A 57,311-nucleotide genomic window follows, 5' to 3' on the forward strand; every position below is an offset into this window, starting at 1 on the left:
ATCCCATCCCGAACTCAGTAGTGAAACGATGTATCGCCGATGGTAGTGTGGGGTTTCCCCATGTGAGAGTAGGTCATCGTCAAGATTAAATTCCAGAAACCCTCATCGCTTATGCGTTGAGGGTTTTTGTTTGTCTGGGGTTCCAGAAACCTCTGCATCCTCCTGAGCTCATAACTCTATCTCTCCGGCAGTCATCCAGACCCACGTGCTTATGGCAATCCGGCGCGCTTGCCCTTATGGTTCGGCATCAGGTTCCACGCACCCGTCAAGGAAGCAAGCATGTCCGTTACAACCTCTCTGAGTGCAGGCTTCATGGTGGTTCAAGGCAACCGCCCGGATGAACTGCGCAGTCTGGTTGTCTCCTGGATGCGGCGATATCCATTGGCGCCCCTGGAAAACGAGATTGCTCTGGTGCAGAGCAACGGCATTGCACAATGGCTGAAGCTGGCCTTGGCCGAAGATGCCCAGGATGAAGATAACGGTGGCTGTGGTATCGCCGCCGCCATAGACGTCCAGTTGCCCGGCAGTTTCATGTGGACGCTGTATCGCATGGTGCTGGGTGCGGACGAGATCCCCCAGACGTCCTTGCTCGACAAGACCCCTTTGACCTGGCGCTTGATGCGCTTGCTGCCGTCGCTGATCAATCAGCCACACTTCGAACCCCTGCAGCGCTTCCTGACCGACGACACGGATCTGCGCAAGCGCTATCAATTGTCCGAACGCCTGTCCGATCTGTTCGACCAATATCAGGTTTACCGCGCTGACTGGCTGGAAGACTGGGCCGCTGGCCGTCATCAATTGCGCGACGTACGCGGTCAGTCCAGACCATTGTCAGCTGCCAATTGCTGGCAAGCCGAACTGTGGCGCGCGCTGCTTGACGACGTCGGGGCTGAGGGGATGTCGCAGAGCCGCGCGGGCGTGCATCAGCGTTTCATCGAGCGCATCGGCAATATGACCGAAGCGCCATCGGGCTTGCCGGCACGGGTCATCGTTTTCGGCATTTCGTCACTGCCGGCACAAGCACTCGAGGCGTTGGCAGGGCTGGCCAGGTTCAGTCAGGTTCTGCTCTGTGTCCACAATCCGTGCCGTCACCACTGGACCGACATCGTCGCCGACAAGGACCTGCTGCGTCATCAGTACAAACGCCAGGCGCGCAAGAGCGGAATGCCGATGGTCCTCGACCCGCAAGCGCTGCATCAGCATGCTCACCCTTTGCTCGCGGCCTGGGGCAAGCAGGGACGTGATTACATCAACCTGCTGGACAGCCATGACGACCCACGCAGCTACCGCTCCTCGTTCAAGGACGAGCGCATTGATCTGTTCAGTGAAGCGCAGCCCACCACACTACTGAACCAGTTGCAGGACGATATTCTCGAGCTGCGTCCGCTGGATGAAACCCGTGAGCTCTGGCCGGCAGTCGATCCTCTCGAGGACCGCTCGATCCGCTTCCATGTGGCCCACAGCGCGCAGCGCGAAGTGGAAGTGCTGCATGACCAGCTACTGGCGAGATTCAGCAAAGACCCTGGCCTGCGCCCGCGTGACGTGATTGTCATGGTCCCGGATATCGACAGCTATGCCCCACACATACGCGCGGTATTCGGGCAGATCGAACGCGAAGATCGTCGCTTCATCCCCTTTACGCTGGCTGACCAGGGCCAGCGCGGCCGCGAGCCGTTGCTGATTGCCGTCGAGCACCTGCTCAAACTCCCGGACAGCCGTTTCCCGGTCAGCGAGATTCTTGACCTGCTGGACGTTCCAGCCTTGCGAGCGCGCTTCAGGATTCAGGAGCGTGACCTGCCAACGCTGCATCGCTGGATAGAAGGTGCAGGTATTCGTTGGGGGCTTAATGCTCAGCAGCGTGCTGGTCTGGGGCTGCCGGATGCCCTTGAGCAGAACAGCTGGCATTTCGGCCTGCGTCGCATGTTGCTGGGTTACGCCGTGGGTGCCGGCGCTGCTTACGACGGCATCGAACCTTACGATGAGATCGGCGGGCTTGATGCAGCGTTGATCGGTCCGCTGGTCGCGCTGATTGACGCCCTTCAGGTCGCCCACACAGAGTTGTCGACACCTACCACTCCGGAAGCGTGGGGTGCCCGCCTGCAATCGCTGCTGCAGTTGTTCTTCCTCGCCGACAGCGAGCATGACGATTACCTGCTTGCCCAGTTGGAAACACTGCGCGAGAACTGGCTGGAAACCTGTGCAACGGTAAGGCTGACCGATGAGCTGCCGCTGACCGTTGTGCGTGAGGCCTGGCTGGCCGGGCTCGATCAAGGACGCCTGTCCCAGCGTTTTCTCGCGGGCTCGGTCAACTTCTGCACGCTGATGCCCATGCGCGCCATCCCGTTCAAAGTGGTCTGCCTGTTGGGCATGAACGACGGCGATTACCCGCGCGCGCAACCGCCGCTGGATTTCGACCTGATGGGCAGCGATTACCGCCCCGGCGACCGTTCCCGGCGTGAAGACGATCGTTACCTGTTGCTGGAAGCCGTGCTCTCGGCCAGGGACCAGTTGTATGTCAGTTGGGTTGGCCACAGCATTCGTGACAACAGTGAGCGTCCAGCTTCGGTGCTCATCGGTCAGCTTCGCGATCACCTCGCCAGCGGCTGGAAGCTGGCCGGCGAGACCGACCCGGACGTTAAACAGGATGATGAGCGCTTGCTGAAAGCCCTGACTGTGAATCACCCCTTGCAACCCTTCAGCGCCAATTATTTCCACGCCGGCACGGGGTATTTCAGCTTCGCCCGCGAATGGCGCCTGCTGCATGAAACCGACATTCAGGTGCCCGTGCCTCAAGCACTGCCCGCTCATGAACAGGACGAACCGCTGTCCATTGCGCAGCTACAGGATTTCCTACGAAATCCGGTAAAGCACTTTTTCAGCCAGCGCCTGAAGATTTATTTCGAAGTCGCTGAAGCGCCGCTTGCCGACGAAGAACCGTTCGTGCTCGATGCCCTTGAGCGCTACGGCCTGAGTGAAAGCCTGCTTGGCGCTGGCATGTCCTCGCCGGACAACATGGATGCTGCTCTGCAGACTCAAGCGCTGAAACTGCAAGCCAGTGGCCTGTTGCCGCTCGCAGGTTTCGGCACCCTGATGCAGAGCGAGCTGATCGAGCCGCTGCCGGACGTACTCAGGCGCTACCACGATCTGTTGACCCTCTGGCCCGAGACCCTGAGCAGCGCTTTACCGATCAGCTTCAGCCATGCGGGTGTCAGCATCGACGGCTGGCTGGGCGGATTGCACCGTAATGCCCGTGGCGAGCTGTTGCTGGTCACCGCCATTCCCAACAGCATCGGCTCGAAAAAGACCCGCAAGTGGCACCGGCTGATTCGGCCGTGGGTCAATCATCTGGTGGCGTGCGCCTGCGATCTGCCGTTGAGCACGGCACTGGTCGCCAGTGATGAAACCCTGATGCTGGAGCCGCTGGACAAGGCGAGTGCCGTCACCACGCTCAATCACTTGCTGACGGCCTGGCTGCACGGCATGCAGGAACCCCTTCCGGTCGCGGTCAAAACCGCCTTCGCCTGGTTGGGCCAGCCTGCCGACAAAGCCGAAGCGGCCGCCCGCAAAGCCTACGAAGGTGACGGACAGACCACCGATGGCGAGCGTCGCGAAAGCACGGCACTGGCTCGGCAGTTCCCGGACTTTGACGCACTGATGGGCAGTGAAGAATTCGCAGGCTGGTGCGAGACGCTCTACAAACCGATTTACGAAGCGCCCTGGCAGTCGTTGTCCGGCGGGGAGGGCGGCGCATGAGCGAGCAATCCCTTCCTCTCGCGCTGCGCTTTCCACTACGCGGCAGCCAGTTGATCGAGGCCAGCGCCGGGACCGGCAAGACCTTCACCATCTCCGCTCTGTACTTGCGTCTGGTGCTCGGCCACGGCACCGAACAGTCCGGCTTTGGTCGCGAACTGCTGCCGCCGCAGATCCTTGTGGTGACCTTCACCGACGCCGCGACCAAAGAGTTGCGTGACAGAATTCGTACCCGGCTGGCGGAGGCTGCACGCTTCTTCCGTGACGAGATCGCCGCCCCCGATGGCCTGATTGCCGACCTGCGTGAACAGTTCGAAGCGTCGCTATGGCCAGCCTGCGCCAGCCGTTTGGACATCGCCGCACAGTGGATGGACGAGGCCGCGGTCTCGACCATCCACAGTTGGTGCCAGCGCATGTTGCGCGAGCATGCATTCGACAGCGGCAGTCTGTTCACCCAGACGCTGGAAACCGACCACAGCGATTTGCTCGGCGAAGTCCTGCGTGATTACTGGCGCCGCTTCTGCTACCCCATGAGCGGCGACGCATTGCTCTGGGTGCGGGAAAACCTAAGCGGTCCGGCGGCGTTGCTGCCGCGTGTGCGAGGTCTGTTCGGACGCGATCGCAGCCCACTCACCCAGGAACCGGCCGAACTGATCGCGGCGTCATTGCAAGAGCGCCGGGCAGCGCTTGCCGCGCTGAAAGCACCATGGGCCGTGTGGGCCGACGAGTTGTATGCGCTGTGTCAGGACGCGGTCGCCCGCAAGGCAGTCGACGGCCGCAAAATGCAGGAGCGTTATTTCAAACCCTGGTTCGAAAAGCTTGCCGCCTGGGCCGCTGACGACACACAGGAAGCGCTGGATCTGGGCACCGGTTTCACTCGCCTGACCCCCGACGGCATTGCCGAAGCCTGGAAGAGCGATCCACCTGCGCACCCGGCCTTCGAGGCCATGGCACAGTTGAAGGCGGCGCTCGACGGTTTGCCAAAACCCGATGCTGCCGTGTTGCAGCATGCGGCGCAGTGGGTCAGCGCGCGCTTTGAAGAAGAGAAGCGTCGCCGCGCCGAGATGGGCTTTGATGACATGCTGCTCAGGCTCGACGCTGCCTTGCATGGCGCTGGCGGCGATCGTCTGGCCACCCTGATTCGCGAGCAGTTTCCGGTGGCGTTGATCGACGAATTCCAGGACACCGACCCTGTGCAGTACCGGATCTTCGACAGCATCTATCGTCTCGAGGCCAACGATGAGCAGACCGGGCTGTTCCTGATTGGCGACCCGAAACAGGCGATCTATGCGTTTCGCGGCGCCGATATCTACACCTATCTGCGTGCCCGACAGGCTACCGATGGCCGTTGGCATACGCTGGACACCAACTACCGCTCCAGTCATGCGATGGTCGAGTCGGTCAACCACGTCTTCACGCGGGCAGAGCAACGTGAGCAAGGTCGCGGTGCGTTCCTGTTTCGTGATGAGCACGGCAATCAGGTGCCGTTCTCCGATGCGCTGGCCCAAGGCCGCAAAGAGACGCTGCACGTCGGCGGTGCACCCCTGACGGCGCTGACGGTCTGGCACCTGCAAAGTGACCAGCCGGTGTCCGGCGTGGTTTATCGTCAACAGTTGGCAGCCAGTTGCGCGAGCGAGATCGTGCGTCTGCTCAATGCCGGTCAGCAGGGTAGTGCCGGTTTTGTCACGCCCGACAGCACACTGCGCGGGCTGCGTCCGGCCGACATTGCGATTCTGGTCCGCGACGGCAAGGAAGCGCAGGCGGTGCGTCAGCAACTGACCGCGCGCGGCGTGCGCAGCGTGTACCTGTCCGACAAGGATTCGGTGTTCGCCGCTCAGGAAGCCCACGATCTGCTGTCCTGGCTCAAGGCCTGTGCCGAGCCGGACTCCGAACGCACGCTGCGTGCCGCGCTGGCGTGTATCACGCTGGACCTGCCGCTGGCCGAGCTGGAACGCCTGAATCAGGACGAGCTGGCATGGGAGCGGCGGGTCATGCAGTTTCGTGGCTATCGCGCCATATGGCGCAGCCAGGGCGTGCTGCCGATGCTGCGCCGTCTGCTGCACGACTTTGCACTGCCACAGACTTTGATGACCCGCAATGACGGTGAGCGAGTGCTCACCAACCTGCTGCACCTGTCGGAACTGCTGCAGCAGGCCGCCGCCGAACTGGATGGCGAGCAGGCGCTGATCCGTCATCTGGGCGACCACCTGGCACTCTCCGGTCAGGCCGGGGAAGAGCAGATCCTGCGTCTGGAAAGCGACGAGCAACTGGTCAAGGTGGTCACCATCCACAAGTCCAAGGGCCTGCAGTACCCGCTGGTATTCCTGCCGTTCATTTGCTCCTCGAAACCGGTTGACGGCAGTCGCTTGCCTCTTCAGTTTCATGACGCCGACGGCAAGTCACAGATCAGCCTGCAGCCTACCGAGGCGCTGATTCAGCAAGCCGATGATGAGCGTCTGGCCGAAGACCTGCGTTTGCTCTACGTCGCCCTCACCCGATCGGAACATGCCTGCTGGCTGGGCGTCGCTGACCTCAAGCGTGGCAATGCCAACACCTCGATGCTGCACCGTTCCGCACTGGGTTACCTGCTGGGCGGTGGCGCAGCGCTGGCCGAGTCGGCGGAGTTGAACCTCTGGCTGCGTGATCTGGCCCAGGGGTGTGAGGCGATTGCCTTGCAGCCTGTGCCGGAGCCCACCGACGAGCGCTTCAGTGCGCCGCGCAACGAAGCGGCGCTGGTCAAGCTGCTGGTGCCCAAACGCCGCGCTGCCGAGAACTGGTGGATCGCGTCCTACAGTGCCCTGCGTATCGGCGACACGGTAACGGCCGGTGCCGATGAATCGCCTGACAGCCCGCAGGCACAGAAACTGTTCGACGACGAGCGTCTGGACCCCGAAGCCCCGCGCGACATCCTGACCAGCGGCGGCGATATCCATCGTTTTCCGCGTGGCCCCAATCCCGGCACCTTTCTGCACGGGCTGCTCGAATGGGCTGGCAACGAAGGGTTTGCGATGACTGCGCACGCGCCAGAGAAACTGCAGGACGCCGTCGCCCGGCGCTGCAATCGACGCGGTTGGTCAGGCTGGATCAATACCCTGAGCGATTGGCTGCAGCACATGCTGAACATGCCGTTGCGCTTGTCTCCTGATGCCGCACCGGTGGCCCTGGGCGAACTGGATCAGCCCAATCAGTACCGTGTGGAGATGGAATTCTGGTTCGCCAGCAATAACGTCAACGTCGCGCAAATGGACGCCCTCGTGCGCCGCTTCACCCACGACAACGCGCCGCGTGCTGCGACCGAGACGGTCTCGCTCAACGGCATGTTCAAGGGCTTTATCGACCTGACGTTCGAACATGAGGGCCGGTATTACGTGGCCGACTACAAGTCCAACTGGCTGGGCAGTGACGACAGTGCGTACACCCAGCTGGCGATGGAAACCGCCATTCTCGACAACCGCTATGACCTGCAATACGTCCTCTACCTTCTGGCTCTGCACCGTCAGCTCAAGACGCGGATGGCCGACTACGATTACGACCAGCACATCGGCGGCGCGCTATACCTGTTTCTGCGGGGCAGTCGTTCGGCCTCTCAGGGAGCGTACTTCACCCGTCCGCCACGTGAGCTGATCGAAAATCTGGACCTGTTGTTTCAGGGCAAACCGATAGCGCATGACCTGCCGGGAGCATTGGCATGAGCCGCTCGTTCGATGATCTGTTGCCTACCGCGCTGGACGATATCAGCCTCGCTGAGTTGAGCCCGCTGACGCGTGTCAGCGATCTGCTGATCCTGCTCGAGCGCTGGGTCGAGCGCGGCTGGTTGCGTGCTCTGGACAAGGCGTTCGTCGCGTTCCTCAGTGACCTCGATCCGCAGGCCGATCCGTTGGTGCTGGTGGCAGCGGCGCTTACCAGCCATCAGCTCGGCCACGGTCACGTCTGCCTTGATCTGTACGAGACCCTCAAAGAACCGGATTTCGCCCTGTCACTGCCACCTGAAGGCGATCAGCAGAGCGCGCCGATGCTGCTGCCCTCACAACTGCTGGCAGCGCTGGATGGCGCCGCCTGGTGCCAGGCGCTGGCAGGCAGCATGCTGGTCGCCGAGGTGGGCGATTCAAGTGCCGAAGCGCGACAAAAACCACTGGTGCTGGCCGAGCGACGTCTGTACCTGCGTCGCTACTGGACTTACGAGCGGCGTATCGCAGCAGCCTTGCGTCAGCGCCTGGCCCAGCGTGAAACGCCGCCGGAGGGTCTGCCGCAGCAGCTCGACGCATTGTTCGGCCCGGCCAATTCTTCGCCACAAGCTGTCATCGACTGGCAGAAACTTGCCTGCGCGCTGGCGACCCGCAAGGGCTTCAGCATCATCACCGGCGGCCCCGGCACCGGCAAAACCACCACGGTGGTACGCCTGCTGGCCTTGTTGCAAGCCCCGGCGGTACAGAATGGCCAGCCGCTGCGTATCCGTCTCGCGGCGCCCACCGGCAAGGCGGCGGCACGTTTGACCGAGTCCATCAGCCAACAGGTGCAGAGCCTGGATGTGAGTGACAACGTACGACAGAAAATCCCCAGCGAGGTGACCACCGTCCACCGTCTGCTGGGCAGTCGGCCCGGTACCCGCCACTTCCGCCACCACGCGGGCAATTTGCTGCCGCTCGACGTGCTGGTGGTTGATGAAGCGTCCATGATCGACCTGGAAATGATGGCCAATCTGCTCGACGCACTGCCGCCGCATGCACGCATGGTTCTGCTGGGCGACAAGGACCAGCTGGCGTCCGTTGAGGCGGGGGCGGTCCTCGGGGATTTGTGCCGCGACGCCGAAGAAGGTTTCTACAGCCCCGACACCCAGGCCTGGCTGGAAGCCGTCAGCGGCGAAGACCTCGGCAAGGGCGGTTTGCGCCAGGGCGATGCGCAGCAGCATCCGTTGGCTCAGCAAGTGGTGATGTTGCGCCACTCGCGTCGATTCGGGCAAGGCAGCGGCATCGGCCAGTTGGCCCGGCTGGTCAACCAGCAACAGGACCAACAGGCCCGCGCGCTGCTTGCGGCGGGCAGTCATGACGACCTGTTCGCCCTGGCTCTCAAGGGCGAGCAGGACCTCAAGTTCGAACGCCTGGTGCTCGACGGTCTTGGCAGGGGCGAGCAAGGCCCGCAGGGTTACCGGCATTACCTGAACGTACTCGCCGCCGAGCGTCCCGCCGACGATTCGGCACTGGACGACGCGTGCTGGACCCGTTGGGCGCGCTCGGTACTCAGCGCCTTCGACGCCTTTCAACTGCTGTGTGCCGTACGCAAAGGACCGTGGGGCGTGGAGGGCTTGAACCAGCGCATCACTCACGCGCTGTTCAGCGCGAAGCTGATCGAAAGCGAACAGCAATGGTACGAAGGTCGCCCGGTGCTGATGACCCACAACGACTATGGCCTCGGCCTGATGAACGGCGACATCGGCATCACCTTGCGCCTGCCCGAGCGCGACGGCGAGGGCAAACAGGTACTGCGCGTCGCCTTCCCCCGCAACGACGGCAGCGAAGGCGTACGCTTCGTCCTGCCCAGCCGCCTCAACGAGGTCGAAACCGTGTACGCCATGACCGTACACAAATCCCAGGGCTCGGAATTCGCCCATACCGCCCTGATCCTGCCCGAAGCGCTCAACCCGGTACTGACCAAGGAGCTCATCTACACCGGCATCACCCGCGCCAAGCACTGGTTCAGCCTGATCGAACCGCGCCAGGGCATCTTCGAAGAAGCTCTGCGCCGCAAGGTCAAACGTCTGAGTGGTTTGATGTTGGGGCTTTGATCAGCAGTCGACTCTCGTGCCGATGCTCTGCGTTGGCATTCTGTCGGTGATGCTTTGCGAGGGCTGTCAGTCCTGTGGGCGCAGCCCCGGCCGCAACAACCTGAGAGTTACGTGCGTCGTTTCTCGAGAGCGGAAAACAGGTACATACCGGCCAGTAAGGCTAATAGGAATATGAGGATTTTCCAGTGTCCTGTAAGCAGAGTGGCGACCGCTGGCCCAGGGCAGATTCCCGCAATGCCCCAGCCAATCCCGAACACCAGGCTGCCAACGATCAAGCGCGCGTCCAGCTGGGTTTTCACCGGGAGCTGCATACGGGCACCCAGCAAGGATTGCCTGTTCCTGCGCGCCCAGTTCAGGGGGACGACCGCCACCGAGATGGCACCTGCCATTACTAGAGCAAGCGATGGATCCCACGTTCCGCTTACATCAAGAAAAGCCAATACCTTGGCAGGGTTTGCCATGCCAGCCAAAAGCAGACCGAAGCCAAATATCAAGCCTGCAAAAAATGCGGTCACCTTGAGCATCTTCAGACCCCCAGTACATGGCGACTGACGTATACCGTCGCAAATCCGGTAGCCATAAAGCATAGCGTCGCCACGATGGAGCGAGGAGACAAGCGGGATATCCCGCACACGCCATGACCACTCGTACAGCCCGAACCGTAACGGGTACCCACGCCAACGAGCAGGCCCGCGATGACCAGGGCGGGCCATTCTGAATTAATCTCTATCTCCGGCAACGCTGTGAACGCCGCCCACAATAATGGCGAAATCAACAGGCCAAGCAGGAACAGCGCCTTCTCGCCCCAACCTTCACTGCCCCATTGCAAAAAGCCCCCCAACACGCCGCTGATGCCGGCAATACGACCATTCGCGAGAACGAACAAGCTGACGGCCAGCCCTATCAAGGCTCCTCCGCACAATGACGTCCAAGGTGTGAAGTTGATCCAATCAATGCTCATTTCGTATTTCCTGCACAAAGGGGGGCCTGTGGGGGGACGTTGACTGGTAAAGCACTATCACCGGCATGATAACCATCTGCCCGGGTGGGTTGCGCGGCTGCTGTGCGAGAGTTAATGGAGGAGTCAGCTATCGGCTCGGCTTACCAAGGCAGCCATGGGAGTATCTTCTGTGTTTACTCATTGGCTGTGCCGAGTTTGACTTGGCGCTGGTAGCACGCCTCAGGGCCGGAAGGGATCAGGTTCGCCCTCACATTTTTTCAAGCGTTCAATAATGGCGGGAGATGTTTTGTTAATGTCGACTCTACCCGATTCCGTTAGGTATATATCTAACGTAGCCCAGCGCTTGGGCGTTATGTCGATACATCTCATATGGCCCTTGATGGGGCCCCAAAAGAAAACCATAAAAAAGTCTTCATCGGGGAATAGATGACCAACATCAGATGACGCTTCTCCCGGAAGCATCCTCTCTCTATGAATTTGGTGTTGCGTATCCCATACTAAACGAAGTTCATCCGTAGCTTCTTTGGAGTAATGAATAACTACGCTGGGGGCAGCAGCATACCAAGCCGTTAGCAGAGCTATAAACGCGAACAGAACTGCATGACGCAACTTAAGTTTTCTCACATTGATGATCAATGACACCCGCTCCCCATGCTTGTGGTGCAACCGAAAGAACCTCTTCCATTATCATTTTCGCTGTTATGCCGCCATGAGGATGCAGGTTAAAGAGTTTAATCCCGATCCCGACAGATATTCGGTCGGGATCGTCGTCCCAGGCGCGGAGTCCCTCTACGTTCTCGGCACGTTGAGGTCCCCGGTATTTTCTGCTTACCGGTGGTTTTGTTATGTCACTGATCGCCCCGACAGAGTCTGAGACTATCTGCTCTAACCCCGCACCGTCGGCAAGCACGCTTTCTGAAAGACCGCCTGCGCGGCCAACATAACCGTAGTGGATGTTAGACCAAATATCATAAAAATACTCGTACTCTCCTTGCTTGTGGTAATACCCACCGAACTTCTTATGGATTTTCGGCTTGTGGTCCCAATCCCTATACTGCCCTACACGCTCAGTCCAAATCACCAACGCAGCAGCGCCATTTGCTGCGCCAATAGTTTGGGGGCTCGTCGCGCCAACTTGAGCATACCAAGGCAGGTCCATTTGCTTGCGAGTCTCTTCGGCAACGTCATAACTGAGCAGTTTTTTCATTTTCAAAACAGAAGGGTGATGAATATTGCGATTCATCTCGTCCGCAATGTATGTCGCCAGCTCTTCCATCCTGTCAGGGTGTTTGCAAACAACAGATTCCGCCCTTGGCTCAGGCTTCGCCTCTGACGCCTTACCGGCTGCCTCAGGGCCTACCGAAGCGTTCGCCGCCAAGGCTTTCTCCGTGAGCTTCGGGTCAGCCAGCAAGGTCGCCATCTTCTCGTCGTCCACGGAACCGTCTGGCCGGAAGGCCCCCAGCGCCATGAAGTTAATAAGGGTCGCGCCACCAGCGTCGCCCATGACGAAGCCGCCACCCACATTGCCTGAGCCCGTGATGATTGTCCCGCCGTGACTGGTGGGGCTTCCTAGGTGGGCCATAGGACGGCCATTCACCAGAATGGAAGGAAAGCCTGTAGTGATGACCGCGCCACACCCGCAGGTATCCCCCACACGTGCCGCGCCCATGCCGTTGATGTTGACGTCACCGGATGCAGAAGCGATAGGCGTTGTACCGTGACCCGGTAATGGGCAGGCGTGCTTGTCGCCCAATCGGGCTGAAGAAATCATTGCATGCCGTCCCTGCGTTTTGATCCGTAGACAACCAGCGTTTAGTTGACGCGTGGGAGGCTACCGGAAGCGCAAAAAGCGGTATGTAGGGGAAATCTTGGTTTTGCGAAGGACCTTGAGAACCTGATCGAAAAGTCGGGGTGACCTCAATGGGAGCGAACCAGCATCCGTGTCACAAACCGTCGGCCAACTCCGGTCTGCCCCCGCTACGATACGGCCACCTGATCCCTTGAAAATCGGTCACGACACAAAGTGAATAACGCGGTTTTCCCCCAACAGAAACCCCTTATTCAACTCCGTCACCTCCCGTATGTAATCCCACAGCAACGTAATCCGCTTGAGCTTGCGCAGATCCTCCCGGCAATACATCCAGAATTGACGAGTAATGTTCACTTCCTCCCTCAGCACCGGCAGCAGCCGTGGGTCTTGGGCGGCGAGGAAGCATGGCAGGATCGCCAGTGCGCGGCCCTGCAGGGCGGCGGTGTATTGGGCGATGACGCTGGTGCTGCGCAGTTGTGCCTGGGCGTTGGGCAGCAGGTTGCTCATGTACAGCAGCTCGGAGCTGAACGCCAGGTCGTCGACGTAGCTGATGAAGACGTGCTCGCTCAGGTCCGCCTTGTGTTCGATGGGCGGGTGGTTGTCGAGGTAGGCCTGGGTCGCGTATAGACCCAGGCTGTAATCGCAGAGCTTGCAACATACGTAGGGGCCGTGTTCGGGGCGCTCCAAAGCGATGACGATATCCGCCTCGCGTTTCGACAGGCTGATGAAGTGCGGCAGCGGCAGGATGTCCAGCGAAATGCTCGGGTAGCTGTCGAGAAAGTGGCTCAGTTGCGGGGTGATGAAGAAGCTGCCGAAGCCTTCGGTACAGCCCATGCGCACGTGCCCGGATAACGCGACACTGGACCCGGAAACCTGTTCGCAGGCCATGTGCAGTGTGCTTTCGATGGACTCGGCATAACCCAGCAGGCGCTGACCTTCTGCGGTCATGATGAAGCCGTTGTTGCGCGATTTCTCGAACAGCAGTGTGCCCAGCGAGGTTTCCAGCGAGTTGATGCGCCGCGACACGGTGGTGTAGTCGACGCCCAGGCGCCGGGCCGCGCTGCTGACTTTTCGAGTGCGTGCCACCTCGAGGAAAAACTTCAGGTCATCCCAGTTCAACAGCCCCAAGGAGGTGATGTTTTTTTGCATGTTGACCCTGCTTTTATCTGCGTTCTTGTTAGAAGTTTGCACATCTATACTCCAAAGCACGCCCCCTGACCAATTCAAAAACAAGACTGCCGGGAGGCCACGATCATCCTTCTGCACAGGCTGTGGATGCGTGGTTTGCTGAAGGGAGAATCGCTGAAATGAATGCCTCACTGAACCACACGACGACCTCGATTGCTCGCGTGAAACTGCTGATCAACGGCGAGTGGACTGACTCGCAAAGCAGCGAATGGCAAGACATCGTCAACCCGGCCACTCAGGAAATCCTCGCCCAGGTGCCATTCGCCACGGCCAGTGAAGTGGACGCCGCCGTCGCAGCCGCTCACGCGGCCTATCTAACCTGGCGTGAAACCCCCATCGGTGTGCGTATGCGCATCATGCTCAAGCTGCAGGCGCTGATTCGCGAGCACTCCAAGCGTATCGCGGCGGTACTCAGTGCCGAGCAGGGCAAGACGCTGGCCGATGCCGAGGGCGATATCTTTCGGGGTCTGGAAGTGGTCGAGCACGCCTGTTCGATCGGCACGCTGCAAATGGGTGAGTTTGCCGAGAACGTCGCCAGTGGCGTTGACACCTATACCCTGCGCCAGCCGATCGGCGTGTGCGCCGGGATCACGCCGTTCAACTTCCCGGCGATGATTCCGCTGTGGATGTTTCCGATGGCGATCGCCTGCGGCAATACATTCGTGCTCAAGCCTTCTGAGCAGGATCCGCTGTCGACCCTGTTGCTGGTCGAGCTGGCGATCGAGGCGGGGGTGCCGCCCGGTGTGCTCAACGTGGTGCATGGTGGCAAGGTGGTGGTGGACGCGATTTGCACGCACAAGGACATCAAGGCTGTTTCCTTCGTCGGTTCGACGGCGGTCGGCACGCATGTCTACGATCTTGCCGGTCGGCATGGCAAGCGGGTGCAGGCAATGATGGGGGCGAAGAATCATGCCGTGGTGCTACCCGACGCCAATCGCGAGCAAACGCTGAACGCGCTGGTGGGCGCAGGTTTCGGTGCGGCGGGTCAGCGGTGCATGGCGACTTCTGTGGTGGTGCTGGTCGGCGCGTCTAGACAGTGGCTGCCCGACCTCAAGGCGCGGGCGCAGAAACTCAAGGTCAATGCCGGCCAGGAACCGGGCACTGATATCGGACCGGTGATTTCACGAAGGGCCAAACAACGCATTCTGGATCTGATCGAGAGCGGTGTGCGTGAAGGCGCGAAACTGGAACTGGATGGTCGGGAGGTTTCAGTGCCGGGTTACGAGGGCGGCAACTTCGTAGGGCCGACCCTGTTCTCGGGCGTCACCGCCGACATGCAGATCTACACCCAGGAAATTTTCGGGCCGGTGCTGGTGGTGCTGGAAGTCGATACCCTCGATGAGGCTATCGCGCTGGTCAACGCCAACCCGTTCGGCAATGGCACCGGGCTGTTCACCCAGAGCGGTGCGGCGGCACGCAAGTTCCAAAGCGAGATTGATGTCGGGCAGGTCGGGATCAATATTCCGATTCCCGTGCCGGTGCCGTTTTTCAGTTTCACTGGCTCGCGGGGTTCCAAACTGGGCGATCTGGGCCCGTACGGCAAACAGGTGGTGCAGTTCTACACTCAGACCAAGACCGTCACCAGCCGCTGGTTCGATGACGACAGCGTCAACGATGGCGTGAACACCACTATTAATCTGCGCTGAGCGCTGGCGGTCAATTCGCCCGGGAGAACAACCATGAACATCGCATTTATCGGTCTGGGCAATATGGGCGCGCCCATGGCCCGCAACCTGATCAAAGCCGGTCACGCCTTGCAGGTGTTCGACCTCAACAAGAGCGTACTGGCTGAGTTCGCCGAGCTGGGCGCACAGGTCAGCGACTCACCCGCACAGGCGGCCCAGGGCACTGAACTGGTCATCACCATGTTGCCCGCAGCGGCGCATGTGCGCAGCGTGTACCTCAACGACGACGGCGTGCTGAAAGGCATCGCGTCCGGTGTCCCGGCAGTTGATTGCAGCACCATCGACCCGCAGACCATCCGCGACATCGCCGCTGTCGCTGCGCAGCAAGGCGTGGTGTTGGGCGATGCGCCAGTGTCGGGCGGCACCGGTGGTGCGCAGGCCGGAACCCTGACTTTCATGGTCGGAGGTTCTGCCGGGCATTTCGCTGTGCTCAAACCGGTGCTGGAACAGATGGGCCGCAACATCGTGCATTGTGGTGACGTGGGCACCGGCCAGATCGCCAAGATCTGCAACAACATGCTGCTGGCGATTTCCATGATCGGCGTGGCTGAGTCCATGGCGCTGGGCAATGCACTGGGTATCGACACCGAAGTGCTGGCCGGCATCATCAACACCTCGACGGGCCGTTGCTGGAGTTCGGAGGCCTACAACCCGTGGCCCGGCATCGTCGAAACCGCTCCCGCGTCACGCGGTTACAGCGGTGGCTTTGGCGCCGAGCTGATGCTCAAGGACCTGGGCCTGGCAACCGAGGCCGCGCGCGCTGCGCATCAACCGGTCATCCTCGGCGCAGTGGCGCAACAGCTTTATCAGGCCATGAGCCTGCGTGGCGATGGCGGCAAGGATTTCTCGGCGATCATCGAGGGGTATCGCCCGAAAGCCTAGGCGTCACCCGAGTCGGGAATCAGTGGAGCGTTTATGTGTATCCGGTTTTTACATTAGGAAATCGCGGCAGAACCGGCTACTTTGGACCTCGTCAGACCCGCGCAGGGATGCTCGGTACGCTTCGATGAGAAGTGCCGCATCCTCGCTCGGAGGCTGGCGCTTCACTCATCAAACGTCCCTGACCCAGAAAAAGAAGAGATCGACCATGAAGTTCGAACCCCTCGCCAGATCGTTGATCGCGACGGCACTGATTGTCGCGTATTCCCCCACATTCGCCGCGTCACAAGCCCCGGTCGCTGCCGAAAACGGCATGGTCGTGACGGCTCAGCACCTGGCTACCCACGTGGGTGTCGATGTACTCAGGGCTGGCGGCAATGCGGTCGATGCGGCCGTAGCGGTTGGCTACGCGCTGGCGGTGGTCTATCCCGCTGCCGGCAACCTCGGCGGTGGTGGTTTCATGACCATTCAGCTGGCCGACGGGCGCAAGACCTTCCTCGACTTCCGTGAAAAGGCACCATTGGCGGCCACCGCCGATATGTACCTGGACAAGGACGGCAAGGTCATCCCTGATCTGAGTGCCAAGGGCCATCTGGCCGTGGGCGTGCCGGGCACTGTATCCGGTATGGAAATGGCCCTGAGCAAGTACGGCACCCGCAAGCGGGAAGAAGTCATCGCGCCGGCGATCAAGCTCGCCGAGGAAGGTTTTGTGCTGGGGCAGGGCGATGTCGACATGCTGTCGAGCGCCACGGATGTGTTCAAGGCGGACATGGCCGATTCCGGCTCGATCTTCCTCAACAAGGGCGAGCCGATGCAGGTCGGTCAGAAGCTGGTGCAGAAAGACCTGGCCAAGACCCTCAAGGAAGTGTCCGAGAAGGGCAGCGACGGTTTCTACAAGGGCTGGGTTGCCAAGGCGCTGGTCGACTCCAGTCAGGCTGGCAAGGGCATCATCACCCAGGCGGACCTGGACCATTACAAGACCCGCGAGCTGGCGCCTATCGAATGTGATTACCGTGGCTACCACGTGGTCTCGGCACCGCCTCCGAGCTCCGGCGGTGTGGTCATCTGCCAGATTCTGAACATCCTCGAAGGCTACCCGATGAAAGAGCTGGGCTTCCGCTCGGCGCAGGGCATGCATTATCAGATCGAAGCCATGCGTCACGCCTACGCGGACCGCAACAGCTACCTGGGCGACCCGGACTTCGTCAAGAATCCGGTCGAGCACCTGCTGGACGTCAAGTATGCCGCCAAGCTGCGCGCTGCCATCGATCCGCAAAGGGCCGGTGACTCGAACAAGATCAAACCCGGCGTCGCGCCCCATGAAGGCAGCAACACCACTCACTATTCGATTGTCGATAAATGGGGCAATGCGGTTTCGGTGACCTACACCCTGAACAACTGGTTCGGCGCGGGCGTCATGGCCAGCAAGACCGGCGTGATCCTCAACGACGAAATGGATGACTTCACCGTCAAGGTCGGCGTGCCCAACATGTACGGACTGGTGCAGGGCGAAGCTAACGCCATCGCGCCAGGCAAGACGCCGCTGTCGTCGATGAGCCCGACCATTGTCACCAAGGACGGCAAGGCTGTGATGGTCGTCGGCACGCCGGGCGGCAGCCGCATCATTACCGCCACGCTGCTGACCATGCTCAACGTCATCGACTACGGCATGAACATTCAGGAAGCGGTGGACGCGCCGCGTTTCCACCAGCAATGGCAGCCTGAGGAAACCAACATCGATACCTTCGCGGTCAGCCCTGACACGCTGAAGATTCTCGAGAGTTGGGGTCAAAAGTTCGCAGGTCCGCAGCCGCTCAATCATGTGGCGGCGATTCTGGTGGGCGCGCCTTCGCTGGGTGGCAAACCGGTCGGTAACAACCGCTTCTACGGCGCTAACGACCCGCGTCGCAACACCGGCTTGTCGCTCGGCTACTAAGTCACGCTGCTAATCACGCCACGGCCCTGAGCTTCAGGGTCGTGGCGTTTTGCGTTCTGAGGTCTGCTCAGTTACGCACCCAGCGCTGCCTGCTCCAGCCGCTCAAAGCGTCGACGGCGAATACCAGTATCAGCATCGCCAGAATCACGGTACTGGCCTGCGCTTCCTGAAACAGGCTGAGGCTGACGTACAGCATTTGCCCCAGACCGCCCGCGCCAACAAAGCCCAGCACGCTGGCCATGCGAATGTTGTTCTCCCAGCGATACAGCGTATACGCCAGCAGCTGTGGCCAGAGGTTGGGCAGGGTGCCGTAGCTGAACGCCTGCCAGGCGCTGCCGCCCTGCAGACGAATCGCTGCAGCGGGTTGCGGCGCGGTGTTTTCCAGTGCCTCGGCAAACAGGCGGCCCAGAACGCCTGTGGTGTGCAGTGCCAGTGCCAGCGTGCCGGCATTGGGGCCGAGCCCGGCAGCCAGCACCATCAACACGGCCCACACCAGTTCCGGAATGGCGCGCAGCGCATTGAGCAGCAGGCGACTCAGGCTGCGCAGGAACCAGCCGAAGCGTCCGGCAGCGGGCAGTGCCAGGAGCAAACCTGCAATGGCGGCCAGCAAGGTGCCGAGTGCAGACATGGCCAGGGTTTCCAGGGCGCCCTGGCCGATTGCCTGCAGATGAGGGCCGCTCAGGTCCGGGCTCATGAAGCGCAACGCGTAACGGCCCATCTGCGTCAGGTTGTCGTGACTGCCCAGGGTGAGCAGGTCGAGGCCGAGGTACACAAACGATGCGACCACGGCCGCAATCATCGTCAGCACCAGCAGCAGATTGCCTGCGCGCTTCATGTGAACTGCCTGCGCAGCAAACGGCTGAGCTGGTCGGCGAGCAGCACCAGCAGCAGGAAGGTCAGCAGCATGCTCGCCACTTCGTCACCGGCGAACATGCGCATCGACAGGTCGATCTGCTGACCCAGTCCGCCTGCGCCGACGAAACCCATGACCACCGAAGCGCGCACGGCGCACTCCCAGCGGTACACGGTGTAGGAGGTCAGTTCGGCTGCCGCGTTGGGCAGGATGCCGTAAGCCAGTGCGGCCAGGCGACCGCTGCCGGCCTGGAGCAGCGCGTGGGCCGGGCGTTGGTCCACCGATTCGAAAATCTCCGCGTACACCTTGCCGAGCATGCCTGCGTAGGTGATGGCGATGGCCAGCACGCCTGCTGTCGGGCCCAGGCCGACCGCGCGCACGAACAACAGCGCCCAGACGATTTCCGGCACGCTGCGCAGAAAAATCAATACCCCGCGTGCCGGCCAGCGCAGGCATTGGCCGAGCCAGCCGGGGCGGCCGCCGCGTGAGGCGGCCGACAGCGACAATGCCTGGCTGGCGAGCAGGCTTGCCGGAACGGCCAGCAGCAAGGCAAGGGCAATGCCGGCTGTGGCGATCGCCAGGGTTTGCAGCGTCGCATCCAGCAGCAGCCCGAGGAATTCCGCAGAGTGCGCCACCGGCCAGAACCCGGCGAGAAAGCTGCCCATCGTCCGCGCATTATCGGCTTGCAGCAGTACCAGCGGATTCAGTTCGGCCAGACGAATGCCCGGCCAGAGCAGGGCGACCGCCAGCAATGTCAGCAACAGGCGTGGCGTTGCCGCCGGGTCGCGCTGATCCCGACTCAGCATCGTGGCGTCCAGCGTGTTTCAGCTGCATCCGAAACCGGCTGAGGGCTGAGTTGTTCGTTGGCATACAGCGTGTCGAGGTGCTCCCGGCCGACCTCGCTGGCGGCGAGGTCGAAGTGAATTCGCCCGTCGCGCACCCCGATGATTCGCGGAAAATGCGCCAGCGCCAGTTCCACCGCATGCAGGCTGGCGACCAGCGTCACGTTGTGCTCGATGGCGTGCTGACACAGCAGCGCCAAGGTGTGATCGGCGAGGCGCGGGTCCATCGCCGAAACCGGCTCGTCGGCCAGCAGCAGTTCGGGTTGCTGATACAGGGCGCGGGCAATGCCGACACGTTGCAGCTGTCCGCCGGACAACTGCTGGCAACGCTCGAACAGTTTGTCCGCCAGGTCCAGACGTGCCAGCACCTCGCGGACGCCGCTGATGTCGAGTGGATGCAGCAGGTTCAGCAGGCTTTTGCCCAGCCCCCACTGACCAAGCCTGCCCGCCGACACCGCAGTCACCACCCGCTGGCGTGCCGGCAACGGCGGTGCCTGATGAATCAGCGCAATGCGGCTGCGCAGGCGCTGGCGTCGTGTGCTGGAGAGCTGCCAGGGATCAGTCCCCAGCACCTGCAGTTGCCCGGCACTGGGCGGCAGAGCGCTGGCCAGCAGATTGAGCAGCGTGGTCTTGCCCGCACCGGACGGCCCGATGATCGCTACCCGTTCGCCACGAGCGATGCTCAGGTCCAGGCCGCGCAACGCCAGTGTGCCGTCGCTGTGGCGCAGCTCGATGGCGGACAGACGCAGGGTCATTTCAGCAGGTCGGCAGCGCGTGCGGCTTCTTCGATGCCTTTGTAGTTCTCGGGCTTGGTCTCGATGAAGCGGCTGGCGGCTTGAAGATCGAGGATCGCCTTCTGCTCCGGGTTGGCCGGGTCGAGGTCGAGGAAGGCCTGTTTGATCTTCGCTGCGAGTGCCGGGTCGAGGCTGCCGCGCACGGTCCAGTTGTAGTCGAAATAAGCCGGCGTGGTCTCGAAGACATGAACCTTGTTGGTGTCGACCTTGCCGCTGGCGACCAGCTTGTCCCACACGCTGGCGTTGAGCACGCCTGCATCGACCTTGCCCGCCTGAACCCACGCGGCGGTTGCGTCATGCGCGCCGGAATAGGCGACGCGGCTGAAGAACGTTTCCGGCTTGATGTTTTCCTTGAGCATGAAATAGCGCGGCATCAGGCTGCCGGATGTCGACGACACCGAGCCGAAGGCAAAGGTTTTGCCCTTGAGGTCTGCCAGGGTTTTCACGTTCGGATCGGAGGTGATGAATTTGCTGGTGAACCTGGCGTCCTGCTCACGCTGTACCAGTGGCACCGCATTACCGGTTTTGAGGTTGACCTGAACGAAGGTGAAGCCGCCCAGCCAGGCCATGTCGAGCCGGTCAGTGGCCAGCGCTTCGACCACTGCCGGATAATCCGCGACCGGAACGAACTCGACCTTCATGCCCAGCCGTTGCTCCAGATAAGCTCCCAGCGGCTTGAACTTGCGCAGCAGTTCGGTAGGCGCTTCGTCGGGAATGGCCGAGACACGCAGGGTGTCGGCAGCGTGGCTGGTCAGGGCGGAGAAGGACAGGGCAAGGCCGGCGGCGAGCGCCAGGGTACGCTTGAGCATGGAGGTTCTCCGGTTCAATAGCGGAAAAAGGATAACGTGAAGCCCGCGTGCACGAGCAAGCGGCGCTTCACAGGATTCGGTGGTGATGCGCGGGGATTATAAGAGGCATGGCGAGAAAGGCCAGTTCGCAGATTCACCGCCCGAATGCACGACCGGCGAACGACGCGGTTTGCGCTGATAAGGGAACAGCCCCTAGACTCCACAGCCTGTTTCCCGGTAACCGAGAGTGTCGCGATGAATGAGCCAATCCGCCTGACCCAGTACAGTCACGGAGCAGGGTGTGGCTGCAAGATTTCCCCCAAGGTGCTGGACGTGATCCTCGCTGGCAGCGGCGCTCAGAACCTTGACCCCAGACTCTGGGTTGGCAATGCCTCGCGTGATGACGCGGCGGTCTATGCGCTGGATGACGAGCGCGGCGTGGTCTCGACCACGGACTTCTTCATGCCCATCGTTGATGACCCGTTCGACTTCGGCCGTATCGCCGCGACCAATGCCATCAGCGACATCTATGCGATGGGCGGTGACCCGCTGATGGCCATCGCCATTCTCGGCTGGCCGGTCAATATCCTGCCACCCGAAGTGGCGCGTGAAGTCATTCGCGGTGGCCGTGCCGTCTGCGACGCTGCCGGTATCCCGCTGGCGGGAGGGCATTCCATCGATGCGCCTGAGCCGATCTTCGGTCTGGCGGTGACCGGCGTGGTGCAGAAAAAGCACATGAAGCGCAACGACACGGCCCTGGCGGGGAGCACCTTGTACCTGACCAAGCCCCTGGGCATAGGCATCCTCACCACGGCCGAGAAAAAATCCAAGTTGCGCGATGAAGACATCGGTCTGGCGCGTGACTGGATGTGCACCCTGAACAAGCCGGGCAGCCGTTTCGGCAAGCTCGACGGGGTGCAGGCAATGACCGATGTCACCGGCTTCGGTCTGCTCGGGCATCTGGTTGAAATGGCGGACGGCGCAGGTCTGACCGCGCGTCTGGACTATGCTGCTGTGCCGCGTCTGCCCGGCGTCGAGCATTACATTGCCGAGGGCTGTGTGCCGGGCGGCACATTGCGCAATTTTGAAAGTTACGGCGACAGGATCGGCGCACTGAGCGATGCCCAGCGTGACCTGTTGTGTGATCCACAGACCAGCGGCGGTCTGTTGGTCGCGGTCAGCCCTGAAGGTGAAGCCGAGTTTCTGATCGTGGCTGCCGAACTGGGGCTGCTGCTCAACCCTATCGGCACTCTGCACGAGCGACAGGCCCACGCCGTCGAGGTGTTCTGATGGCCGACAACAGCAGCGACTACCGCGCACTGTTTCTCAACGACGTGCCGATGATGGACGCTCGCGCTCCGGTGGAGTTTTCCAAAGGGGCTTTTCCTGGCGTGATCAACCTGCCGCTGATGAATGACATCGAGCGGCAAAAGGTCGGCACCTGCTACAAGCAGCACGGCCAGGACGCCGCTATTCAGCTCGGGCATCAATTGGTCTGTGGACAGGTCAAGGATGAACGCGTCAATGCGTGGATCGAGTTCGCCAAAGCCAATCCGGATGGCTACCTGTATTGCTTTCGCGGCGGCCTGCGCTCGCAGACGGTACAGCGCTGGCTGAAGGATGCCGGGGTCGATTACCCGCGGGTTCTTGGCGGCTACAAGGCGATGCGCACATTCCTGCTGGATACCCTGCACGAGGCGGTGAGCGAATGCGCTATCGTCGTGCTCGGCGGAATGACCGGCACGGGCAAGACTGAAGTATTGACGCAACTGCGCAACAGCGTGGACCTGGAAGGCATCGCCAATCATCGCGGCTCCAGCTTCGGCAAGCGTGCCACTGGGCAGCCGGCGCAGATCGACTTCGAGAACCGCTTGGCCATCGACCTGCTCAAGAAGCGCGCAGCCGGTATCGAACAATTCGTTGTGGAAGATGAAAGCCGTCTGGTCGGCAGTTGCAACGTGCCGCTGGAGCTGCACCAGGCGATGCAGGGCTGCGCGATGGTCTGGCTGGAAGACAGCTTCGAGAACCGCGTCGAGCGCATTCTCGAGGACTATGTGATCAACCTCTGCGCAGAGTTCATCACCGTCAAGGGCGCAGAGCAGGGCTTTGGCCTGTTCGCCGAGCGTCTGTTGCAAAGCCTGAACAACATTCACAAACGCCTCGGCGGCGAGCGTCACCAGCGCCTGTCGGGCCTTATGCAGGCGGCGCTGGAAGAACAGCAGCGCAACGGTGCGGTTGATCTGCACCGAGGCTGGATCGAAGGGCTGCTCGGCGAATATTACGACCCGATGTACGCTTACCAGCGCGAACACAAAGCGGCGCGTATCGAATTCGCAGGTGACCAAGCGCAAGTGCTGGCCTATCTGCGCGAGCGCTCTGATCAACGTTAAGCCTCGACCTCTATCCATCTGGCAAGGGACGCCATGCACTCGATTCTCGACTTCTATCAAACGCTGGGCTGGGGCCTTTCGGCGCTGGTGATCGGCACCTTTCTGCTGGCCGGAACGGTCAAGGGTGTCATCGGCCTGGGCTTGCCCACGGTGGCAATGGGGTTGCTGGGGCTGGCCATGCTGCCGGCGCAGGCTGCGGCGTTGCTGATCATCCCGTCGACGTTCACTAATGTCTGGCAACTGGCGGCGGGTGGCAATCTGCGGCCTTTGCTGAAGCGGCTGTGGCCGATGCTGAGCATGATTTTCATCGGTACGCTGGCCGGGGCGTTCTGGCTGGGCATGAGTGGCGGTCATTCAATGACCCGCGCGTTGGGTGGCGCGTTGTTTCTCTACGCACTGAGCGGGCTGTTCCTGCCGACCTTCAAGGTTGCTGCCGCTGCCGAGCGCTGGCTGGGCCCGCTGTGCGGTTTGGTCACCGGGGTGATCGCGTCGGCCACCGGGGTGTTCGTGATTCCCGTGGTGCCTTATCTGCAGGCGCTGGGGCTTGAGCGCGACCAACTGGTCCAGGCGCTGGGGTTGTCCTTCACTGTCTCGACGCTGGCGCTGGCGGCGGGTTTGTCGTGGAACGGCGCACTGGGCGGCGCAGAGCTGGGCGCCTCCACGCTGGCGCTGATTCCGGCCCTGTTGGGCATGCTGCTGGGGCAATGGCTGCGCCAGCGAATCAGCGCGGTGCTGTTCAAGCGTGTGTTCTTTATCGGTATGGGCCTGCTGGGGCTGCATCTGCTGATAAAAGGCTGATGAGTCATGCGCTGTATCGCGGGCATACGCGGCTTGCACTGAGGATTCAGTGTTTCCGGATTTCATGCAGGAGATGATGAAGGATTACGCGCTGACTGCCATTTGCCGAGCCCGTCGCTGGACGGGCTTTTGACTGCTACGAATATTAGTGCGTACGGGCGACTGCAAACTCGCTCAGTTCGACCAGTGCGTCGCGGTACTCGCTGGGCGGCAGCGCGTCCAGGCAGGCAATGGCGCGGGCCGCGTAGTCGCGGGCCAGCTGTGCGGTGTAATCGAGGGCGCCGGCGCTTTCTACTGCGTTGCGGATGCTTTCCAGATCTTCCAGACCACCTTTCTGGATCGCCTGACGAACCAGCGCAGCCTGTTCCGGGCTGCCTTCACGCATGGTGTAGATCAGCGGCAGGGTCGGCTTGCCTTCGGCGAGGTCGTCACCGACGTTCTTGCCCAGTGTCTCGGCATCGCCCCGGTAGTCCAGCAGGTCATCCACCAACTGGAAGGCCACACCCAGATGGTCGCCGAACGTGCGCAGGGCTTCGCTCTGTTCCTGGGGGGCGTTGCACAGGGCCGCGGCGCTGTGGGTCGAGGCTTCGAACAGCATGGCTGTCTTGCCGCGAATCACTTCCATGTAGGTTTCTTCGGTGGTGCTGGCGTCACGAATTTTCGAGAGCTGCAGCACTTCGCCTTCGGCGATGATGCGGGTTGCCTTGGACAGAATCTTCATGACCTCCATCGAGCCCAGTTCGACCATCATTTCGAACGAGCGCGAATAAAGGAAGTCGCCCACCAATACGCTGGGCGCATTGCCCCAGAGCGCGTTGGCGGTGGAACGACCGCGACGCATGCCGGACATGTCGACAACGTCGTCATGCAGCAGGGTCGCGGTGTGCAGGAATTCGATGGTGGCGGCGAGCAGGCGAACATCATCGCCTTCGCGACCCAGTGCCTTGCCGCACAGCAGCACCAGCAACGGGCGCAGGCGCTTGCCACCTGCCGACGTGATGTAATCACCGATTTTCGAGACCAGCGGCACGCGCGACGTCAGTTGCTTTTTGATGATAAGGTCAACGGCACTAAAGTCGTCCGCCACCGCGCGGTAGAAGGCTTGGGGTTGCATCAGCGACAGGTGCTCCGGATAGGTTGCGCCGCATGCTAGGTCGCGGGGTAGAGCGTGTCAAGGTATGACGAGCCGCCTCTTGCAACACGCGAATGCCTTGCGTACAATCGCGCACCCTAACTTTCCTGGGCAGCACCTGCCTTACGCAATGCAAACGGGCCGTTCCAGCCCCATGCAGCCATGCCAGCCGATACTCTTCTTATAAAGAGCTGGGTGAGCAGGATTTTCGGAGAAATACCATGTACGCAGTAATTGTTACCGGTGGCAAGCAGTACAAAGTCGCCCCAGGTGAATACCTGAAAATTGAAAAACTGGAAATCGCTACTGGCGAATCTGTTACGTTTGACCGCGTTCTGCTGGTTGGCAATGGCGACGACGTCAATATCGGTGCTCCCGTTGTTGCTGGCGCTACCGTTGTGGCTGAAGTGGTTTCGCAAGGTCGTCACGATAAGGTTCGTATCATCAAGTTCCGTCGTCGTAAGCACCACATGAAGCGTATGGGCCACCGCCAGTGGTACACCGAGATCAAAATTACAGGTATTCAGGCTTAATTCAGCCTAATCCTCAACTGGAGAATTGACTCATGGCTCACAAAAAAGCTGGTGGTAGTACCCGTAACGGGCGCGACTCAGAAGCCAAACGCCTTGGCGTGAAGATGTATGGCGGCCAGGCTATCATCCCTGGCAACATCATCGTGCGTCAGCGCGGCACCCAATTCCACGCTGGCTACGGCGTTGGCATGGGTAAAGATCACACCCTGTTCGCGAAAGTAGAAGGCGTGATCAAGTTTCAGGTCAAGGGCGCCTTCGGTCGCCGCTACGTGAGCATCGTTCCGAAGACTGAAGTCTCCGCAGCGTAATCACGCAGTAGCTTAAGAGCCCTGTCTTGCGACGGGGCTTTTTTGTTTGTAGAGGTAGAGAGGCAGGTGAGTCTCTTGCAAAACTGTTTGTGCGGGCTGTTGTGATGTTGACCCATGGGGTCGCTGGTTTCTGATCGGTATCGCAACGCTCATTTTTGCAAGAGTCTTATGTAATTTATGTGGTTCTGCTCGTCCCTGTGGCGGGAGGCGTGCGTTATGAAATTTGTAGATGAAGTATCCATTCGAGTAAAAGCCGGTGACGGCGGCAACGGTTGCATGAGCTTCCGTCGCGAAAAATTCATTGAAAACGGTGGTCCCAACGGTGGTGATGGTGGTGATGGCGGCTCGATCTTCATGGTCGCCGACGTCAACCTGAACACGCTGGTCGACTACCGTTACACCCGTCACTTCGACGCCGAGCGCGGCTCCAACGGTGGCAGCGCCGACTGCACCGGTCGCAAGGGTGAAGAGCTGGTACTGCGTGTGCCGGTCGGGACCACCATCATCGACGCCACCACTCAGGAAATCATCGGTGACCTGACCAAAGATGGTCAGCGCTTGATGGTTGCCCAGGGCGGCTGGCACGGTCTGGGTAACACCCGATTCAAGTCCAGTACCAACCGCGCTCCGCGCCAGACCACGCCGGGCAAGCCGGGTGATCAACGTGATCTCAAGCTCGAGCTGAAAGTGTTGGCCGACGTCGGCCTGCTGGGCCTGCCGAATGCTGGCAAGAGCACCTTCATCCGTTCGGTGTCTGCGGCCAAGCCAAAGGTTGCCGACTATCCGTTCACCACGCTGGTGCCAAACCTGGGTGTGGTCAGTGTCGATCGCTGGAAAAGCTTTGTGGTTGCCGACATTCCGGGTCTGATCGAGGGTGCATCCGACGGCGCGGGCCTGGGGATTCGCTTCCTCAAGCACCTGGCGCGTACCCGTCTGTTGCTGCACCTCGTCGATATGGCACCGCTGGATGAAAGCAGCGCTCCGGATGCGGCCGAGGTGATCGTCAACGAACTGGAGAAATTCAGCCCGTCGCTGGCCGAGCGTGATCGCTGGCTGGTGCTGAACAAGTGCGATCAGATTCTCGAAGAGGAGCAGGAGGCGCGCAAGCAGGAAATCGTCGATCGTCTGGAGTGGACCGGCCCTGTTTACGTGATCTCTGCCATTGCCAAAGAAGGCACCGAGCAGCTGACTCGCGACATCATGCGTTACCTCGAAGAGCGCAGCCAGCGTATCGCCGAAGAGCCTGGTTACGCCGAAGAGCTGGCCGAGCTCGATCAGCGCATCGAAGATGAAGCCCGTGCCCAGTTGCAGGCACTGGACGATCAGCGTGCCCTGCGTCGCAGCGGCGTGAAGAGCGTGCATGACATCGGTGACGATGACTGGGATGAAGAAGACGTGGACGATGAAGACGGTCCGGAAATCATTTACGTCCGTGACTGATCGCTTGAAGTAAACTTGAACGCCGCTACGATTGTTAGCGGCGTTTTTGTATCCCGAATTTGAAAATCTCTGGCTAGGGTTGGAAGAAGATGCGCAGCAAAGTGACGGGCGCCCAGCGCTGGGTTGTGAAGATTGGCAGTGCCTTGCTGACGGCTGATGGCAAGGGCCTGGATCGCAACGCCATGGGTGTTTGGGTGGAGCAGATGGTGGCGCTGCATGAGGCGGGTGTCGAGCTGGTACTGGTGTCTTCCGGGGCGGTGGCTGCCGGCATGAGCCGTCTTGGCTGGACGGCCCGACCCAGTGCCATGCATGAGCTTCAGGCTGCTGCGGCGATTGGTCAGATGGGCTTGGTACAGGCGTGGGAATCGAGCTTTGCCGAGCATGGCCGACATACGGCGCAGATCCTTCTGACCCACGACGACCTGTCGGACCGCAAGCGCTACCTGAATGCCCGTAGCACCCTGCGCACGCTGGTCGAGCTTGGGGTTGTGCCGGTCATCAACGAAAACGACACAGTGGTTACCGACGAAATCCGTTTCGGCGATAACGACACGCTGGCGGCGCTGGTTGCCAATCTGGTCGAGGCTGATCTGCTGGTCATCCTGACCGACCGTGACGGCATGTTCGACGCCGATCCGCGCAATAACCCGGAGGCGCAGCTGATTTACGAAGCGCGTGCCGATGATCCGGCGCTGGATGCAGTGGCTGGTGGTACAGGCGGTGCGCTGGGGCGTGGCGGCATGCAGACCAAGCTGCGTGCAGCGCGTCTGGCGGCGCGTTCCGGTGCGCATACTGTCATCGTTGGCGGGCGCATCGAGCGCGTTCTGGCGCGGCTCAAGGGTGGTGAGCGGTTGGGTACGCTGCTGTCCCCTGAGCGTGGCATGCTCGCAGCGCGCAAGCAGTGGCTGGCAGGGCATCTGCAGACCCGCGGCACGCTGGTGCTGGATGATGGCGCGGTTGCGGCGCTGGCCAGGGATCACAAAAGCCTGCTGCCGGTAGGCGTCAAGCTGGTCCAGGGCAGCTTCCGGCGTGGCGAGATGGTGGTATGCGTCGCCCCGGACGGTCGCGAGATCGCTCGCGGGCTGAGTAACTACAGTGCCATCGAAGCCCAGAAAATCATTGGTCACTCTTCCGAATCCATCGTGCGCGAGCTGGGCTATATGGCCGAGCCCGAGCTGATTCATCGGGATAACCTGATCCTCGTCTGACTCAAGGCTGCAAAAAAGGACTATTTGATGCGTTTCATGAAAGGTTTATTGGCGGCTGCGTTGCTGATGCCGGTGCTGGTCTCGGCCGAAGAGATCGGTCAGGTGTCGACTGTGTTCAAGATGGTCGGGCCCAACGATCGAATTGTGGTCGAGGCGTTTGATGATCCCAAGGTGGACGGGGTGACGTGCTACCTGTCACGCGCCAAGACGGGCGGCGTGAGGGGTGGTCTGGGGTTGGCCGAGGACCGTGCCGAGGCGTCCATCGCCTGTCGTCAGGTCGGGCCGATCCGTTTCAAGGAAACCCTCAAGGACGGCGACGAGGTGTTCAAGGAGCGTACTTCGCTGGTCTTCAAGACCATGCAGGTGGTGCGTTTCTTCGACAAGAAGCGCAATGCACTGGTGTACCTGGTCTACAGCGACCGTGTCATCGAAGGCAGCCCGCAGAATGCCGTGACCGCCATTCCGATCCTGCCATGGACAACCGCGCCTGCGCCTTGAGTCTGTAGCAGGATAGTTACAGGCTTATCGTTTCTCACGCTCCAGCGTGGGAATGCCCTTCGTGACGCTCTGCGTCACAGCTCTGCGCCGCGCTGCACATTGATGTTTCCCGCTACTTTCCAGCAGGCAATAAAAAACCGACCCTGAGGTCGGTTTTTTAACAAGCGGGTCGCTTAGGCTGCAGCAGCAAGGCTCAGAGCCTTGATGTGACCGTTCAGACGACCTTTATGGCGAGCAGCCTTGTTCTTGTGGATGATGCCTTTATCGGCCATACGGTCGATAACAGGAACAGCCAGAACATAAGCGGCTTGCGCTTTTTCTGCGTCTTTTGCGTCGATGGCTTTAACTACATTCTTGATGTAGGTACGAACCATGGAACGCAGGCTGGCGTTGTGGCTGCGACGCTTCTCAGCCTGTTTTGCACGTTTTTTGGCGGAAGGTGTGTTGGCCACCGTCGAGCTCCTCGAAAGACTTTGTGAAATAGCAAACAAAATAGGCCGCGAATCATGCCGATGAGTTGAAGTCTTGTCAAGGGCAGTTAAGGTGTTCCGCTGAGTGGTTGCTACATTTGACTGGAGGATTTATTTCCGGCCTGTGACCTGTAAACTCGCGGCCTTTGCTTCGGGCGTTTTTGCGGCGCGAAGTATTGCATAAATGGCTGGCTTTATCGCCCATCCTTTGCCGAGGCGTACAACTCTTTCAATGAATCTACTCAAGTCACTCGCCGCCGTCAGCTCTATCACCATGGTTTCCCGGGTTTTGGGCTTTGTACGCGACACCATCATCGCGCGCACTTTCGGTGCCGGAATGGCCACGGATGCGTTCTTCATTGCCTTCAAACTGCCCAATCTGCTGCGCCGTATTTTTGCCGAGGGTGCCTTTTCCCAGGCATTCGTGCCGATCCTGGCCGAATACAAGAGCCAGCAGGGGGAGGAGGCGACGCGTACCTTCATTTCCTATGTCACCGGGCTGCTGACCCTGGCGCTGGCGCTGGTGACGCTGCTCGGGGTGATCTTTGCGCCCTGGGTGATCTGGGCCACCGCGCCGGGCTTTGTCGACACCCCGGAGAAATTCGCGCTTACCTCGGATCTGCTGCGGGTGACCTTTCCTTATATATTGCTGATCTCCCTGTCCTCGATGGCCGGTGCGATCCTCAATACCTGGAACCGCTTCTCGGTGCCGGCGTTCGTGCCCACGCTGCTCAACGTCAGCATGATTTTCTTCGCGCTGTTCCTGACGCCGTATTTCGATCCGCCGGTCATGGCGCTGGGCTGGGCGGTTCTGGTGGGCGGTCTGCTGCAACTGCTTTACCAACTGCCGCACCTGAAAAAGATCGGCATGCTGGTGCTGCCGCGCCTTAATCTGCGCGACACCGGGGTCTGGCGGGTAATGAAGCAGATGCTGCCCGCCATCCTTGGCGTTTCTGTCAGTCAGATTTCTCTGATCATCAACACGATCTTTGCCTCGTTCCTCGTCGCCGGCTCGGTGTCATGGATGTACTACGCCGACCGTCTGATGGAGCTGCCTTCCGGCGTATTGGGTGTGGCGCTGGGTACAATTCTGCTGCCGATACTGTCCAAAACCTACGCGCAGCGGGATCGCCAGGAATACTCGCGGATTCTCGACTGGGGTCTGCGGCTGTGTTTCGTGCTGGTGCTGCCTTGCACCCTGGCGTTGGGGCTGCTCGCCGAGCCGTTGACCGTTTCGTTGTTTCAGTATGGTAAATTCGATGCACTCGACGCGGCCATGACCCAGCGTGCGCTGGTCGCCTATTCGGTCGGGTTGCTGGGGATCATCCTGATCAAGGTGCTGGCCCCCGGGTTTTATGCTCAACAAAATATCCGCACCCCGGTGAAAATCGCGATCTTCACCCTCATAGTGACTCAATTGCTCAACCTGGCCTTTATCGTGCCCTTGCAGCATGCCGGTCTGGCGCTGGCGATCAGTGTGGGGGCGTGCATCAATGCCGGGTTGCTGTTCTGGCAGTTGCGCAAGCAGGATCTGTTTCAGCCGCAGCCTGGCTGGACGAAGTTCCTGTTCAAGCTGGTGATTGCCGTCGCGGTGATGTCGGCGGTACTGCTGGGGCTCATGCATGTCATGCCGGCGTGGGACGAAGGTCATATGCTGGAGCGTTTTCTGCGTCTGGGTGCGCTGGTTGCAGCCGGCGTCGTGACCTATTTCGCCATGCTTCTTTTATTAGGCTTCCGCCTCCGGGATTTCGCCCGCAAAGCCATTATGTAGGGCGCGTCGCAGGGGTTGATGTTCGGTTTTTGTCGCCACACGCCGAGAACCTTCATCCGGTCTTGGTGTGTTGCCTGTCGTCCACGGCCGTGTGTGGTTATAATCGGCCACTTTATGAGCAAGAAGTGCGTTATGCAGCTGGTTAGAGGCCTTCACAACCTGCGCCCCGAACATCGGGGCTGCGTCGCCACGATTGGCAATTTCGACGGCGTTCATCGCGGCCACCAGGCTATCCTGGCGCGTCTGCGCGAGCGTGCCGTCGAATTGGGTGTGCCCAGTTGTGTGGTGATCTTCGAGCCGCAGCCGCGTGAGTTCTTTGCGCCCGAGACAGCGCCGGCACGTCTGGCCCGTCTGCGTGACAAGCTCGAACTGCTGAGTGCCGAAGGCGTTGACCGGGTACTTTGCCTGTCCTTCAATCAGCGTCTGTGCAAGCTCAGCGCGGCGAGTTTCGTCGAAACCGTGCTGATCGACGGTCTCGGTGTTCAACACCTCGAAGTGGGCGACGATTTTCGTTTCGGCTTCGACCGGGTCGGTGACTTCGACTTCCTGCAACAGGCCGGCACGACGTATGGTTTTACTGTAGAAGCGGCGCAGACCGTTGAAATAGAGGGCATCCGGGTCAGCAGTACCAAGGTGCGCAAGGCGCTTGCTGCGTCGGACTTTGCCCTGGCCGAGAGCATGCTCGGTCGTCCGTTCCAGATAGCCGGGCGGGTATTGCACGGCCAGAAGCTGGCCCGTCAGTTGGGTACGCCCACCGCCAACGTGCAACTCAAGCGTCGTCGTGTGCCGCTGAGCGGGGTCTATCTGGTCAGCACGGAGATCGATGGCAAAGCCTGGCCGGGGGTCGCCAACATCGGCGTACGCCCGACGGTAACGGGTGATGGCAGTGCCCACCTTGAAGTGCATCTTCTGGATTTTGCCGGCGATCTTTATGACCGGCGTTTGACGGTGGCTTTCCACCACAAGCTGCGTGATGAGCAGCGTTTCGCCTCACTGGAGGCGCTCAAGACGGCGATCAATGCGGACGTCGCCGCCGCCCGTGCCCATTGGCATGGCTAACCGCTAAACAAGAGCCTGAAATGACTGACTATAAAGCCACGCTAAACCTTCCGGACACCGCCTTCCCTATGAAGGCCGGCCTGCCCCAGCGCGAGCCGCAAACTCTGCAGCGCTGGGACAGCATTGGCCTGTACCAGAAGCTGCGCGAGATTGGCAAGGATCGTCCCAAGTTCGTCCTGCACGACGGTCCTCCGTACGCCAACGGCAATATTCACATCGGTCATGCGGTCAACAAGATTCTCAAGGACATGATCCTGCGTTCCAAGACCCTGGCGGGCTTCGATGCCCCGTATGTGCCGGGTTGGGACTGCCATGGTCTGCCGATCGAGCACAAGGTCGAAGTGACCCACGGCAAGAACCTCTCCGCCGACCGTACGCGTGAGCTGTGCCGCGCCTATGCGTCCGAGCAGATCGAAGGCCAGAAGTCCGAATTCATCCGTCTGGGCGTGCTCGGCGACTGGAGCAACCCGTACCTGACCATGAACTTCGCCAACGAAGCCGGAGAAATCCGCGCGCTGGCCGAGATGGTCAAGGGCGGTTTCGTCTTCAAGGGCCTCAAGCCGGTCAACTGGTGTTTCGATTGCGGCTCGGCACTGGCTGAAGCCGAAGTCGAGTATCAGGACAAGAAGTCCTCGACCATCGACGTGGCGTTCCCGATCGCCGACGAAGCGAAACTGGCAGCCGCTTTCGGCGTGCCGTCGCTGGGCAAGCCTGCGTCCATCGTGATCTGGACCACCACACCGTGGACGATCCCGGCCAACCAGGCGCTGAATGTCCATCCGGAATTCGAATACGCACTGGTCGACGTTGGCGACAAACTGCTGGTGCTGGCTGCCGAACTGGTCGAGAGCTGTCTGGCCCGTTACAAGCTGGAAGGTACCGTCATCGCGACCACCACCGGTCAGGCGCTTGAGCTGATCAACTTCCGCCATCCGTTCTACGACCGCCTGTCGCCAGTCTATCTGGCTGACTACGTCGAGCTGGGTGCGGGCACGGGCATCGTTCACTGCTCGCCTGCCTATGGCGTAGACGACTTCACTATCTGCAAACAGTATGGCCTGAGCAACGACGACATCATCAGCCCGGTGCAGAGCAACGGTGTGTATGTCGAGTCGCTGGAGTTCTTCGGTGGCCAGTTCATCTTCAAGGCCAACCAGAACATCATCGACAAGCTGGTCGAAGTCGGCAGCCTGATGGACACCGAAACCATCAGCCACAGCTACATGCATTGCTGGCGCCATAAGTCGCCCTTGATCTACCGCGCTACCGCGCAGTGGTTCGTGGGCATGGACAAGCAGCCTGAGAGCGGCGAGACCCTGCGCAAGCGTGCGGTCAAGGCCATCGAAGACACCGAGTTCGTTCCGGCGTGGGGGCAGGCGCGCCTGCACTCGATGATCGCCAACCGTCCTGACTGGTGCATTTCGCGTCAGCGCAACTGGGGTGTGCCGATTCCGTTCTTCCTGCACAAGGAAAGCGGCGACCTGCACCCACGTACCGTCGAACTGATGGAAGAAGTGGCGCAGCGTGTCGAGAAAGAGGGCATCGAGGCGTGGTTCAAGCTCGACGCCAGCGAGTTGCTCGGTGACGAAGCCGGCAAGTACGACAAGATCTCCGACACCCTGGACGTCTGGTTCGACTCGGGCACCACGCACTGGCATGTGCTGCGCGGTTCGCACCCGATGGGCCATGAAAGCGGTCCGCGTGCCGACCTGTACCTGGAAGGCTCGGACCAGCATCGCGGCTGGTTCCACTCCTCACTGCTGACCGGCTGCATGCTGGACGATCACGCACCGTATCGCGAGCTCCTGACCCACGGGTTCGTGGTCGACGAGAACGGCCGCAAGATGTCCAAATCGCTGAACAACGTGGTAGCGCCGCAGAAGGTCAACGACTCGCTGGGTGCCGACATCATGCGCCTGTGGGTATCGGCGACCGATTATTCCGGCGAGATGGCGGTTTCCGACCAGATCCTGCAGCGTAGCGCCGACGCCTATCGTCGTATCCGCAACACTGCACGCTTCCTGCTCTCCAATCTGACCGGCTTCAACCCGGCGACCGACATCCTGCCTGCCGAGGAAATGCTCGCGCTGGACCGTTGGGCCGTGGATCGCACCCTGCTGCTGCAACGCGAGCTGCAAGAGCATTACGGCGAATACCGCTTCTGGAACGTGTACTCGAAGATCCACAACTTCTGCGTGCAGGAGCTGGGTGGCTTCTACCTCGACATCATCAAGGATCGTCAGTACACCACGGCGGCCAACAGCACTGCGCGTCGTTCGTGCCAGACGGCACTGTTCCACATCTCCGAAGCGCTGGTGCGCTGGATCGCGCCGATCCTGGCGTTCACCGCCGACGAGCTGTGGCAGTTCCTGCCTGGCGAGCGCAACGAATCGGTGATGCTCAACACCTGGTACGAAGGCCTGACCGAAATGCCTGCCGACTTCGACATGGACCGCGCCTACTGGGAGCGGATCATGGCGGTGAAGACCTCGGTCAACAAGGAAATGGAAAACCTGCGCGCTGCCAAGGCCATTGGCGGCAACCTGCAGGCCGAAGTGACCCTGTACGCCGAGGAGTCGCTGGTGGCTGACCTGTCGAAGCTGAGCAACGAGCTGCGCTTCGTGCTGATCACCTCGACAGCCAGTGTGGCGCCGCTCGCATCTGCGCCAGCCGATGCCGTGGTCACCGAAGTTGCCGGTCTGAAGCTGAAAGTGCTCAAGTCCAGTCATGCCAAGTGCGCCCGTTGCTGGCATCACCGCGAGGATGTAGGGGGGAATCCCGAGCATCCGGAAATCTGCGGCCGTTGCGTAGACAACATCAGCGGTGCAGGCGAGGTCCGTCACTATGCCTAACGCCTCGTTTGGCCGTCTGGCCTGGCTGTGGTTGAGCGTGCTGGTTCTGGTCATTGACCAGGCCAGCAAGTATTACTTCGAGAACGCGTTGAGCCTGTATCAGCAGATCATCGTGATTCCCGACCTGTTCAGCTGGACCCTGGCCTACAACACCGGGGCCGCCTTCAGTTTTCTGGCTGACGGTGCCGGCTGGCAGCGCTGGTTGTTCGCCCTGATCGCAGTGGTGGTCAGCGCTGTGCTGGTCGTCTGGCTCAAGCGTCTGGGGCGTGATGACACGTGGCTGGCCGTTGCACTGGCGCTGGTATTGGGCGGCGCATTGGGCAACCTCTACGACCGTATCGTGCTGGGCCACGTGATCGACTTCATTCTGGTTCACTGGCAGAACCGCTGGTACTTCCCGGCCTTCAACGTCGCCGACAGCGCGATCAGCGTCGGCGCAATCATGCTGGCGCTGGACATGTTCAAGAGCAAGAAAACCGGAGAGACCGTCAATGACTGAGCAATCTTCGACTCAAGGCTCGTCTGACGAGCTGCGCATCGGTCAGAATACGCAGGTCACTCTGCACTTCGCCCTGCGTCTGGAAAACGGCGATACCGTCGACAGCACCTTCGAAAAGGCTCCGGCCACGTTCAAGGTCGGTGACGGCAACCTGCTGCCTGGCTTCGAAATGGCGATTTTCGGTTTCAAGGCGGGCGATAAAAAGACCGTTGAGATTCTGCCGGAAAACGCCTTTGGTCAGCCCAACCCACAAAACGTGCAGATCATGCCACGCTCGCAGTTCGTGGGCATGGAACTGTCCGAAGGGTTGCTGGTGATCTTCAATGACGCCGCCAATACCGAGTTGCCAGGCGTGGTGAAAGCGTTCGATGACGAGCAGGTCACCATCGACTTCAATCACCCGCTGGCAGGCAAGACTCTGAGCTTTGAAGTGGAAATCTTCGAAGTGAAGGCGATTCTGGCTTCCTGACCTTCGCCGTCAAGCCCGGCCCAGGCCGGGCTACCCCGTACCAATCATGAGGCACCGCATGCAAATCAAACTCGCCAACCCCCGCGGCTTTTGTGCCGGAGTGGACCGCGCGATCGAAATCGTCAATCGCGCTCTGGAAGTGTTTGGTCCGCCGATTTATGTGCGCCATGAAGTCGTTCACAACAAATTTGTCGTCGAAGACCTGCGCTCTCGCGGTGCGATCTTCGTCGAAGAGCTGGATCAGGTGCCGGATGACGTCATCGTTATCTTCAGCGCCCACGGTGTCTCCCAGGCTGTGCGTGCCGAGGCGGCAGGCCGTGGTCTGAAAGTGTTCGATGCTACCTGTCCGCTGGTGACCAAGGTGCATATCGAGGTCGCCCGTTACAGCCGTGATGGCCGCGAGTGCATCCTGATCGGCCACGCCGGTCACCCGGAAGTCGAAGGCACCATGGGCCAGTACGACGCCGCCAACGGCGGTGCGATCTATCTGGTCGAGGACGAAGAGGATGTTGCCAGCCTGCAGGTGCGCAACCCTGAAGCCCTGGCCTTCGTCACCCAGACCACCTTGTCCATGGATGACACCAGCCGGGTGATCGATGCCTTGCGCACGCGCTTTCCGGCCATTGGCGGGCCGCGCAAGGATGACATCTGCTACGCCACGCAAAACCGTCAGGACGCGGTCAAGCAACTGGCCGACGAATGCGATGTGGTGTTGGTGGTGGGCAGCCCGAACAGCTCCAACTCCAATCGCCTGCGCGAGCTGGCCGAGCGCATGGCGACTCCGGCGTACCTCATCGACGGCGCCGAAGACATGCAACGGGGCTGGTTCGACGGTGTAGAGCGTATCGGCATCACTGCGGGCGCTTCGGCCCCCGAAGTGCTGGTGCGCGGCGTGATCCAGCAATTGCAGGCCTGGGGCGCGACCGGTGCGGATGAGCTTGCCGGCCGCGAGGAGAACATCACCTTCTCCATGCCCAAGGAACTGCGCGTCAAGTCGCTGCTCTGAGGCTATTCAGCCACACAGCGCTGCATCGATTTTCGTGTCCTCGACCCTCACGCGCCCGGCCGGTGCGACTATCACTCGATAGTTGCTCACCGGCTAGTCTGCGGCACATACGTGCAACGTCCTGGCGGTTCTGCGCCGCAACGTCCCCAAACCATTGAAACTGATCTCCTCCACACGCTTGCGGTTATCGACCACTCGCGCTGTGCCGCTATTGGCGCGTTCTATCAGCACTGGATCGTTTTCGTCGGGACCTTTGCCATCTGCGTCGAGTATGATCCGCCAGCCGTTGCTCCAGTCGTTCTCGATGGCATGAAGCGTAACGATCTGGTTGCGTGTGACTGCGGCCGCTCTCGCCGAGCGAATGCCGCTGGCCAGCTCCCGGGCGGTCGCAAGGCCTCGGCTGGAATCGATGAATTCCTTGAAAGAGGGGGTTGCGACGTTGGCCAAAATGGCCACCAGTGCAACGACGATCAATAATTCGACCAGTGTGAATCCTGCATGCTTCATATGCTTTCCTCCCTGGAAACCGCCGTTTCAATACACTGCGGGCGTTCGTCGTGGCAAAACAACCGTACGTCCCGCTATGGATTTTCCAGCGGCGTTGCTGCCTTATAGTCGTAACGTCTAGGAGACACTCAATGCGTCATATAGCCAAGGGATTCAGCCTCATCGAATTGTTAGTCACTGTGTCCCTGGTGGGCATCCTGGCGGCTATCGCTATCCCGAATTTCACCAGCTCCATCCAGAGCAACAAGGCCGATACCGAACTCAGCGATTTGCAGCGGGCGCTCAACTATGCGCGACTCGAGGCGATAAACAGGGGAGTGGCGGTGCGTATAGCGCCGACCAGCGGGACGGCGTGGACCAACGAATTGCAGGTGTATCTGGTTTCCGATACTCAGACGACGCCCACTGCGCTGCGAAAAATAGCGGCCATGAGCAGCGGCGCCACGCTGGTGGCCGATAACAATGCCACGGCAATTGATTTCAACAACCTGGGCGCGCTCATCGCCCCGGCTGCGGCGGTGACCATGACCTACACCCGAGGCACCATTAGCAAAACCATAAAGGTCTGTCTGACCGGCCGGATCACCCTGGGTGGAGGCTGCTGATGGCCGGTGAAACCCGACATCGCCAGATCGGTATGACTCTGATCGAGGTACTGGTCTCGGTATTGATTCTGGCCATCGGCCTGCTGGGCGCGGCGGCCATTCAGCTCAACGCGCTCAAGTACACCGACAGCGCGACCATGAGCAGTCAGGCCAGCTTCATTGCTTACGACATGATGGATCGTATCCGCGCCAATGTTGATGGTAATGCCAGTGCCAATGGGTCGACCAACGTGCTGGCGACTTATGCGTTGGCGAATCTGGATGCGGCGCCAGCGGCCAATCCGAACGATGCCAGAGCGCAGGATCTGTCTGATTTCAGAAGCAACATCATCAACTTTGCAGGCTCGAGCGGTACCGGCAGCATTGATATCACCGGGGCTCCGGAGGTGACCATTAACATCGGCTGGAGCGACACAAGGGCTGCGGGATCGAGCAATCAGGCAACCGGAAACACGAACGGCAGCCCGACCAACCGGAATTTTACGCTGACCTCGCGGATCGGGGTCAACCCATGAGAAAGCTTTCCAGAGGCTTCGGCCTGGTCGAAATCATGGTGGCGCTGGTCCTGGGGCTGGTGGTCAGCCTGGGTATCGTGCAGATATTCACGGCTGCCAGAGGCACCTACCAGAGCCAGAATGCCGCAGCGCGGATGCAGGAGGATGCGCGTTTCCTGCTGAGCAAACTGATTCAGGAAATCAGGATGACCGGCATGTATGGCTGCCTGAGCTTCAAAAACTACACGCCTGTATCTCCTGCTATCCCGTGGCCGATCGCACTGGATACTCCAATTCTCTGGGATAATCCGAGCAGGACGCTGACGCTGGTGACTGCCGACGTAGGGACCACAGGCAGTACGCCCACCTGGACCATCGTTTCAGACTGTCAGTCCAAGACGCAGCTTTACGCCAGTACTCGTGCGCCGGCTACGGGGGAGACGGCCTTTCCGTTGCGGCAGTTGGTCTACACGCTCAGCGGAACAGACTTGACCATAAAATATGGCACGGACGGCACTCCGCAGCCGCTGTTGCAGAACGTCGCGGACTTCAGTGTTTCTTTCGGCATGACGGGTAACCCGATGTCCTATACCACGGCTGTTACCAAGGCCAACGCCGACGCTGTGCGCAGTGTGCGTATCAGCCTGACGCTGCAGGATGGGCAGAACGGCATCGTCAAGTCTCAACAGTACAATGTTGTCGCTTACTTGCGTAATCGCTTTTGAACGGGCCGGGCATGAACAGGATCGTGCGATTCAAATCGATACAGGCTTTCCCTGCACGGCAGGGCGGTATGGTGTTGCTGGTCAGTCTGGTGTTTCTGCTGCTGCTCACTCTGCTGGGTATCTCTTCCATGCAGAACGCCACGCTGCAGGAAAAGATGGCGGGCAGCGTCACCCTGCGCAATCAATCCTTCCAGAAGGCCGAAGCGGCATTAAGGCTGGGAGAGTCTTCGATCAAGATGACTGGCTTTACCATGGCCAAGTGTACAACTGCATCTTGTGCACCGCCTGCGGAATCCACTTCTTTGACGACGGCTGGGGTAGGAGCATCCGGGGTTAATTGGATCGCTGCGGCAGGCGGTTTCTACGGTATACAGAATCTGGGGACCACTGCGACACCTGTGAATCGGCCACCGATCTGTACCGGAACAGTAACGCTCTATCGCGTGACATCAGTCGCTATTCAAGGCACGTCGCGCACGGTGCTGGAGAGTATTTATGCCAATTGCTGAGAAACTCCGTCGCAGCCTGAAGTATCTCGGCGGTGCGCTTTTGGCTTTTTATGCCCTTACGCCCGTGTATGCGTTTACGCCAGCACAAGTACCTTTGCTCAGTGCGTCGGCCGTGCCGCCTAACCTGATGCTGCTGGTGGATAACTCCGGGAGTATGTACAACATCATCTGGGCAGCCGGCTTTGATCCGACGGTGACCAATCGTCCGTCGATTATCTATGCGCAGCCAGGGTCATGCGGTTTTCTTAACTGCAGAGGCGTTTCCATTCAGGGCGACGATACGCTTTCGCTGGACTCTGCCGGGCCCTACACGTGCAGAAGCGATTACACCTACGTTGCGCGTGACAACGTGGGTTACTGCCTGAAGTTGCCCGATCCGGCCGGCAACGAGAGCACCACACGCTACACTGCAGATTACCTCTCTTATCTGGTTGACCTGACGCGGGCCGCCAACACCACTACCAAAGACTTCACCGTCAACAACATCATTCCCAACGATTACCGTATCAACGTCGCGCGCAACGTTTCATTGAAGCTGGTTGAAAACAACAAATCCCTGAGAATCGGTCTGGCCGGGTTCAATCCTCCGACCAACGCTGACCCCGGGCGTGGAGGGAAGATTTCCAGACCTGTTGCAGACCTGTCCCCTGTTGCCAGTAACCCTTACAACAACGGCGGTGTCAGCCAGCGTGATGCAAACGACAATGTTACCGCCCTCAATACGGCCATCAATGCACTGCGAGGCGACTCCAATACGCCGTTGGCTGAAACGTACTATGAGATAACCCGCTACTTTCGGGGCATGACTCCGTTTTACGGCTATAACGGTGCACCGGAAACCTACACCAGCCCAATACAGTACCGCTGCCAGAAAAACTTTGGCGTGGTGATTACTGACGGCTTGCCGACGTACGATCGAACGTTCCCGAGCAACGATCCGGAGGATGTACTCAATACCTCCCGCTCGCTGCCCAATTGGGACTTGAATGCGGCCAATGACGGGGCCAATCTTAATGGTGATGGTGAGGGCGATACGCTTTATCTGGACGACCTCGCCAAGTTCGCCTATGACATCGACATGCGAAGAGCGAGCAGTACACCTGCCACTGACCTGACCAAGAAAAGTTGGGATACAGACGGCTTCTCTCAACAGAACATGACTACCTACACCATTGGTTTCACAGCCGCCAACCAGATGCTGATAGACGCTGCCGACAATAATCACGGGCACGGCAAGTATTTCCAGACCAATGACAGTGCCGGTTTGAACAACGCCTTGAACCTCGCATTGAGCGATATCTATGCCAAGGCCGGTTCGGGCGGCGGTGGCGTGGCAAACTCGTCCACCCTTCAGGCGGGCAGCCGCTTCTATCAGACGCTTTATGACCCGACGGACTGGCATGGCACGATCAAGGCTTACAATCTGGACGCTACGACAGGAGCGCTGAGCGCCCCTGTCTGGACCACTGATACCACGATCACCAGCAGCACCAAGGCGCCTGTTTTCGAGTCATGGAGCACAGCGGCGACACCGACGAAAATCACCCTGGATTTTCTGAATTTTACGCAGGCGCAACGCGATGCCTTTACCGCTACGCTGCCGACCGGAGTGACCGGCGCGGAGGTTATTGCCTGGGCCAAAGGCACGGCCAATGCCAAGCTTCGTACTCGTGCCACACTCTTGGGCGATATCGTCAATTCATCATTGGGGGCCGGGCTGCCGACAGAGAAGACGGCGTCTGATTTGCTCGGCGACACCACTTACACGACGTACCTTTCTGCCAAGTCCAGCAACATGAGTTCCAGTCTGCTGGCCAACGCCAACGATGGCTTCTTCAACGTGATCGACGCCAGCTCCGGTGCGCGTAAATACGCGTATATGCCGTCTACGTCTCTGAGTTCATTGGCGACCATTTCATCCTCTTCCTACGGTTCCGGCGTTCACCGTTTTACGGTGGATGGTCAGATTGCAGTCTTCGATACGCAGGCATCCGCAGGGAGTGTATGGCGCACGGTGGCGTATTCCGGGCTGGGCGCTGGCGGCAAGGCTTTTTTTGCGATCAAGCTTTTCGAAGGTTCGGCAGACAGCATCGGGGCATTGTGGGAGGTCAAGGCTCCCGACACTTCAGACACCAACAACAAGTTCAACAACCTTGGATACACCTACTCCAAGCCGGATGTAGCGCGTATGGCCGATGGCACCGGGATCGTTGTCGTTGGCAACGGTTACGGCAGTTTTACCGGGAGGGCGTCCCTGTATGTACTCAACGCCAATACCGGACAGTTCATTGCTGAAATTCCGACTCCGGTCACTGGCAGCGAAACGGATAACGGGTTGTCTTCGGTGAAACTTCGGGTCAATTCGCAGAATGTCGTTCAAGCAGCCTATGCGGGCGATCTCAAGGGCCGCCTGTGGAAGTTCGACATGAGCGGGGCCGCAGCATCCAGCTGGAAAGTCGCTTTCAATGGCTCACCCCTGTTCACTGCACCTCAAGGAGCCAGTCAGTCGATTACCGTTCAGCCCTTGTTGCTGGACCATCCACTCAACGGCAAGATCGTGTATTTCGGCACCGGGAAATTCAGCGAAACCGCGGACAAGCAGACCAGCTCGTTGCAGGATTTCTATGCCATCTGGGATGGCGACAACGGTTCAGGCAACATCGTTGAGGCCAATCTGCAGCCTCAGGCCATTAACGGGACGGTAGTCGGAAGTGGCAATACGTATTACACCACGACTTCCAATGATGTGGATTGGGGCACCAAGAAAGGCTGGTACCTGCCGTTGGCAACCACGGCCCCTTATGTCGGCGAGCGGATTATCTATCCGGCACAAACCTCTCGCGGTCGTATCATCTTCACCACGGCAGCCGTCAACTCTACCGACCCCTGCGAAAGCACCGGGACCGGGCGCTTGTTCGAGCTGAACGCCGCGACCGGCAGCATGCTTAATTACCAGGTACTGGACACCAACAATGACGGCGATATCAACTCTTCGGATTTGATCATTGGCGGTCTCGGTATCGGTACTGGTATCCCGGTAGTGGCTTCTATCGTTGCCGGTACCAATGGGGCCAACGATAACAAGTACGTGATTGACTCCAGCGGCGGCACGCCCACCAAGATTAATGAGAAGGGCGGCAGTGCGAACGTCTTCCAGCGCATCATGTGGCGACAAATCCAATAGGGAAACTAGACATGCGAGCGACATCCAGGGGCTTTACGTTGATCGAACTCATGATCGTCGTGGCGATTGTCGGTATTCTGGCGGCCATCGCGTATCCCAGCTACACCGAATATGTGAAGCGTACCCAGCGGTCGGCGATTGCCAGTCTGCTGTCCGAGCAGACCCAGGCGCTGGAGCGGTTTTACTCACGAGCGACCCCCCAGCCCACTTACATGGGGGCCAACGTGAGCTTAGGTAATACGTACTACAAGATAACGCCGACCCTCACTGCCACCGACTTCACCCTGACAGCTGACCCTCTCGCTGGCACGCTGATGGCTGGCGACAAGTGCGGCAGTTTCGTGATCACTAACACCGGAGCGCGTACCAACACGGGCGCAACCAGCGGCGTCACTGTCAAAGACTGCTGGGGCCGCTAAATCGTTTTCTTGTCACGAGACCAAGATGTCCAAGCAGAAAGTAGTCATCGTAGGCGGTGGCGTCATAGGTCTGTTGACCGCCTTCAATCTGGCGTCCGAGCAGGCCAGCGTCGTGCTGCTGGATCGTTCGGGCGCTGGCCAGGAATCTTCCTGGGCGGGCGGCGGGATTGTTTCGCCGCTTTACCCGTGGCGCTACAGCCCTGCGGTCACCGCGCTGGCGCATTGGTCGCAGGACTTCTACCCGTACCTCGCCGAGCGTTTGTTGGCTCAGACCGGTATCGACCCTGAAGTGCACAAGACCGGCCTGTACTGGCTCGATCTTGATGACGAGCAGTCTGCGCTTGAATGGGCTGCCCGCGAAAAGCGTTCGTTGAACCGCGTGGATATCTCGGCGGTAAATGATGCCGTGCCGGTGCTGGGTGAGGGCTATTCGCGGGCGATCTACATGGCCGATGTGGCCAACGTACGTAATCCCCGTCTGGTCAAATCGCTCAAGGCCGCCTTGCTGGCATTGCCCAATGTCGAGATTCGCGAGCACTGTGAAGTCAGCGGCTTTACCCGTGAAGGCAGCAGGATTTCGGGTGTGCAGACACCAGCAGGGGATATCACCGGTGATCGGGTGATTCTGGCGGCGGGTGCGTGGAGCGGCGAGTTGCTCAAGACCCTGGGTCTGGAGCTGCCGGTCGAGCCGGTAAAAGGCCAGATGATTCTCTACAAGTGTGCATCGGACTTTCTGTCGAGCATGGTGCTGGCGAAAGGGCGCTACGCGATCCCGCGTCGTGACGGGCATATCCTGATCGGCAGCACCCTGGAGCATGAAGGGTTCGACAAAACCACCACGCAGGCCGCATTGGAAAGTTTGAAGGCGTCGGCCGTCGAATTGATTCCGCCATTGGCCCATGCCGAGCCGGTCGCCCAGTGGGCAGGCCTGCGCCCTGGCTCGCCTGAGGGCATCCCGTTCATCGGACCGCTGGACGGTTTTGACGGCCTGTGGCTCAACTGCGGGCATTACCGCAACGGCCTGGTGCTGGCTCCGGCGTCCTGTCAGTTGATTACTGACCTGCTGCTGGACCGTGAGCCGATCATCGACCCGGCACCTTACGCGCCGACTGGTCGCCTCGCAGGCTAGTCATCCGGAGCGTGGGGCGCGACGATGTTCTCGCGCGCACCTATCGTTCCGCACGCTCCAGTGGAATGCCTTTCGTGACGCTCTGCGTCACACGGTCTTTGCCGCGCAACGCATTCAATCAAGGCCCAGCTTCTTCAGGCGATAGCGCAGTGACCTGAACGACAAACTGAGCCTTTCTGCCGCCGCAGTGCGATTCCAGCGTGTTTCTTCCAGTGCCTGCAGGATGAGCTGGCGTTCGATGCTTTCCAGGTAGTCTTCAAGGTTGTCGATGTCGGCCAGGCTCGGGCCGTCGCTCTCCTGAGGGCTGGCGGATTCTGTCAGGCGCAGGTCGCTGGCGTGGATTTCATCGTTCTCGCACAGCGTGTAGGCGCGCTCCAGCATGTTTTCCAGTTCGCGCACGTTACCGGGGAAGCGGTAGCTCTTCAGCGTTTCCAGCGCCTGCGCGTTCAGGCGCGCGACGGGTTGTGTGCCGTTCCCGGCAAGGCGCTTGAGCACGCTGCCCGCCAGTTGGTCAATATCCTCACGCCGCTCGCGCAACGAGGGCACGCGCACTTCGATAACGTTCAATCGGTAATACAGATCCTGACGGAACCGACCGGCCGCGACCTCCGCATTCAGATTCTTGTGGGTGGCGCACAGAATGCGCACATCGACGATCTGCTCTTGCTGGCCGCCGACGCTGCGAATGGATTTTTCCTGGATGGCGCGCAGCAGTTTGACCTGCATGGCCAGCGGCAGGTCGGCGACCTCATCGAGAAACAGCGTGCCGGTGTGCGCCGCCTGAAACAGACCGGGCTTGTCTTCGTGGGCACCGCTGAAGCTGCCTTTGCGATGGCCGAAGAATTCGCTCTCCATCAGTTCGGAAGGGATGGCACCGCAATTCACTGGTATGAAAGGTTTGTCGATGCGTGGGCCCTGCTCGTGGATCAGACGCGCTACAAGCTCCTTGCCGCTGCCTGACTCGCCGCTGATGTAGATCGGCGCCTGGCTGCGGGCCAGCTTGCCGATCTGATTGCGCAAGGTACGCATTGCCAGCGAGTCGCCCAGCAGGCGGTTGTCGATGCTGCGCGTGGGTGGTGCGCCGGGCAGGCTCAGCGCGCTATTGACCAGCTCGCGCAACCTGCCGAGGTCGACCGGCTTGGTCACAAAATCGAAAGCCCCGGCCTTCAGCGCGTTGATCGCGGTATCCACATTGCCGTGGGCAGTGATCATCGCCACCGGCACGTGGGGGTAGCCGTGCTGTATGTGTTGCACCAGCTCAAGGCCATTACCATCAGGCAGACGCATGTCGGTCAGGCACATGTCGAACGGTTCGCGGGCCAGCCAGTCGTGGGCTTCGGCAACGTTGCGGGCGCTGCGCGTGTCGAGTTTCATGCGTCCCAGCGTGATCTCCAGGAGTTCGCGAATATCCGGCTCATCATCGACTATCAGGATTTTTTGCCGTTGGGTCATGCTCAGCTCGTCTTGAACGGGTGGGCGAAGGTAATGCGCAGGCAACTGCCACCCGTGGGGCGGGGCGCATATTCCAGGTGCGCCTGATTGCTTTCGCACAGTTCACGTGACAGATATAGACCAAGGCCGGTGCCTTTGCTCTCTGTGGTGAAAAACGGTTCGAACATCTTGCTCAGGTGTTGCTCGCTGACCCCCGGCCCGTCGTCCAGCACTTCCAGCGTAGGCAAATCGCTTCTCGGTTCATTGTGCAGTTTCAGCCAGACCTGTGCTGACGGATGATTTTTGCCGCTGTAGCGCAGGCCGTTCTGCAACAGGTTGGTCATGATTTGCGTCAGCTGTCCAGAATCCATGCGGGTTGTCAGCGTGCCGGGGCTTATGTCGACATGAATCAACTGATTGGGCGCAGCGGAACTGCGAAATTCAGCGACAAAGTGTTCCAGCCAGGTTTTCAGGTCGAGAAGTTCGGGTTGCGCTTCGCGTCTGCGCGACAATTGCAGGACATTTTCGATGACCCGATCAATGCGCCCCGACTGCTCATGAATGATCTGCCCCAGGCGTCGATCCGCTGCACTGAGCTCTTCCGATTCATTAAGCAGTTGAGCCGCATGACTGACGGCGCCCAGCGGGTTGCGTATCTCATGGGCAATCCCGGCGGTCAGGCGTCCCAGTGCGGCGAGTTTGAGCTGCTGCGCCTGATGGGCGATCTGCGACAGGTCTTCGAGAAAAACCAGCGTCTGACGCTGATCGCCACGGTTGAGTGTGGCAAAGCTCGGTTGCAGCACCAGCCCGACGGGGGCGGTGGTGATGCTGCGCGGCACCATGATTGGATTGACGAGCCACTGGCGCAGGCGTTCGACCAGTTGTGGCGAGCAGGTGTCGATGATCTGGCCGACCAGTTGCTCCTGACCCAGCAGGTGCAAGGCACCCTGATTGGCCAGCAGCACCTGGTGATTGGCATCCAGCACCAGAATGCCGGTACGCATGCGTTGCAGAATGAGTGCGTTGAGTGCTTCGAGGCTGTCGACATCCGCCGCGCGCTGTTCGGCCAGTACCTCGCTGACCTGCATGCGCGCTGTCAGCGCCTGCACCAGCAGGGCGGCGGCGAAGCACAAGGCGCCCAGCGAGCCAGCCTGCACGTAGTCGTTGGAAACCGAGGGTGTGCCGAAGCTGATGTAGAACGTCAGGTAGATGATGCCGATGGCCGAAACCGCAGCGATCAACAAGCCGATACGGCCGCGCAGCAACACGTTGCTGATCGCTACCGAGGCAATCAACAGGTTGCCGATACCGCTGGAAGGCCCGCCGGCTGCGTAGAACAGCGCGGAGAGCATGATCGCGTCGGTCATCGCCAGGCCGAAAAACTGTGCCTGACGGCTGGGGCGTTCCAGCAGCACGACGACCAGAATGTTGAACACCAGATACAACCAGCAGCCCGAGCGGAACAGGTTCGGGTTGGCCAGTTGCAGCAGCTCGGTTTCCAGGCTGCTGGAAATCAACAGGACCAGTACGATGCCGATGGTCAGTCGATAGAGGTGGTACAGCCGCAGAATCCGCTGTGCCTGCGGGCTGACAAGGGACGGTGAGTCAGCGGTCACGTGCCGCGGGGCCCTGCAGCCGGTGTGCCTCGCTGCAATACCATTGCTGTGCCTGGCTCAGCGCACGATCCTGTGGCAGATGAACGCCGCACTGCGCGCATCGCACCATGGGTGTCGACGCCAGTTCAGGCGGCTCGGCGCGGGATTTGGGCTTGGGGGGATTGATCAGACGCTTGACGAACCAGACCACCGCCGCGATCAACGCGACCCACATAAGTAAGCGAATCATGACTACCAGCTTAGTGATTGACGATGGCGCAGTGTAGCCAAGCCGCGAGCGGGCGCACAGTGGCAAAATTGATGCACAAAAAAAGAGGCCCGAAGGCCTCTTTTTTCATGCGCTCAGGATCAGTCGAACAGACCCAGGGTCATGTAGCTGAACCACGAACGGCTCTTGGTGCCTTTCGCTTCGGCGTCTTTTTCCGCCTGCTCGTCCAGCTCGGCCTGATTCTCCGGCAGCAGCTCTTTCGGAATGGAGTCCTTGGCGTCCTGGTACTGCTTCTTCATGTCCTGATCGGCGCGGGTCTGGCCAGGTGGCAGCGGTGCGCTACCGTCGATCAGGCCAAGGGTCGCTTTCGACAGCCATGAGCGGTTATCGGCTTCTGCTTCACGCGGGGTGAATTTGCCGTCAGCCAGTTGCGGGTGGTTCGGGTAGTTGGTCTTCAGCACTTCCAGACTGGTGGCAGCCAGGTCGTCAAGGTGCAGACGCTGATAAGACTCGACCATCACCGCCAGACCGTCGCCGACCGAAGGCGTCTCCTGGAAGTTTTCCACTACGTAGCGGCCGCGGTTGGCGGCGGCGACGTAGGCCTGACGGGTCAGGTAGTAGTCGGCTACGTGGATTTCGTAGGACGCCAGCAGGTTGCGCAGGTAAATCATGCGCTGCTTGGCGTCAGGCGCATAGCGACTGTTCGGAAAGCGGCTGGTCAGCTGGGCGAACTCGTTGAACGAGTCGCGGGCAGCGCCCGGGTCACGCTTGGTCTGGTCCAGCGGCAGGAAGCGCGCCAGAAGGCCCACGTCCTGATCGAAGGAGGTCAGGCCCTTCATGTAATACGCGTAGTCGACGTTCGGGTGCTGCGGATGCAGGCGGATGAAACGCTCGGCAGCGGATTTGGCTGCTTCGGGTTCACCATTTTTGTAGTTCGAGTAGATCAACTCGAGCTGAGCCTGATCGGCGTAGCGACCGAACGGATAGCGAGATTCCAGCGCCTTGAGCTTCTCAGTGGCACTGTTATAGCTGTTATTTCCCAGGTCGGCCTGCGCCTGCTGGTACAGCTCGACTTCGCTGAGGTTTTCGTCGATGACTTCCTTCGACGAACAGGCCGCAGTCAATGCGAGGATGGCGATCAGCAGCAGGTGTTTCACTTGCATGGCGGCTTGCGTCCCTATAACGGCCTGCTGTCTTGGGCGGGGCCGTCCTGTTATGATGAGCGCCCCGCGATACCGGCGGGACAAAAGACGCCGTATTTAACCACAAGCGCGCTGCCGAAACCAAAGGCTAGCCGCCACCTAGTCTGGTCATGTCCGAAAATATAGAACTTCGCGCAGAGGTGCCGTCCGAATTGGGCGGTCAACGCCTCGATCAAGTCGCCGCACAATTATTCGCTGAGCACTCGCGCTCGCGCCTTTCCGCCTGGATCAAGGACGGCCGCCTGACTGTGGACGGAGGCGTTCTGCGCCCTCGCGACATCGTGCACGGTGGCGCTGTTCTCGAGCTGATTGCCGAGCAGGAGGCCCAGGGTGAATGGGTCGCTCAGGACATCGAGCTCGACATCATCTATGAAGACGACCAGATCCTCGTCATCAACAAGCCCGCCGGGCTGGTGGTGCATCCGGCTGCCGGTCATGCCGATGGCACGCTGCTCAACGCCTTGCTGCACCATGTGCCGGACATCATCAATGTTCCGCGTGCCGGCATCGTGCACCGTCTGGACAAGGACACCACCGGTCTGATGGTGGTCGCCAAGACCATTCAGGCGCAGACACAGCTGGTTACCCAGTTGCAGAGTCGCAGTGTCAGCCGCATCTACGAGTGCATCGTGATCGGCGTGGTGACCGCTGGCGGCAAGATCGACGCACCGATCGGCCGTCACGGCCAGCAGCGCCAGCGCATGGCAGTGATGGAAGGCGGCAAGCAGGCGGTCAGTCATTACCGCGTGCTGGAACGCTTCCGCTCGCACACCCATGTACGGGTCAAGCTGGAAACCGGGCGTACTCACCAGATTCGCGTACATATGGCGCACATCAACTATCCGTTGGTCGGCGACCCGGCCTATGGCGGTCGTTTCCGTATTCCGCCAGCGGCCAGCCTGACCATGGTCGATTCGCTCAAGACCTTCCCGCGGCAGGCGTTGCATGCCCGCTTCCTGGAGCTGGATCATCCGACCACCGGTAAGCGCATGAGCTGGGAATCGCCGTTGCCGGACGATTTCGTCTGGTTGCTGTCCTTGCTCAAGCAGGATCGCGAGGCGTTCATCGGGTGAATGACTGGCTGATACCTGACTGGCCTGCGCCAGCACAGATCAAGTCCTGCGTTACCACTCGCTCGGGTGGGGTCAGCCTGGCCCCATTCGACAGCTTCAATCTGGGCGATCACGTCGATGACAGCCCGCAGGCCGTGGCGACCAATCGCCAGCGCCTGACCTCCAGTCTCAAGGCTCAGCCCGCCTGGTTGAAGCAGGTGCACGGAGTAGACGTCGTACCTGCCGATCTATCCCGCGTTTTAGAGGCCGATGCCAGCTGGACGAGCACGCCTGGCGTGGCCTGCACGATCATGACTGCCGATTGCCTGCCCGCGCTGTTCTGCCGTCGTGACGGCTCGCGGGTAGCAGCAGCGCACGCCGGCTGGCGTGGACTGGCGGCCGGGGTGCTGGAAGCGACGGCCAACAGCCTGCAAAGTGCTGCCGAAGACATCATGGTCTGGCTGGGACCGTCTATCGGTCAGCCGTCGTTCGAGGTTGGTCCCGAGGTGCGCGAGGCCTTTACCGCCAGCCACCCACAGACAGCCGCTGCGTTTGTCGCCAGTTCGAATCCTGATCGTTTCATGGCCGACATCTACGCGCTCGCCCGGTTGCGACTGGCAGCCCAAGGTATCCGCGCCGTGTACGGCGGCGGGCTGGATACCTTCACCGATCCGCGCTTCTTTTCCTACCGCCGTGCCGCGAGTACTGGCCGTTTCGCCTCGCTGATCTGGATCGAACACGCCTGATTGCCGGGCTGTTTTGCACAAGCCAGCTAGGCTTGCCTGAGCACTCGTCTGATCTGTATCAACCCCGGCCCGCTTGAAACGCGCAGAATCGTCCGCATCTAACTGGCTATTCAGCAGGTTTTCTTTATAGGTGTGTTCATTGCTCCGGCCTGCATTAAAGGAAGGTGACAAATGCGTATCGACAGATTGACCAGTAAATTACAGTTAGCGTTATCCGATTCCCAGTCGCTGGCCGTTGGCCTCGACCATCCCGCCATCGAACCTGCGCACTTGATGCAGGCGCTGCTTGAGCAGCAGGGCGGTTCCATCAAGCCTCTGCTGTTGCAGGTAGGCTTCGACATCAACAGCCTGCGCAAGGAACTGAGCGCAGAGCTGGATCGGTTGCCAAAAATCCAGAACCCGACCGGCGACGTCAACATGTCGCAGGATCTGGCGCGCCTGCTCAACCAGGCCGATCGTCTGGCGCAGCAGAAAGGCGACCAGTTCATTTCCAGCGAGTTGGTGCTGCTCGCGGCAATGGACGAGAACAGCAAGCTCGGCAAGTTGTTGTTGGGGCAGGGCGTCAGCAAGAAGGCCCTGGAAAACGCCATCAACAACCTGCGCGGCGAAGGTGCCGTGAATGACCCGAACGTCGAAGAGTCGCGTCAGGCGCTGGACAAGTACACCGTTGACCTCACCAAGCGTGCCGAAGAGGGCAAGCTCGACCCGGTGATCGGTCGTGATGACGAGATTCGTCGCACCATTCAGGTCCTGCAGCGTCGCACCAAGAACAACCCGGTGCTGATCGGCGAACCTGGCGTGGGCAAGACCGCCATTGCCGAGGGCCTGGCGCAGCGCATCATCAATGGCGAAGTGCCGGACGGCCTGCGCGGCAAGCGCTTACTGTCGCTGGACATGGGCGCGTTGATTGCCGGTGCCAAGTACCGGGGTGAGTTCGAAGAGCGCCTCAAGTCGCTGCTCAACGAACTGTCCAAGCAGGAAGGCCAGATCATCCTGTTCATCGACGAGTTGCACACCATGGTTGGTGCCGGCAAGGGCGAAGGCTCGATGGACGCTGGCAACATGCTCAAACCTGCACTGGCGCGCGGCGAGCTGCATTGTGTCGGCGCGACCACGCTCAACGAGTACCGCCAATATATAGAGAAGGATGCGGCGCTTGAGCGTCGATTCCAGAAAGTCCTGGTCGACGAGCCAAGCGAAGAAGACACCATCGCGATCCTGCGTGGCCTCAAAGAGCGCTACGAAGTGCACCACAAGGTGGCCATCACCGACGGCGCGATCATCGCGGCGGCCAAGCTGAGCCATCGCTATATCACCGACCGCCAGTTGCCGGACAAGGCCATCGACCTGATCGATGAAGCGGCCAGCCGCATTCGCATGGAGATCGACTCCAAGCCTGAAGTGCTCGACCGCCTTGAGCGTCGCCTGATCCAGCTGAAAGTAGAAGCTCAGGCCCTCAAGAAGGAAAAGGACGAGGCGGCGATCAAGCGCCTGGAAAAACTCCAGGGCGAAATCGAGCGTCTTGAGCTTGAGTACGCGGATCTTGAAGAAATCTGGACTTCGGAAAAAGCCGAGGTCACCGGCTCGGCACAGATCCAGCAGAAAATCGAACAGTCTCGCCAGGAACTGGAGGCCGCGCGCCGCCGGGGCGATCTGAACCGCATGGCCGAGTTGCAGTACGGGATCATTCCCGACCTGGAACGCAGCCTGCAGATGGTCGACCAGCACGGCAAGCCGGAAAACCAGTTGCTGCGCAGCAAAGTGACCGAGGAAGAAATTGCCGAGGTCGTGTCGAAGTGGACCGGTATCCCGGTGTCGAAGATGCTCGAAGGCGAGCGCGAGAAGCTGTTGCGCATGGAAACCCTGCTGCACAACCGGGTGATCGGCCAGGAAGAAGCGGTGGTCGCGGTCTCCAATGCCGTGCGTCGTTCGCGTGCCGGGCTTTCCGACCCTAATCGTCCGAGCGGATCGTTCATGTTCCTCGGCCCGACCGGCGTGGGCAAGACCGAGCTGTGCAAGGCGCTGGCCGAGTTCCTGTTCGACACCGAAGAGGCGATGGTGCGTATCGACATGTCCGAGTTCATGGAGAAACATTCCGTGGCTCGTTTGATCGGTGCGCCGCCAGGCTACGTTGGTTACGAAGAGGGCGGCTACCTGACCGAAGCCGTGCGTCGCAAACCGTATTCGCTGATTCTGCTCGACGAGGTCGAGAAGGCGCATTCCGATGTATTCAACATCCTCTTGCAGGTGCTTGAAGACGGACGCCTGACTGACAGCCACGGGCGCACGGTGGACTTCCGTAATACCGTGATCGTCATGACCTCCAACCTGGGCTCGGCGCAGATCCAGGAACTGGTCGGTGATCGTGAGGCGCAGCGTGCTGCGGTGATGGACGCAGTCGGTACGCACTTCCGTCCGGAGTTCGTTAACCGGATCGATGAAGTAGTGATCTTCGAACCGCTGGCGCGTGATCAGATCGCCGGTATCACCGACATCCAGCTGGGTCGCCTGCGCAAGCGTCTGGCCGAGCGCGAGCTGTCGATGACCCTGAGCCCCGAGGCGCTGGACAAGCTGATCGCCGTTGGTTACGACCCGGTCTATGGCGCACGGCCGCTGAAGCGGGCGATCCAGCGCTGGATCGAGAACCCGCTGGCGCAGATGATCCTCTCGGGCAGCTTCATGCCCGGCACAACCATCACTGGCAAGGTGGTCGACGACGAGATCACGTTTGTCTGACTGCGCTCGTCAACGCTCTATAGAAGGCCCTCGAACCGAGGGCCTTTTTTTGAGGCGCGGTCAGCAGTAGAATCAGGCCCGAGAGGCGATCTGAAAAAAAATCGCAAATCATTGTCTTAAAAAGCAATTTATAGGGTTGACAGGTGTTTTTAAAATTGTAGAATAGCGCGCCTCAGAGACGTGAACGCAACGATACAAACGAAGCGCAAAGGTCGATGAGATTGAAATCAACGAGTTAACAGCAAGCTGATTTCAAGGCGACAGGTTGTAAAGTTGAATCTGAAATCGATAGTTCCGCGATAGCTCAGTTGGTAGAGCAAGTGACTGTTAATCACTGGGTCCCTGGTTCGAGTCCAGGTCGTGGAGCCAGATTTCGCAAGGTTCAATGCAGTTTCAGTCGGGGTATAGCGCAGTCCGGTAGCGCGCCTGCTTTGGGAGCAGGATGTCAGGAGTTCGAATCCCCTTACCCCGACCATATTTGGGTCGTTAGCTCAGTTGGTAGAGCAGTTGGCTTTTAACCAATTGGTCGTAGGTTCGAATCCCACACGACCCACCATTTTTGGTCAGTTTGTATCTGGCTGGATCTTAGGGAGCGACGCCACAAGCGTCACCCAAATAGAAAACGCCTCCTCGGAGGTGTTTTTTAGCATCATCGGGGTATAGCGCAGTCCGGTAGCGCGCCTGCTTTGGGAGCAGGATGTCAGGAGTTCGAATCCCCTTACCCCGACCATTTTCGCCCAGCTGTATCAGGGTTGAAGATCAGGACTCAAGAACAGTCGTTTTGAGTCCAACAGAAAAGGCGTCCTTCGGGACGCCTTTTTTGTTGGGTGCATTTTCAGGTGAGATCGCGCTCAGCCGCTGCCTGATGCGACTCTGGTATCAGCAAGCTGCGATGTAAAACCGGAGCGCCCCGTACCGAGCGAATGCTTGTGTACGGGGCCTCACGCATGACATCGGGTACTGGAGTCAGCGTGCTCGCAACTGACAGGCCGCTGCCTGCCTTACTGACTGGCCCGCGTCGGCACTTTGTGACCCAGGCGTATCAGTTCGTTGGAGAAACACAAACCAGCGATGATCAGGGCCGCTCCCAGATAAAGGCTTTCGCGCGGTACCTCATTGAGGGCTACAAATGCCAGCAGTGCCGCAAACAGCGGTTCGGTGAGTTCAAGCGCTTGCACTTGGGATGGCTTGAGGTACTCAATGGCCTTGGTCGTGCAGAAAAAGCCTAGGATGGTCGGCAGGGCGGCCAGCGCCAGCAGTGCGGCGATGGCCATTGATGACAGCTCGCCAATCACGAAACCATCGGCGGTGGCAGGCATCAGCAGGTACAGGCTGCCGAAGAAGAGCAGTTGACGAGTGAAATGCAGGCCTCCCGAAACGCCCATTTTTTTCATGGCAACTGAAAACGCTCCGTAGCCACAGCCTGCGATCGAGGCCAGCGCTGCACCTTCCAGAGTGAAGCCCTGTTGCAAATCAGCGCCGAAGATCACTGCAATCCCTGAGATGGCAAGTGCGGCACCCACGGTTGCGTTTGCAGTGATGGCATCCTTCAGTAACAGGCGCCCCAGAATGATCGACGAGATTGAGGCACTGGCCATGAGTACGACGACGACACCCGCCGCAGCGTAATGCCGGTAGGCGGATGTTTCGAAATGGAACAGCACGAAAATGCCAAGGAACGCGCAGATCGCTGCCTGGCTCCATTTGGCGGCTGATGTCGGACGCTTGAGGAAAAGCAGCACGATCGAGAGCAGGATGCACCCCAGTATCGTTTTGATGACGGCAACGCTGCTGGAAGTGAAGCCATTGCTCATGAGTACCTTGCTGAGCACACCAATGGTTGCGTTCAGTGCAGCGGCGGAGAGCGCAAAGATAACGCCCTTGCTGAAATTGGATGGCATTGATGACGTTCCCTGTCGCTGGTTTGTCGTTTGAGAGGACTGAAGCGATTGCGGGTGGCCTGCAGATCCACGCTGGCCTTGGCAATCATCGTTAATGTTCGACGAGTTCGATGAACCAGGTCAAGGCCTGAAAAGTTGTCAAATACGGCAGCAACCCATAAAGCAGGTAATCCTCAACGCCTGACACGAGCGTCGAAAGCAGTGCGAGCAGACTTTGGCACACGGCCACTGAAAGCAGGTCCCGCTTGCTGGGGCTGCGAATCAGCCGATTGACCCAGCAGATACTTCAGGCTTGCCGGTATGCCGATCGGCAGAATTGCCAGTGGTCACAGCCAGTGCGTGGACTCACCCGGGTAAATCGCAAGGCTGCGCCGGAAAGTTGATATTGTTTCGCCATCTTAATCGTCCGGGTTCAGTTGTGATGTATGTTACAGAGACCGTATTCCCTGGGTTTACATCATAAGCGAGCATGATATATTAATACGATAGTGTGTCTAAAGGTGGATAAATTAAATTTAATTATTATTTCTCGATCAGTGAATGTACGCTCATTTAAATATTGCCAGAGGGCGATCATGAGCATGTGTCCGTCGAGACGCCACAGGGTTTAATTCAATAGACTGCCCGCTAATATGAGTGACTGCCATGAGTGATATTCTAAACAAAATAAAACATTATAAACTTCAAGAGATAGAAACGGCGAAAGCGAACTTGCCACTAAGCCGCATCAAGCAGCTTGCCTTTGAACAACCCAGCCCACGCGGTTTTTATAAAGCACTGAAAGCAAAAGAGCAGCAGGGCCTGATAGGCTTAATTGCAGAAATAAAGAAAGCCAGTCCATCAAAAGGCCTGATTCGCGAAGACTTCAACCCGCCCGAGCTGGCGAAGGCTTATGAAACCGGTGGGGCCGCCTGTTTATCCGTTCTGACCGACACGCCAAGCTTCCAGGGCTCGCCGCAGTTTCTCATCGATGCGCGAAACGCTTGCGCCCTTCCTGTGTTACGAAAAGACTTCATGTTCGATACGTATCAGGTGTATGAGGCACGTGCCTGGGGCGCGGACTGCATATTGTTGATCATGGCCTCATTGAGTGATGACCTGGCTGCCGAACTTGAAAGTGCGGCCATGACGTTGGGGATGGACGTC

47 protein-coding genes, 4 tRNA genes, 1 rRNA gene and 1 pseudogene (1 of these 53 running past the window's edge) are annotated in these 57,311 nt (G+C 59.9%); 36 read left to right on the forward strand and 17 right to left on the reverse strand.

Annotated elements, in window-relative coordinates; genetic code table 11:
• The 4 genes from rrf to recD form a co-directional block, all read left to right on the forward strand.
• Positions 1–85: ribosomal RNA gene (gene rrf, locus P406_RS26750) — 5S ribosomal RNA — on the forward strand; the annotation flags it as partial.
• A gap of 194 nt (positions 86–279) precedes the next feature.
• Positions 280–3,753 (forward strand): exodeoxyribonuclease V subunit gamma, encoded by a 3,474-nt coding sequence (recC, locus tag P406_RS04105; RefSeq protein WP_046235422.1) that lies wholly within the window; start codon positions 280–282, stop codon positions 3,751–3,753.
• The gene (recB, locus tag P406_RS04110) at positions 3,750–7,442 is read left to right on the forward strand and encodes an exodeoxyribonuclease V subunit beta (protein WP_046235423.1); all 3,693 of its coding nucleotides are present in this window, start codon (positions 3,750–3,752) and stop codon (positions 7,440–7,442) included. The genes recC and recB overlap by 4 nt, the downstream gene beginning before the upstream one ends.
• The gene (recD, locus tag P406_RS04115; protein ID WP_046235424.1) at positions 7,439–9,532 is read left to right on the forward strand and encodes an exodeoxyribonuclease V subunit alpha; all 2,094 of its coding nucleotides are present in this window, start codon (positions 7,439–7,441) and stop codon (positions 9,530–9,532) included. Before recB ends, recD begins: the two co-directional genes overlap by 4 nt.
• Positions 9,533–9,639: 107 nt before the next feature.
• Here recD and P406_RS04120 read toward each other — a convergent pair whose 3' ends face one another.
• From P406_RS04120 to P406_RS04140, 5 genes are all read right to left on the reverse strand, one after another.
• Positions 9,640–10,056: a DUF6691 family protein gene (locus tag P406_RS04120; RefSeq protein ID WP_003371057.1), complete on the reverse strand. Its 417-nt coding sequence runs from the start codon at positions 10,054–10,056 to the stop codon at positions 9,640–9,642.
• A gap of 2 nt (positions 10,057–10,058) precedes the next feature.
• A complete protein-coding gene (locus P406_RS04125; RefSeq protein ID WP_003408393.1) occupies positions 10,059–10,493 on the reverse strand; it encodes a YeeE/YedE family protein in 435 nt (144 codons plus the stop codon).
• A 219-nt stretch (positions 10,494–10,712) separates the two neighbouring features.
• Positions 10,713–11,123, reverse strand: a complete 411-nt coding sequence (locus P406_RS29670; RefSeq protein ID WP_046235490.1) for a hypothetical protein — start codon at positions 11,121–11,123, stop codon at positions 10,713–10,715.
• Complete coding sequence (locus P406_RS04135; RefSeq protein ID WP_046235425.1) at positions 11,104–12,264, reverse strand: polymorphic toxin type 44 domain-containing protein; 1,161 nt, start codon at positions 12,262–12,264, stop codon at positions 11,104–11,106. Before P406_RS04135 ends, P406_RS29670 begins: the two co-directional genes overlap by 20 nt.
• Positions 12,265–12,504: 240 nt before the next feature.
• Positions 12,505–13,452 carry a LysR family transcriptional regulator gene (locus P406_RS04140; protein WP_046235426.1) on the reverse strand — a complete coding sequence of 316 codons (948 nt, stop codon included), beginning with the start codon at positions 13,450–13,452 and terminating at the stop codon, positions 12,505–12,507.
• A gap of 158 nt (positions 13,453–13,610) precedes the next feature.
• Between P406_RS04140 and P406_RS04145 the strand changes: the two genes are divergently transcribed.
• The 3 genes from P406_RS04145 to ggt all read left to right on the forward strand — a co-directional run bounded on the left by P406_RS04145 (position 13,611) and on the right by ggt (position 17,991).
• A complete protein-coding gene (locus P406_RS04145) occupies positions 13,611–15,137 on the forward strand; it encodes a CoA-acylating methylmalonate-semialdehyde dehydrogenase (protein WP_046235427.1) in 1,527 nt (508 codons plus the stop codon).
• A 33-nt stretch (positions 15,138–15,170) separates the two neighbouring features.
• Positions 15,171–16,058, forward strand: coding sequence for a 3-hydroxyisobutyrate dehydrogenase (gene mmsB, locus P406_RS04150; protein ID WP_003408398.1), 888 nt, complete (start codon positions 15,171–15,173; stop codon positions 16,056–16,058).
• Positions 16,059–16,263: 205 nt separating this feature from the next.
• Entirely contained in the window at positions 16,264–17,991 is a 1,728-nt protein-coding gene (gene ggt, locus P406_RS04155; protein WP_046235428.1) for a gamma-glutamyltransferase, read from the forward strand.
• A 67-nt stretch (positions 17,992–18,058) separates the two neighbouring features.
• Here the strand turns inward: ggt and phnE are convergent, their stop codons facing one another.
• From phnE to P406_RS04175, 4 genes are read right to left on the reverse strand one after another with little or no spacing between them, the layout of a single operon-like run.
• Positions 18,059–18,826, reverse strand: coding sequence for a phosphonate ABC transporter, permease protein PhnE (gene phnE / locus P406_RS04160; RefSeq protein WP_046235429.1), 768 nt, complete (start codon positions 18,824–18,826; stop codon positions 18,059–18,061).
• Positions 18,823–19,650 carry a PhnE/PtxC family ABC transporter permease gene (locus P406_RS04165; RefSeq protein ID WP_003392863.1) on the reverse strand — a complete coding sequence of 276 codons (828 nt, stop codon included), beginning with the start codon at positions 19,648–19,650 and terminating at the stop codon, positions 18,823–18,825. The genes phnE and P406_RS04165 overlap by 4 nt, the downstream gene beginning before the upstream one ends.
• Complete coding sequence (locus P406_RS04170; RefSeq protein ID WP_046235430.1) at positions 19,644–20,441, reverse strand: phosphonate ABC transporter ATP-binding protein; 798 nt, start codon at positions 20,439–20,441, stop codon at positions 19,644–19,646. Before P406_RS04170 ends, P406_RS04165 begins: the two co-directional genes overlap by 7 nt.
• Positions 20,438–21,289: a putative selenate ABC transporter substrate-binding protein gene (locus P406_RS04175; protein WP_046235431.1), complete on the reverse strand. Its 852-nt coding sequence runs from the start codon at positions 21,287–21,289 to the stop codon at positions 20,438–20,440. Before P406_RS04175 ends, P406_RS04170 begins: the two co-directional genes overlap by 4 nt.
• 234 nt (positions 21,290–21,523) lie before the next feature.
• On the opposite strand from P406_RS04175, the gene selD reads away from it, so the two are divergent.
• From selD to P406_RS04190, 3 genes are read left to right on the forward strand one after another with little or no spacing between them, the layout of a single operon-like run.
• Positions 21,524–22,558: a selenide, water dikinase SelD gene (gene selD / locus P406_RS04180; protein WP_046235432.1), complete on the forward strand. Its 1,035-nt coding sequence runs from the start codon at positions 21,524–21,526 to the stop codon at positions 22,556–22,558.
• On the forward strand, positions 22,558–23,658 hold the full coding sequence (mnmH, locus tag P406_RS04185; RefSeq protein ID WP_046235433.1) for a tRNA 2-selenouridine(34) synthase MnmH: 1,101 nt from the start codon (positions 22,558–22,560) through the stop codon (positions 23,656–23,658). The genes selD and mnmH overlap by 1 nt, the downstream gene beginning before the upstream one ends.
• 33 nt (positions 23,659–23,691) lie before the next feature.
• Complete coding sequence (locus P406_RS04190; protein ID WP_046235434.1) at positions 23,692–24,456, forward strand: sulfite exporter TauE/SafE family protein; 765 nt, start codon at positions 23,692–23,694, stop codon at positions 24,454–24,456.
• 145 nt (positions 24,457–24,601) lie between these two features.
• Here P406_RS04190 and P406_RS04195 read toward each other — a convergent pair whose 3' ends face one another.
• The gene (locus tag P406_RS04195; RefSeq protein WP_003344609.1) at positions 24,602–25,570 is read right to left on the reverse strand and encodes a polyprenyl synthetase family protein; all 969 of its coding nucleotides are present in this window, start codon (positions 25,568–25,570) and stop codon (positions 24,602–24,604) included.
• A 239-nt stretch (positions 25,571–25,809) separates the two neighbouring features.
• On the opposite strand from P406_RS04195, the gene rplU reads away from it, so the two are divergent.
• From rplU to P406_RS04220, 5 genes are all read left to right on the forward strand, one after another.
• On the forward strand, positions 25,810–26,121 hold the full coding sequence (rplU, locus tag P406_RS04200) for a 50S ribosomal protein L21 (protein ID WP_002551971.1): 312 nt from the start codon (positions 25,810–25,812) through the stop codon (positions 26,119–26,121).
• Between the two features lie 32 nt (positions 26,122–26,153).
• Positions 26,154–26,429: a 50S ribosomal protein L27 gene (gene rpmA / locus P406_RS04205; RefSeq protein ID WP_002551972.1), complete on the forward strand. Its 276-nt coding sequence runs from the start codon at positions 26,154–26,156 to the stop codon at positions 26,427–26,429.
• A gap of 216 nt (positions 26,430–26,645) precedes the next feature.
• Complete coding sequence (gene cgtA / locus P406_RS04210) at positions 26,646–27,869, forward strand: Obg family GTPase CgtA (protein WP_002551973.1); 1,224 nt, start codon at positions 26,646–26,648, stop codon at positions 27,867–27,869.
• Positions 27,870–27,958: 89 nt separating this feature from the next.
• Positions 27,959–29,077 (forward strand): glutamate 5-kinase, encoded by a 1,119-nt coding sequence (proB, locus tag P406_RS04215; RefSeq protein ID WP_003414708.1) that lies wholly within the window; start codon positions 27,959–27,961, stop codon positions 29,075–29,077.
• Between the two features lie 27 nt (positions 29,078–29,104).
• Positions 29,105–29,575, forward strand: coding sequence for a CreA family protein (locus P406_RS04220; RefSeq protein WP_003318791.1), 471 nt, complete (start codon positions 29,105–29,107; stop codon positions 29,573–29,575).
• Positions 29,576–29,748: 173 nt separating this feature from the next.
• Here the strand turns inward: P406_RS04220 and rpsT are convergent, their stop codons facing one another.
• Complete coding sequence (gene rpsT, locus P406_RS04225; RefSeq protein WP_003344603.1) at positions 29,749–30,027, reverse strand: 30S ribosomal protein S20; 279 nt, start codon at positions 30,025–30,027, stop codon at positions 29,749–29,751.
• 250 nt (positions 30,028–30,277) lie between these two features.
• On the opposite strand from rpsT, the gene murJ reads away from it, so the two are divergent.
• The 6 genes from murJ (at position 30,278) to ispH (ending at position 37,701) form a co-directional block, all read left to right on the forward strand.
• Positions 30,278–31,816 carry a murein biosynthesis integral membrane protein MurJ gene (murJ, locus tag P406_RS04230; RefSeq protein ID WP_003403539.1) on the forward strand — a complete coding sequence of 513 codons (1,539 nt, stop codon included), beginning with the start codon at positions 30,278–30,280 and terminating at the stop codon, positions 31,814–31,816.
• Between the two features lie 132 nt (positions 31,817–31,948).
• Positions 31,949–32,875, forward strand: a complete 927-nt coding sequence (gene ribF, locus P406_RS04235) for a bifunctional riboflavin kinase/FAD synthetase (protein WP_046235435.1) — start codon at positions 31,949–31,951, stop codon at positions 32,873–32,875.
• Between the two features lie 20 nt (positions 32,876–32,895).
• Positions 32,896–35,727: an isoleucine--tRNA ligase gene (gene ileS, locus P406_RS04240; RefSeq protein WP_046235436.1), complete on the forward strand. Its 2,832-nt coding sequence runs from the start codon at positions 32,896–32,898 to the stop codon at positions 35,725–35,727.
• Positions 35,720–36,226 carry a signal peptidase II gene (lspA, locus tag P406_RS04245; RefSeq protein WP_003403535.1) on the forward strand — a complete coding sequence of 169 codons (507 nt, stop codon included), beginning with the start codon at positions 35,720–35,722 and terminating at the stop codon, positions 36,224–36,226. Before ileS ends, lspA begins: the two co-directional genes overlap by 8 nt.
• The gene (locus P406_RS04250; protein WP_003318786.1) at positions 36,219–36,695 is read left to right on the forward strand and encodes an FKBP-type peptidyl-prolyl cis-trans isomerase; all 477 of its coding nucleotides are present in this window, start codon (positions 36,219–36,221) and stop codon (positions 36,693–36,695) included. Before lspA ends, P406_RS04250 begins: the two co-directional genes overlap by 8 nt.
• A gap of 58 nt (positions 36,696–36,753) precedes the next feature.
• Complete coding sequence (gene ispH / locus P406_RS04255) at positions 36,754–37,701, forward strand: 4-hydroxy-3-methylbut-2-enyl diphosphate reductase (RefSeq protein ID WP_046235437.1); 948 nt, start codon at positions 36,754–36,756, stop codon at positions 37,699–37,701.
• Positions 37,702–37,707: 6 nt separating this feature from the next.
• On the opposite strand, the pseudogene P406_RS04260 reads toward ispH, so the two are convergent.
• Positions 37,708–38,208: pseudogene (locus P406_RS04260) on the reverse strand (GspH/FimT family pseudopilin).
• 131 nt (positions 38,209–38,339) lie between these two features.
• On the opposite strand from P406_RS04260, the gene P406_RS04265 reads away from it, so the two are divergent.
• Genes P406_RS04265 through thiO form a run of 7 tightly spaced genes read left to right on the forward strand, consistent with a single transcriptional unit; the run spans position 38,340 to position 45,273 of the window.
• On the forward strand, positions 38,340–38,813 hold the full coding sequence (locus tag P406_RS04265; protein ID WP_002551984.1) for a GspH/FimT family pseudopilin: 474 nt from the start codon (positions 38,340–38,342) through the stop codon (positions 38,811–38,813).
• Positions 38,813–39,328: a type IV pilus modification protein PilV gene (pilV, locus tag P406_RS04270; protein ID WP_003408438.1), complete on the forward strand. Its 516-nt coding sequence runs from the start codon at positions 38,813–38,815 to the stop codon at positions 39,326–39,328. Before P406_RS04265 ends, pilV begins: the two co-directional genes overlap by 1 nt.
• Complete coding sequence (locus P406_RS04275) at positions 39,325–40,032, forward strand: PilW family protein (RefSeq protein WP_046235438.1); 708 nt, start codon at positions 39,325–39,327, stop codon at positions 40,030–40,032. The genes pilV and P406_RS04275 overlap by 4 nt, the downstream gene beginning before the upstream one ends.
• Before the next feature lie 11 nt (positions 40,033–40,043).
• Positions 40,044–40,541, forward strand: coding sequence for a pilus assembly PilX family protein (locus P406_RS04280; RefSeq protein WP_024641657.1), 498 nt, complete (start codon positions 40,044–40,046; stop codon positions 40,539–40,541).
• Positions 40,528–43,725 (forward strand): pilus assembly protein, encoded by a 3,198-nt coding sequence (locus P406_RS04285; RefSeq protein WP_046235439.1) that lies wholly within the window; start codon positions 40,528–40,530, stop codon positions 43,723–43,725. Before P406_RS04280 ends, P406_RS04285 begins: the two co-directional genes overlap by 14 nt.
• An 11-nt stretch (positions 43,726–43,736) precedes the next feature.
• The gene (locus P406_RS04290; protein WP_046235440.1) at positions 43,737–44,144 is read left to right on the forward strand and encodes a type IV pilin protein; all 408 of its coding nucleotides are present in this window, start codon (positions 43,737–43,739) and stop codon (positions 44,142–44,144) included.
• A 25-nt stretch (positions 44,145–44,169) separates the two neighbouring features.
• On the forward strand, positions 44,170–45,273 hold the full coding sequence (gene thiO, locus P406_RS04295) for a glycine oxidase ThiO (protein WP_046235441.1): 1,104 nt from the start codon (positions 44,170–44,172) through the stop codon (positions 45,271–45,273).
• Between the two features lie 114 nt (positions 45,274–45,387).
• Here thiO and P406_RS04300 read toward each other — a convergent pair whose 3' ends face one another.
• The 4 genes from P406_RS04300 to P406_RS04315 form a co-directional block, all read right to left on the reverse strand.
• Positions 45,388–46,725, reverse strand: a complete 1,338-nt coding sequence (locus P406_RS04300; protein ID WP_046235442.1) for a sigma-54-dependent transcriptional regulator — start codon at positions 46,723–46,725, stop codon at positions 45,388–45,390.
• A 2-nt stretch (positions 46,726–46,727) separates the two neighbouring features.
• Positions 46,728–48,320 (reverse strand): sensor histidine kinase, encoded by a 1,593-nt coding sequence (locus tag P406_RS04305; RefSeq protein ID WP_046235443.1) that lies wholly within the window; start codon positions 48,318–48,320, stop codon positions 46,728–46,730.
• Positions 48,310–48,549, reverse strand: a complete 240-nt coding sequence (locus tag P406_RS04310; RefSeq protein ID WP_032607804.1) for a PP0621 family protein — start codon at positions 48,547–48,549, stop codon at positions 48,310–48,312. Before P406_RS04310 ends, P406_RS04305 begins: the two co-directional genes overlap by 11 nt.
• Before the next feature lie 119 nt (positions 48,550–48,668).
• A complete protein-coding gene (locus P406_RS04315) occupies positions 48,669–49,691 on the reverse strand; it encodes an outer membrane protein assembly factor BamD (RefSeq protein WP_003371138.1) in 1,023 nt (340 codons plus the stop codon).
• Between the two features lie 149 nt (positions 49,692–49,840).
• Here P406_RS04315 and rluD point away from each other — a divergent pair, with 149 nt between their 5' ends.
• From rluD to P406_RS04350, 7 genes are all read left to right on the forward strand, one after another.
• The gene (gene rluD, locus P406_RS04320) at positions 49,841–50,803 is read left to right on the forward strand and encodes a 23S rRNA pseudouridine(1911/1915/1917) synthase RluD (RefSeq protein WP_002551999.1); all 963 of its coding nucleotides are present in this window, start codon (positions 49,841–49,843) and stop codon (positions 50,801–50,803) included.
• Positions 50,800–51,528 (forward strand): peptidoglycan editing factor PgeF, encoded by a 729-nt coding sequence (pgeF, locus tag P406_RS04325; RefSeq protein WP_046235444.1) that lies wholly within the window; start codon positions 50,800–50,802, stop codon positions 51,526–51,528. Before rluD ends, pgeF begins: the two co-directional genes overlap by 4 nt.
• Positions 51,529–51,699: 171 nt before the next feature.
• Positions 51,700–54,264, forward strand: coding sequence for an ATP-dependent chaperone ClpB (clpB, locus tag P406_RS04330; protein ID WP_024664665.1), 2,565 nt, complete (start codon positions 51,700–51,702; stop codon positions 54,262–54,264).
• Positions 54,265–54,557: 293 nt separating this feature from the next.
• Positions 54,558–54,633, forward strand: a tRNA-Asn gene (locus P406_RS04335).
• Between the two features lie 29 nt (positions 54,634–54,662).
• Positions 54,663–54,739 (forward strand) — tRNA-Pro (locus tag P406_RS04340).
• A 5-nt stretch (positions 54,740–54,744) separates the two neighbouring features.
• A tRNA-Lys gene (locus P406_RS04345) sits at positions 54,745–54,820 on the forward strand.
• Positions 54,821–54,917: 97 nt separating this feature from the next.
• A tRNA-Pro gene (locus P406_RS04350) sits at positions 54,918–54,994 on the forward strand.
• Between the two features lie 271 nt (positions 54,995–55,265).
• On the opposite strand, the gene P406_RS04355 is transcribed toward P406_RS04350, so the two are convergent.
• Positions 55,266–56,165 carry a DMT family transporter gene (locus tag P406_RS04355; RefSeq protein ID WP_046235445.1) on the reverse strand — a complete coding sequence of 300 codons (900 nt, stop codon included), beginning with the start codon at positions 56,163–56,165 and terminating at the stop codon, positions 55,266–55,268.
• 645 nt (positions 56,166–56,810) lie between these two features.
• Here P406_RS04355 and trpC point away from each other — a divergent pair.
• Positions 56,811–57,311 carry the 5' portion of an indole-3-glycerol phosphate synthase TrpC gene (gene trpC / locus P406_RS04360; protein ID WP_046235446.1) on the forward strand. The gene runs 300 nt beyond the window's last position, so only the first 501 of its 801 coding nucleotides appear in the window; the start codon lies at positions 56,811–56,813; its stop codon lies beyond the right edge, outside the window.

It is taken from the genome of Pseudomonas syringae pv. coryli str. NCPPB 4273 (assembly GCF_000972175.1).
Taxonomy (GTDB): Bacteria; Pseudomonadota; Gammaproteobacteria; order Pseudomonadales; family Pseudomonadaceae; genus Aquipseudomonas; species Aquipseudomonas syringae.

What these genes read in the sequence shown, in the direction of transcription:
- recC (WP_046235422.1), top strand. Translation starts at nt 280, where the DNA reads ATGTCCGTTACAACCTCTCTGAGTGCAGGCTTCATGGTGGTTCAAGGC.
- recB (WP_046235423.1), top strand. Translation starts at nt 3,750, where the DNA reads ATGAGCGAGCAATCCCTTCCTCTCGCGCTGCGCTTTCCACTACGCGGC.
- recD (WP_046235424.1), top strand. Translation starts at nt 7,439, where the DNA reads ATGAGCCGCTCGTTCGATGATCTGTTGCCTACCGCGCTGGACGATATC.
- P406_RS04120 (WP_003371057.1), bottom strand. Translation starts at nt 10,056, where the DNA reads ATGCTCAAGGTGACCGCATTTTTTGCAGGCTTGATATTTGGCTTCGGT.
- P406_RS04125 (WP_003408393.1), bottom strand. Translation starts at nt 10,493, where the DNA reads ATGAGCATTGATTGGATCAACTTCACACCTTGGACGTCATTGTGCGGA.
- P406_RS04135 (WP_046235425.1), bottom strand. Translation starts at nt 12,264, where the DNA reads ATGATTTCTTCAGCCCGATTGGGCGACAAGCACGCCTGCCCATTACCG.
- P406_RS04140 (WP_046235426.1), bottom strand. Translation starts at nt 13,452, where the DNA reads ATGCAAAAAAACATCACCTCCTTGGGGCTGTTGAACTGGGATGACCTG.
- P406_RS04145 (WP_046235427.1), top strand. Translation starts at nt 13,611, where the DNA reads ATGAATGCCTCACTGAACCACACGACGACCTCGATTGCTCGCGTGAAA.
- mmsB (WP_003408398.1), top strand. Translation starts at nt 15,171, where the DNA reads ATGAACATCGCATTTATCGGTCTGGGCAATATGGGCGCGCCCATGGCC.
- ggt (WP_046235428.1), top strand. Translation starts at nt 16,264, where the DNA reads ATGAAGTTCGAACCCCTCGCCAGATCGTTGATCGCGACGGCACTGATT.
- phnE (WP_046235429.1), bottom strand. Translation starts at nt 18,826, where the DNA reads ATGAAGCGCGCAGGCAATCTGCTGCTGGTGCTGACGATGATTGCGGCC.
- P406_RS04165 (WP_003392863.1), bottom strand. Translation starts at nt 19,650, where the DNA reads ATGCTGAGTCGGGATCAGCGCGACCCGGCGGCAACGCCACGCCTGTTG.
- P406_RS04170 (WP_046235430.1), bottom strand. Translation starts at nt 20,441, where the DNA reads ATGACCCTGCGTCTGTCCGCCATCGAGCTGCGCCACAGCGACGGCACA.
- P406_RS04175 (WP_046235431.1), bottom strand. Translation starts at nt 21,289, where the DNA reads ATGCTCAAGCGTACCCTGGCGCTCGCCGCCGGCCTTGCCCTGTCCTTC.
- selD (WP_046235432.1), top strand. Translation starts at nt 21,524, where the DNA reads ATGAATGAGCCAATCCGCCTGACCCAGTACAGTCACGGAGCAGGGTGT.
- mnmH (WP_046235433.1), top strand. Translation starts at nt 22,558, where the DNA reads ATGGCCGACAACAGCAGCGACTACCGCGCACTGTTTCTCAACGACGTG.
- P406_RS04190 (WP_046235434.1), top strand. Translation starts at nt 23,692, where the DNA reads ATGCACTCGATTCTCGACTTCTATCAAACGCTGGGCTGGGGCCTTTCG.
- P406_RS04195 (WP_003344609.1), bottom strand. Translation starts at nt 25,570, where the DNA reads ATGCAACCCCAAGCCTTCTACCGCGCGGTGGCGGACGACTTTAGTGCC.
- rplU (WP_002551971.1), top strand. Translation starts at nt 25,810, where the DNA reads ATGTACGCAGTAATTGTTACCGGTGGCAAGCAGTACAAAGTCGCCCCA.
- rpmA (WP_002551972.1), top strand. Translation starts at nt 26,154, where the DNA reads ATGGCTCACAAAAAAGCTGGTGGTAGTACCCGTAACGGGCGCGACTCA.
- cgtA (WP_002551973.1), top strand. Translation starts at nt 26,646, where the DNA reads ATGAAATTTGTAGATGAAGTATCCATTCGAGTAAAAGCCGGTGACGGC.
- proB (WP_003414708.1), top strand. Translation starts at nt 27,959, where the DNA reads ATGCGCAGCAAAGTGACGGGCGCCCAGCGCTGGGTTGTGAAGATTGGC.
- P406_RS04220 (WP_003318791.1), top strand. Translation starts at nt 29,105, where the DNA reads ATGCGTTTCATGAAAGGTTTATTGGCGGCTGCGTTGCTGATGCCGGTG.
- murJ (WP_003403539.1), top strand. Translation starts at nt 30,278, where the DNA reads ATGAATCTACTCAAGTCACTCGCCGCCGTCAGCTCTATCACCATGGTT.
- ribF (WP_046235435.1), top strand. Translation starts at nt 31,949, where the DNA reads ATGCAGCTGGTTAGAGGCCTTCACAACCTGCGCCCCGAACATCGGGGC.
- ileS (WP_046235436.1), top strand. Translation starts at nt 32,896, where the DNA reads ATGACTGACTATAAAGCCACGCTAAACCTTCCGGACACCGCCTTCCCT.
- lspA (WP_003403535.1), top strand. Translation starts at nt 35,720, where the DNA reads ATGCCTAACGCCTCGTTTGGCCGTCTGGCCTGGCTGTGGTTGAGCGTG.
- P406_RS04250 (WP_003318786.1), top strand. Translation starts at nt 36,219, where the DNA reads ATGACTGAGCAATCTTCGACTCAAGGCTCGTCTGACGAGCTGCGCATC.
- ispH (WP_046235437.1), top strand. Translation starts at nt 36,754, where the DNA reads ATGCAAATCAAACTCGCCAACCCCCGCGGCTTTTGTGCCGGAGTGGAC.
- P406_RS04265 (WP_002551984.1), top strand. Translation starts at nt 38,340, where the DNA reads ATGCGTCATATAGCCAAGGGATTCAGCCTCATCGAATTGTTAGTCACT.
- pilV (WP_003408438.1), top strand. Translation starts at nt 38,813, where the DNA reads ATGGCCGGTGAAACCCGACATCGCCAGATCGGTATGACTCTGATCGAG.
- P406_RS04275 (WP_046235438.1), top strand. Translation starts at nt 39,325, where the DNA reads ATGAGAAAGCTTTCCAGAGGCTTCGGCCTGGTCGAAATCATGGTGGCG.
- P406_RS04280 (WP_024641657.1), top strand. Translation starts at nt 40,044, where the DNA reads ATGAACAGGATCGTGCGATTCAAATCGATACAGGCTTTCCCTGCACGG.
- P406_RS04285 (WP_046235439.1), top strand. Translation starts at nt 40,528, where the DNA reads ATGCCAATTGCTGAGAAACTCCGTCGCAGCCTGAAGTATCTCGGCGGT.
- P406_RS04290 (WP_046235440.1), top strand. Translation starts at nt 43,737, where the DNA reads ATGCGAGCGACATCCAGGGGCTTTACGTTGATCGAACTCATGATCGTC.
- thiO (WP_046235441.1), top strand. Translation starts at nt 44,170, where the DNA reads ATGTCCAAGCAGAAAGTAGTCATCGTAGGCGGTGGCGTCATAGGTCTG.
- P406_RS04300 (WP_046235442.1), bottom strand. Translation starts at nt 46,725, where the DNA reads ATGACCCAACGGCAAAAAATCCTGATAGTCGATGATGAGCCGGATATT.
- P406_RS04310 (WP_032607804.1), bottom strand. Translation starts at nt 48,549, where the DNA reads ATGATTCGCTTACTTATGTGGGTCGCGTTGATCGCGGCGGTGGTCTGG.
- P406_RS04315 (WP_003371138.1), bottom strand. Translation starts at nt 49,691, where the DNA reads ATGCAAGTGAAACACCTGCTGCTGATCGCCATCCTCGCATTGACTGCG.
- rluD (WP_002551999.1), top strand. Translation starts at nt 49,841, where the DNA reads ATGTCCGAAAATATAGAACTTCGCGCAGAGGTGCCGTCCGAATTGGGC.
- clpB (WP_024664665.1), top strand. Translation starts at nt 51,700, where the DNA reads ATGCGTATCGACAGATTGACCAGTAAATTACAGTTAGCGTTATCCGAT.
- P406_RS04355 (WP_046235445.1), bottom strand. Translation starts at nt 56,165, where the DNA reads ATGCCATCCAATTTCAGCAAGGGCGTTATCTTTGCGCTCTCCGCCGCT.